We start from the raw sequence: 57,671 nt of genomic DNA on the forward strand, positions 1-57,671 counted from the left end.
CGGCGGCTTTCCGGTAAGTGGAAAGCCGCCGCCTCGCTGTGTATCGCTATGAGAGCAAGCGTTGCCAGTTTTAGGACAGCATCGTGAGGGTGCCGAGCAGACCCAGCAGGCTCAGACCCGAGATGATGTACGCCAGGATGTTGAAGGTCGTCATCTTCGAGGTGTACTTGGTGGTGTGACCGGCGTTCACCTTCGCCGAGTAGATGGCAAGCCAGATGGAAACGCCGACCGGAATCAGGCCCACGAGCAGCAGAGCAATCACCATGATGTTGGGGCTCAGACCGGAGCTATACGCAGAGGAGCTGTAACCGCGGGAGTTGAGCGTTGCTTCAGAGTGGAGTGCCGCGATCTGAACCCACGCGTAGAGGGTCAGTGCCAGGGCGCCCAGGGAGGCGCCAAACGCGCCGATGGAGTAGAAGTAGCCGGGGCCGCGGAAGTCGCCGGTGGTCTCGCCGTAGGGGCGGCGGTATTCAGCAGGTACCCGGTAGATGTCCGGGATGCGCTGGTAGCTGTCGTCGCGGTCGCGCACGTTAGCGGGTGCCACGCCCAGGGCGGGGCCACCGGGTGCGGCGCTGAGGGGAGCGCCGGGTGCTACGCCTGCAGGTACCGGCTGCGGGGAGTTTGCGTTGCTCTGCTCCGGGAAGGAGGGGGCGGGAATCTGGTTTTCCATGGTGTGTCCTTGAGTGGTCGTCATAGTAGCTACCGCATCGTAGCGGTGGTGCGCCTATAAGCGACTTTTGGGTTGCTCTCGTACGTTGCCGATGAGGTTGAATGAACAGCCGACACCGAACAACGATATCTACCCTTCGATACTACGGCATAGGGTGCGTTTTCGTCTTCTCTGATGACGTTCTCATTACAATGCGGTCACCTGAGCACCCTCCAAGCACGCAGGCACGCCCCGAGTGACACCGAAATTGGGCATAAAAATACCCGGCAGGTGACACCGTGGGGCGTCCTGCCGGGTGGTAGAAACCTACCGCGGTTCTTCCTCTTAGAAACTTCTAAGCGATGTTTTACTTACTAGGTCCCTTAGGAGGTCCCTTAGGGAACTTTGAATCACTCTCAAGCGTCCTTCTGGCTGCAAAAGTGACCAAAAGACCTCCTAAAATTGCACTTAGAATTGATACTGGATTAAAGAACTCCCCGTCTCTGGCAAATGAGATAATCACCCAGAACACCGGAACAATAGTGAGAAAAAATCCTAGTGTAAATATATTCTTCGTACGCATTGGACCTCTCCCAGGTTAAAGAGTGAGAGTGCAGGACACTGCTGCAACAGCTAGCGCAGCGGCAATTGCTGCCGGACCTCCAAGGGCTTTTCCAAAACCACCAACAAATGCTGGCCCTAAAGCTCTTGCAATCGTGGAAGCAGCTAGCCCCCAATTCCAAGCAGAAATTGCGGTTGTGATTGCATTCCCACGTCACATAGTGATGTATCTTACATCACTACTCAGCAGTCTATCAGAGAGTCTCGCCAGATGTAACACGTAAATTTACATTACATGAAAAATATGCTTCTTCTGTCATGCACGCTCTCAGTGTCGGGTCCGCTGCCGCATTTAATCGCGCGGTCGAGGCCCATGATGGTGGCCACCACGCCGTCGATCTTCTCGGTGGATTTTTCTTTGTCGGGTTTGATGGTCCCGGCAGGGTCGGTGCGGATGAAGATGTTGTCCGTCTAAACCTTTCGACGCCAGCCCATACTTTTTGACGTTAGCCCAAACTTTTTGACGCCCAACCCACGAGCACGCCGGTACACCCCAGAACAGACCGACAATTGGGCATAAAAATACCCGGCAGGTGACGCCGTGGGGCGTCCTGCCGGGTGGTAGAAACCTACCGCGGTTCTTCCTCTGGATTGGAACCGATTATCACCGCCGCACACCCGTGAAGGTGAGCGGGCGGTTGGGAGATCGTGGAGATGCGGGGAATCGAACCCCGGTCCGATGTGGCGTCAACGGGGCTTCTCCGTGCGCAGTTTATGCGAACGCTACTTTTCGGCTCCGGTACTTGCATAAACACATATACCGACGAACCTAGTTACGTAAAAGTCCCACTAACCCCCGCAACAAGGGCTAGCAGCAGTGGCCTTTTAAGTCGATGCCGGTAACTGAGCCAAAGGCATGCTCAGGCCGACAGACGGCAACTCGCGCTTAGGCAGCGAGTGCGAAGTCAGTGCGCTTAGATTCTGCACTTAATTTTTTGCAGAGGGCGTTAACGAGATAACCCTGCATCCTCGGCACGCTTCACCCATCTCAACTCACATCGTCGAAACCGATCATCCCCCTATGCTTTTATCAAAAAGCCCACCGTCTTCTGAAAGTTTTCCTCGACATACCTTGATGCCGCGGTGCCATTCAAACACGGTAGAGATTCAGTATATCGGAGGTGTTTAACGGTGTGCAAGTCCCCCACCCACGCAGGTACACCCTCCGCTAGAGGCGAATAAAGCGAACAGATCAGCGCAGCAGCAACACCATAGCCTGACACAGCGCATAAAAAACAGGGTGAGGCTCCCCAGATCATCTGGGAGCCCCACCCCGTTCGCGTACCGCACTGGGTAGCCAAAATTAGGCAGTCAAAATTAGGCGGTCAAACCTTAGCGGTGAGCCGGAACAGTCATGCGGTTGTTCGGGTTGTCACCAATCTGGCAGACCACGTTACCGTGACCGTCCTCGGTACCAACCTCAAGGCATTTCTCAGCGGTCTGGAAGAAAGAAATGTATACGAAAAGCATGCAAATCGAAATCAGGACAGACACCGCACCGGTGATAATACCGGTCAGCGCGAATGCCTTACCCGCGCCAACTTCCTTAGTCTTCTTCAGGGACAGCGCACCCAGAATAATCGCGGCAATACCCAGCAGAATACCAAATACGAGGAAACCGGTCAGCACAGCCGCAATACCGAGGATCATCGCAGCCAGCGCCATGCCGGGAGCCTTCTTCGTCACGGGAGCCGCATACGGGTAACCCGCGGGCTGGCCGTAACCGTAAGCATCCTGCTGGGGCTGCTGCTGGTAAGAGTTCTGCTGGTAGTTGTAGTCAGCGGGCTGCGCCTGGTAGGAAGCCTCCTGGCCGTAACCGTACTGGTTCTGCTGAGCGGGCTGCGCCTGGTAGGAAGCGTCCTGACCATAGCCGTACTGCTGCTGAGCCTGACCGTAGGTGTTCTGAGTCGCAGCGCCCTGGGCGGAGGTACCCTGAGCAGCGTTCTGGCCGTAAGCATTCTGCGAAGAAGACTGCGCACCGAACTGACCGTACTGGTTCTGCTGGGCCGAGTTCTGCGGAGTAGCGTTCTGTTGCTGTGCCTGGCCGTAGGTGTTCTGAGCGGATGCGCTCTGACCGTAATCCTGGCCGTAGGTGTTCTGTGCCGAAGGAGCCTGGCCGTAATCCTGACCGTACGAGCTCTGGGCGGAAGAATTAGGCTGCTGAGCAGCGTAGGGGTTCTGTGCGTTCCCCTGGTTGTTTCCGTAGTTATTCTCAGACATCCGTCGTTCTTTCCTTCACAGTTGCAGCGAACAATTTATACTCGCCCAACGCACCATTGCGCGCTGAGTTCGGTTCCATTATATAAATAAGCCGCCATTTGGGTCATCTATGAAGTCCAAGATTCCAGAATCATCCCCCAGAATCCACCAATCGGGCAGAATCAGCGCAGAAACAGAGCAAGGGACCGAATAGTTCAACACTATTCGGTCCCTTCACGTCTCTATATGCTCAACGCGGCTTAGCGGCGGGCAGCGTCGTAGTCCTCGGGAGTCAGGGTCATGGTCTGACCGGCCATGGTGCACACGTAGTTACCGTTCGAATCCTGCACCGCGTTCTCAACGCACTGGCTCGCGAGAACAATGCCGAGCACCATCATAGCAGCAGCAGCAATCATGCCCAGCGCGCCGGTGACAATACCACCAATCGCCATGCCCTTACCGGAAGCGGTACCGTTCTTCACCTTCACCAGGGCAACAATACCCAGAATCACGCCGACCAGGCCCAGAACAGCACCAAAAACCATCAAGCCAGTGAGCAGACCAATAATACCCAGAATCAGCGAAGCAATCGCCAGAGCCGAGCTCGGGGTCGGCTGGTAGCCGGGGTAGCCGCCCTGCATGTTGTATGCGGGTGCCTGCTGCGGTGCGGGGATGAACTCGCCCGGGTTCTGCTGGTAGTTCGGGTTCTCAGACATGTGTCTCCTCAAAAACGTATGGTGCTCGCGGTACACCGCGAATTTTCAACCATTATACGCGAGGAACCGCGCCCCGCCCCTACCGGCAGTCACCGAACCAGCCGCGCATCCAGCCGTTGCCTCAGCCCTAACCGAGGTTACGGTAACGCATCGCGCGGCGCGCCTCCAGGTCATCCTGACGCTCACGCAAAGCCTGACGCTTATCGTACTCACGCTTACCGGTCGCCAAAGCAATCTCAACCTTCGCGCGACCATTCGAGAAGTACAGCTTCAGAGGAACCACCGTGTAACCGGTCTCCTTCAGCTTCTGCGCCAGCTTATTAATCTCAGAACGATGCAGCAGCAGCTTACGGCGACGACGAGCCGCATGGTTCGTCCACGTACCGTAACCATACTCCGCAATATGAATACCCTCGAGCCACATCTCGTTATCGGTCACCTGGCAGAAACCATCCACAATGGACGCCCCACCATCACGCAGAGACTTCACCTCAGTACCCAGCAGAACAATGCCCGCCTCATAGGTATCCACAATGTTGTAATTGTGGCGAGCCTTCTTATTCTGGGCAATAATCGCGTTATTCGGGTCCTTCTTCGCGTCTTTCTTCTTTTTCTGAGCCATCACTCAATCCTTCACGTCTTAGCTCTCTTCAGCCGCGCGCCCCGAAGCGCGCCAGCGAATACCAGCATCAATAAAGGCGTTCAAACCGCCATCCAAAACATTAGAGGTATTACCTTCCTCGTAGCCGGTACGCAGATCCTTCACCATCTGGTACGGATGCAGAACATAGGAACGCATCTGATCACCCCAGCTTGCCTTAATGTCGCCGGCAAGCTCCTTCTTCTTCGCGTCCTCCTGCTCCTTACGCAACAGCAACAGGCGAGACTGCAGCACGCGCAAAGCCGCCGCACGGTTCTGCAACTGCGACTTCTCATTCTGCATCGACACCACAATACCGGTCGGCAAGTGAGTCATACGCACCGCCGAGTCCGTTGTGTTCACCGACTGACCACCCGGGCCCGAGGAGCGGAACACATCCACCTTAATCTCAGACTCGGGAATCTCAATAGCATCCGTCTGCTCAATCAGAGGAATCACCTCAACCGCCGCAAACGAGGTCTGGCGGCGGCCCTGATTATCGAACGGCGAAATACGCACCAGGCGGTGAGTACCCGCCTCCACCGACAGGCGACCAAAAGCGTACGGCGCGTTAACCTCAAAGGTCACCGACTTCAAGCCCGCCTCCTCAGCGTAGGAGGTGTCCAGAACCTTCGTCGGGTAGCCGTTCTTCTCCGCCCAACGCAGGTACATGCGCAGCAGCATCTCCGCGAAATCGGCAGCATCCACGCCACCGGCGCCCGAACGGATCGTCACCACAGCCTCACGCTGATCGTACTCACCCGACAGCAGCACCAGCACCTCAAGCTCCTCCAGCTTGGCGCGAATCTCAGCGCACTCACGCTCAGCGTCAGCAAGCAGCTCGGCGGCAGTTTCCTCGTCCTCAGCCTCGGCAAGCTCCACCATCACCTCAACATCATCAATGCGAGAAGACAGCGAACGCAGACGATTCAGCTCCGACTGCTTATACGACAGTGCGCTCGTCACCTTCTGCGCGTTCTCCACGTCATCCCACAAATCGGGTGCGGCAGCCTGCGCAGACAGGTCCTCAATGGCGCGCTCAATCCCCTCAATATCGCTCACAGCAGCAATAGAGGCGAAAATCGCGCGAAGCTCTTTAATCTCAGCAGAAAAGTCGAAGGATGCCATAGCCTTTAACACTATCGCGAAACGGCCAGAAAGTCCCGCCGTTACAGCCCAAAACAGCCCACAGCGCAGAAGGACAGGGTGGTTAGAGGGCAGAAGCCACCCAATGGAGACGTAAAGAAAGCATAAAACGAGGGCACATCCGCTAGCCGTTACACTACCTTGCGGATGCACCCTCGCAGTCTAATGGGGGCTCACAACGCCCCTAGTCGCTGGATGGGCTAGTCGTTGGAAGGTCCCTGACTCGTCTTCAAACGCGACGAACCGTGAGCGGTCACCTCGATACCATCAGGCACCACAATCGACAGCAGCGGCGGACGAATACGCGCCGACAGGTACACGTGCACACTCTGGTCAGAATCCACAGACACGTTATCCAGACGCAACGCCTGAAAATCCTGCCCCGGCTGAACCTCAGCCAGGTACGCGCTCGCATACTCCCACGCCGCCGAGCCGTTTGCCTCTTCAGGGGTGCGGATCGTGCGGGTAATCGAGTTCGCCTGAGCGTCAGCCATATCCTGCAGGTGCTGAGTCTGCAGATACGCGCCCGTGATCGCCACCGTCACCGAACCGATGAGCAGCAGCAACGCCAGCATGCCCACAATCAGCGGGGCAATACTGCCCTCTTCCGGGTCTGAGGCGAGGCGGTCAGAGGCGAGCGCCCGGCTCTGCACGCGGGCACGAACGTGGGCGTAGCGCTCCCGTACAGCCGAGAACAGGTGAGCGGGCGAACCATTAGGATTCAGCATGACCAGACCCCCAACTCGTCGCGTGAGAACTCACCGGAATCACGCCGCCACCCATAAACGAAGGCAGCAGCGGCAGGCGCGCCTGAACCGTCACCGTGGCGTACGCCTTCGTACCCGAGACGCACTCCCCCGACGAACAGCTCAACGACACGCTCACATCGGACGGGTCTACCCCGTAATCCGCTGCGGCATGCGCCGCCAGACGCTGAGCCAAATCCGGGCCCACCGACGAATCCTGCGGCTGCTCCTGCACATACAGCACCACCTGGGCGCTCGCCGCATGAGCCGCCATCACCGAAGACTGCAGGCTAAAAATCGTCAGAATGCCGTAGAGCACCGGAATGAGCAGCGTAATACCCAAGCCCAGGAACTCCACAATGGCGCTACCCTCTTCAGAGCCGTGTTGTTCAGAAAGAGGTAGGTCAGCAAGAGACCGATCAGAACGATTCTTCAAGCGAGCCTTCACCCGCTGCCGAAGCGAAAAGCCACTAATCACCGGAACGATGCTCCGCATAAATCGCATGCCCCTTCACCTCAATAGAATCCGGAAAACCCCACGGACCCAGCACCGGCAACGGAGACTTCACCGTCACCTCCAAAGTGCGCACGCCCGTAGAATCACTACTCTGACGGTACGAAATGTTCTCAGCGTACGAGGACGGGAGAACCCCCTCAATCATCTGACGGGTACGCTCCATGCCCTCCTGCGGGGTGCGGTCACGCATCGTACCGTAACGTGCCCCAGCCGCCGCAGCATCCACCAACATGGTTCGTGCATACAGGGCGAAAGAAACCTGCAGAATCGCCATGGTCAGCAACACCAACAGCGCACCAACCATGACGAACTCCGTGCTGGCGTCACCGCGCTCGCTATCCTCCACAGAATATTCCGCGGAGAATAGCTCAGCGGCAGTCAGCTCAGAAGCGATGCGGGGCTTACGCATTACTGGTGAACCAGAGCAATCGCGTCGTTGAACATCTTGGTCAGAGCGGGCTGAGCAATCGCCAGGATAGCGGCAACCAGCACGGCGCTCATCATGGTAATCATGACCCAGCCGGGCACGTCGCCGCGCTCGGGGTCATCCTGCTTGTTCTTCAGGCGCAGAGCCAGCACGGATGCGATAGCCAGGGCGATCAGCACGGTGAGGGTGGTGCGGAAACGACGGAACATAATTTTCTCCTTCTATCAAAGGGGGTAGTGTGTGGTTGGTGCGGCGCGCCAGGCAATCAGCCCAGCCCACCGCGGTGCAGCCGGTACAGTGTGTACCCGCCGCAAAATCTAAAAGTTCAAACGCATGAGCGACAGGCCCGGGAAGACCGCAAAAATTACAGTCAGCGGCAGGATGAAAAACACCACCGGGGCGAGCATCGCAATCTCCTTCTTACCGGCTGTTTCCATCAGCTCACGCTTAGCGTTATCGCGCACATCCTGAGCCTGCGCACGCAACACATCAGCCAGAGGGGTACCGCGCTCAATCGCAACAGCAATACCCTCAACGAAGCGGCTCAACGCCGGAACGCGAGTACGCTCCGCGAACTCCTGCAACGCACTCAGCAGCGAAACGCCGGTGCGGGTCTGCGCCAAAATCTCAGAAAACTCACGAGCCAACTCGCCGCGAGAGGTCAAACAGATACGCTCCAAAGCCGCCAGCGCCGACTCGCCCGCCGTTACCGACAGAGCCATCATCTCCGCCAGCGCCGGGAACTCAGCAACCAGTTGCTTCTCACGCTTAGTCACCGCCTCACCCAGCCACCAGTCACGCGCCAGAAAGCCGCTCAAACCACTCACCAGCACCAGCACAAGAGCCACCAGGATAGAGAAACGCTCCTGCACCACACCGATAACGGTCAGGGCACTCATGACGGTCACACCGGCAAGAGCCCACAGCAGCTGCTCAGCACGAAACGCGCTCACACTCTGCGAAGAGCCAGCACGACGCAGACGCTCCTGCACCGAACTATCACTCAACGACGAGCCGCTCAGCGACGAAGACAACGAACGCAGAAGCGGCGCGCAGAACGCCGAAATCGCCTCCAGCAGGCTCGGCTCACGGCGGTCCTGCTCCTTCAACAGCGACTCACGCAGAGTCTCACCGCGCAGCTGCGACGCCACACGATCAGAAAACGAAATACTGCGAGTATTCAGCACCGACGAAAGAATCAGACCCACGCCGGTCGCCAACAGCAGACCAAAAATCAGAGGCAGGTTCACCCGAAAACCCTCCGTTCACGCGGCAACTCACCAATACGCAGCATCAGACGGTACGCCGCCAAAGAAATAGCGGCACCGGCAATCATCAGCATCGCACCGGCAAAGGAGTTATAAACCATGCGCGCGGCAGGCTGAGTCGCCATCAGACACAGCACAAACCAGGGCGCCACGCAGGAGAGGCGAGCCGCATTCACAGTCCACGACTGACGCGCCAGAAGCTCCGAACGGGTACGCGCATTCTCACGCAGAAAATCACTCAGCGTACCCAGCAGCTTACCCAGGTCCGAACCACCCACCTCGCGGGCAATTTTCAACGCCTCAATAATGGTGTCCGCCACCGGGTCAGAGAGATACTCCTTCAAACGGTTCAGCGACGGCACGAACTCACCCGACGCACGGTAATCACGCGAGAAATGGGCAAAGGCATCACGCAGCTCTTCCGGGCCGCGGTACGAGAGCTGAATCAGCGCCTCCGGCAGGGACAGGCCCGCACGAATCGCCGAACGCAGGTGGTCCACCGCATCCGGCCACAACTGCCAAATACGGGCATCCGCCGCGCGAGCACGATGATTCACGACCACACGAGGCGCCACAAAACCACCAATCAGGCCCAGCAGACCCAACGGTAGCAGCTGAGTGACCATCAGCAACAACACCGAGGCAGTCACGCCGCTGGCAACGCTCACCCACATGAACGTGCGAGGAGTCAGCGAGTGCATACCCGCCTTACGCAACGCCACGACCAGCGCCGGGTCGTTACTCGGCTTCGGCGGCTTGCCGTTATCAGGAAAGCAGGAAAGGTAAATCAGGCAGACGCCCAACCCCAAAATCAGGCTCAGAAACAGAGGCATTACTGACCCGCCTTCGCCGCAGCCAGCACCTGCTCGGGGCGGTGACCGGCACGAATCCAACGGTCCGGGTTCGGCAGCTCCAACGCCACACACATCATCTGACCGTCACGGCGCACAAACAGCGGGGACATCTCAATCACGCCGTCCTCAACGCGGCCGCCCAGCATGCTGATCTCTTCGACCTGGCGCTGACCGCGCGAATCGCGGCCGCAATGCACCACAATGTCAAAGCAGGACGCCACGGTCGGCACCACGAACGCCGAGGAAATATTCTCGCCCGCCAGCAGCGGCAGGGTACAAATCTTGGTCACCGCGTCACGCGCTGAATTCGCGTGAATCGTGCACATACCCGGCAGACCCGCGTTGAGCGCAATGAGCATATCCAGGGACTCCGCCTCACGCACCTCACCGATAAGGATGCGGTCCGGGCGCATACGCAGAGCCTCCTTGACCAGGCGGCGCAACTCAATCGCGCCGGTGCCCTCGAGGTTCGGCTGGCGGCATTGCAGACCCACCACATCGCGTAGCGGAACCGCGAGCTCAAAGATTTCTTCGCACGTAATCACGCGCTCACGCGGAGGAATGGATGCCGACAGGCAGTTCAGCATCGTGGTCTTACCCGCCTGGGTTGCGCCCGAAACGAGGATGTTCATGCCGCTCTCCACTGCCGCATGCAGCAGGGACGCCGCGCCAGCACTCAGCGAGTTCATGCGCACCAGATCGGGCAGGCGGCGGGCACGCACCACGAACTTACGGATATTGATGCTCGTGTGCCTGCGAGTAATATCCGGAATCACCGCGTGCAAGCGGGATCCATCCGGCAGGGATGCATCAACAAACGGGGAAGAAAGGTCCACACGACGACCCGAAGGCTTGAGCATGCGCTCCAGCAGGCTATTGATCGCCTCGGCGCTCAGGTGCAGGCCGGTCAATTCGCTTTCGCCGTTGCGGGCGATAAAGATTTCGTCGGGCGAGTTGATCCAGATTTCTTCAACGCTCTCATCATCGAGGAACGGCTGGATCACGCCGAAGCCGCAGATTTCATCGTGCAGGCGCTGAATCACGGATTCGCGGTCGCCCAAATCGGGCAGGGAGATGCGGGTGCGGCGCTGTTCGTAATCGTTCAGGTGCTCGTCAATGAGCCCGCGAACGGCGCGCTGGTCCTCGTGCGGGTCCAGGCTGCGGTGGCGCATTGCCTCACGGATATTTTCCTCGAGCAGAGTTAGATGCTCCGCCCGGGTATCCAGTACGGTGTTCTCCATTGAAATGATCCGATGCTGTGTGGTGTGGTTGTGTGGAATACGGTGAAGCATTGATACATCAATGCCATCATCACCCTACCCTCAGTGCATCAAATTTATCAAAATGTAATAAAACGCCCCTTAATATTTACGAGTATAGTATTTGAGTATTTTTGATGCATGGAATCGCACATATCATTACCTAACGTGCATCAAAATTCAAAGTGCCTAGTCAGCTGTGACTTGCAGAACAATTGCACGTGCGCCTCCCGAACCGCTCACCGTTGAGCACCACCATATTGCACTTAGTGCACACGTAATATTTCGTCTTAAATACCCCGCAGCAGCCCCTGCCACACCCAGCTGCCCCTACCTCCCCTGCTGAAACGCCAGAACCCCATCGAGCAGATCATCTTCTCGGGCGGGGCATTAGGGTAGGGCATTCGGGCACAGTATTCAGGCATGGCAAAGGGGCGTGCACTCCCCCATCGGGAATACACGCCCCATCACAAGCAATCACCTAGCGGCTAGTCGCCACCACGAATCACCTTCACAGCTTCCTTAATCGGACCGTCAAAACGCAGGTTACCGTGCTCCAGCACCACGCCGCGGTCACAAATCTTAGAAACCAAATCCAGGTCATGGCTCACCACGGCAAGAGTCTTACCGGCAGAGCACAGCTCCTGAATCTTCGCAATACACTTCTTCTGGAACGGCTCATCGCCCACCGCAAGAATCTCATCCACCAGGAAGATATCCGGGTTCGTATGAACCGCAACCGAGAACGCCAGACGCAGGTACATACCCGAAGAGTAGAACTTCACCTCGGTATCGATAAAGTCGTGAATCTCAGCGAAATCCACAATCGAATCGAAGGAAGCCTCAATCTCCTCCTTGGACATACCCAAGATCGCGCCGTTGAGGTACACGTTATCGCGGCCAGTCAGATCCGGGTGGAAACCAGCGCCCACCTCAATCAGACCCGCAATATTGCCGCGAGTGAGAACCTCACCCTCATCGGCGCGCATCACGCCAGAAATCATCTTCAGCAGCGTGGACTTACCCGAGCCGTTCAGACCCAGAAGAGCCACACGCTCACCCTGACGAATGTCCAGGCTCACGCCGTTGAGCGCATTGAACTTCTCCGAAAGATCACCCTTGCGGCCCTTAATCAGCCACACAAAAGCTTCCTTCATCGAACGGGTGTGGCGCAGAACGAAGCGCTTCACCAAATTCTCCACGTGAATCACCACGGGAGCGTCCGGGCTCACCGGCGGGAACTCAAGCTTCTTAATATCCACAGAATCAGAGCTCCTGGGCGAAGTTGCCCTCAAACTTACGGAAGAGCAAATCACCAATCAAAACGGTCAGCAGAGAAATACCAAGGGCAATCGGAGTCCAGAAGCTGAAAAGATGCGGAACCACCTGCGAAGCAGGAAGCGCCAAATCCTCAGGACGGAGCGTCGGATGCCAGAAGCCATAGTGGAACAGCTCCACCGCAACGGTCAGCGGATTAAGCATGAACACGTTGAACACCCACGGATAGAGAGTGTCACGCACCATGGTCCAGGAGTACAGCACCGGCGAGAACCAGGTAGCCACCATCAGCAGCATGTCCACAATGTTCTCCGAATCGCGGAAGAACACGTTCGCCACACCGAAAATCAAACCCAGACCATAGGACAGCATCATCACAATCAGCATGCCCGCCAGAATCGACCCAAACGCCAGGAAGGTCGGGGACCAACCCACCAAGAAGCAGGCCAGCAGCATCACAGCAATCTGAGGCACAAAATGCACCAGAGCCACCCACACCGTCGACAGCGAGAACAGCTCACGCGGCAGGTAAATCTTACGAATCAGCGCGCTGTTAACCACCATGGCGCGAGCACCATTACCAAAACCCTCCGAGAAGAAGTTAATGGCAATCATGCCCGAGAACAGGTACACCGCATAGTTGTGCATACCGCGTTCCAAGCCAAGGAACATACCCATGGCAATGTAGAACACCAGGAACTGCACACCCGGCTTAATGTACGACCACAAAATGCCCAGCACCGAGCCGCGGTAGCGGACCTGGATTTCCTTATCGACCAGCAGTCGAAGCAGGTAGCGGTTCTTCACCGCATCCAGGATGCCGCGCCCACGGCCGGGCGCCTTCAGGGGAACAGACTTCAGATCGTTCATCGGGTCAGCTCAGAATCCGTATGCTCAGCGAAGGTCTTAGCCCACGCATCGTAGGAGGCAACCTCAGCAGCCTTCGAACGGTACTGCTCACGCAGCTTATCCCAACCGGTCACCAGCTGAACGTGCAGCTTAGCGGCCTGAGCCAGCTTCGACTTGAGCTGCTCGGGATCGCGGCGGTACCAGAACAGACCGGTACCCTCAGCGTTAGTCGCCAGAGCCGAATCGAACTTCGACAGGGTCCACCAGTTGGTCTCACCGTAGTTCAGCTGAATCTGCGGGTGAGCCTTCGCCTCTTCACTCACCGGCTTGAGCAGCTGACGAGCAACAGTCTTCGCGGTCCAGGAAGCAAGCTTCTTGTAACCGGGGGACGCAAAGGCGCGGCGGCCACGGAACGGAGGCTTCTTCGTCTGGATAGCCGGGAAATCATCCACGTTCGGCTTCACCTGAGACTCCGGGTACTCCTTAGCCATCGCACGAATCACCGGCAGACGCTGCGAGAGCGAGGGGTGCAGGTGCTCGGGGCCGGAGAGCAGATCCTCCAGCGCCATCAGGCGGCCAGCCTCGGTGTAGTACTGCATGGACAGGGTGTGCTTGACGTCCAAGAACAGGGACTCCAGCAGCACGCGGCCACCCTTATCGAAGGGCGAGTGCAGCAGCGCCGTAATGAGGCGGTTGCGCTCGTGGTAGTACGCCTGCCAGCCGACGGAGTCATCCTTATCGGTCCAGGACACGTGCCACACGCCCGCACCGGGGAAGGACACGGTAGCGAAGCCCGCGGCCTTAGCGCGCAGACCGTACTCAGCGTCATCCCACTTCAGGAACAGAGGCAGGGACAGACCGATTTCCTTGATGACGGTGGTCGGGATGAGGCACATCCACCAGCCGTTGTAGTCCACGTCCACGCGGCGGTGCAGCCACGGGGTGTTACGCAGGTTGTGGTGACCCAGGTTGTGGCCCATCGCCATGTCATCGTGCGGCTTAGCGTAGAAGTTACGCCACGGGTCAACAACCTCACCGAACGCGTGCAGAACCGAACGGTCGAACATGTCGAACATGTGCGCACCCACGATGGTGGGTTCCTTGCAGTAGTTCGCGAAGGTCACCATACGCAGAATCGACTCGGGCTCAACGATAACGTCGTCATCGAGCAGCAGCACGTAATCGGAACCGTTGTTGACAGCCTCGAACATGCCGCGCGAGAAGCCACCGGAACCACCCAGGTTGCCCTGGTTGATAATGCGGAACTTACCGGAGAGGGGCTTGACGACCTCTTCGAAGTCCTCGTGGTCCTGCACCTTCTGGGTACCCTGGTCCACAATCAGGAACTCGTGCACAGCATCGAAAATCTCGGGGCTCTCACCCAGAGCACGAATGTTATTGATGCAGTACTCCACCTTGTTCATGGTGGTAATCTGCACGGTCGCCTGACCAGCCTTCACGTCTGCGCGGGGCTCAATGTCGCCCAGCCAGTTCGCCTCAACCAGCTCAAGGTCGGTGGTGCCTGCCAGGTCGAACCAGTACCAGCCGCCGTCACCGAACGGTGCCAGGGGCAGCGTGAAGGTGTTGGTTTCCTCGCCGGAGAGCAGCTTCGCATCCACGCGCTGAATCACGCCACGGCCGTTGGACTTGTACACAATGACCATGCCCTCGCCGCGAGTCTGAACGCTCAGCACGACCTTCTGCAGGTCAGTCCAGCGGCGCCAGTACGAGGCGGGGAACGCGTTGAAGTACGTACCGAAAGACAGGCTCTGGCCCGCGTTCACGGTGATGGAGCGGCGGCTGTTCAGGCTGTTAGCGGCATCACGGTTCGCGCTAGCGTTCGATACAGACTGACCGGAGGTGTTCATCGCCTCCGCAATGGAGGTGGAAGCGTCGCCGTCAATACGGGTGGGCAGCTGAACGCCGGTTGCGACACTCGCGTCCACGTACAGGGGCACGACGTCAGTCTCAACCGCGCTCGGGAAAATAACCCGCTGCAGGTTCTTCAAAGTCTTATCAGCCATGGTTATGCGTCAACACCACCGGACTCGATCTTCGCACCGTTAGCGAAGTGCGGGCGGATCTTGTTGTCGAACATGGACAGTGCAGCGCCGATAGCCATGTGCATATCCAGGTACTTGTAGGTACCCAGGCGGCCACCGAACAGCACGTTGTTCTCGCCCTTAGCCAGGTCGCGGTACGCCAGCAGCTTCTCACGGTCCACGGAGGTGTTGACCGGGTAGTACGGCTCGTCGCCCTTGTTCGCGAAGCGAGAGTACTCGCGCATGATGACGGTTGCGTCCTTGGTGTAGTCACGCTCGGGGTGGAAGTGACGGAACTCGTGGATGCGGGTGAAGGGAACATCAGCATCGGGGTAGTTCATCACGGAGCAGCCCTGGAAGTCCTCAATCGGCAGGACTTCTTCTTCCAGGTCGATGGTACGCCAGGACAGGTCGCCCTCAGCGTAGTCGAAGTAGCGGTCAACCGGGCCGGTGTAGACCACGGGAATCTGACCCAGGACGTTCTCGCGAGAGTACTGGTGACCGGGCTCGAAGAAGTCAGTGTTCAGGTGCACCTCAATGTTCGGGTGCGCCGCCATACGCTCCAGCCATGCTGCGTAGCCGTCAACGGGCAGACCCTCGTACTTGTCGTTGAAGTAGCGGTTGTCATAGTTGTAGCGAACCGGCAGACGGGAAATGATGGATGCGGGCAGCTCTTCCGGCGGGGTCTGCCACTGCTTAGCGGTGTAGTGCTTGATGAACGCCTCGTACAGGGGGCGACCAATCAGGGAGATACCCTTGTCATTCAGGTTCTGCGGGTCGGTACCAGCCAGCTCGCCAGCCTGCTCAGCGATGAGCGCCTTTGCCTCTGCGGGAGAGTAAGCTGCGTTGAAGAACTGGTTGATGGTACCCAGGTTAATCGGCATGGGGTAGACGATGCCGTTGTGGCGGGTGTACACGCGGTGTACGTAGTTGGTGAACTCGGTAAAACGGTTCACGTACTCCCAGACACGCTCGTTGGAGGTGTGGAACAGGTGCGCACCGTAGCGGTGCACCTCAATACCGGTCTGCTTCTCCTTCTCGCTGTATGCGTTACCACCGATGTGGGAACGGCGGTCCAGCAGGGCAACCTTCAGGCCCAGCTCAGTGGCAGCCTGTTCTGCGATGGTCAGACCAAAGAGGCCCGAACCGACTACTACGAGGTCAGCGGTCAATGTTTTCTCCTGTATTATCACGGCGCACCGCCGCTTCTGCGAGGGCGGTATTCACCTACCAGATTGGACACATCCGAGGGTTCTCAGTCGCGCCGCAATCCGCACGGGTGGGTACAAAAAGCCCCTCCCGTGATGGATATAGTCATAATCTAAGATACCTGTTTATCAAGCACTACGCATACTTATGACGTGCTTTTAGGGGCTTTTGGACTATTGTTCGCACACTCTTTCTCTGTGTGAATATTCTTCGCGAACCCCGAGGTCAAGCGGGTCTGAGACAGTTCTTTCTTCTGCGGATTTTTACGGTCTACTCATGGTGAAGGAATTTTATTTACGGGTAAATATTCACCCTGTCCTAGTTGCGGCGGTAATTAGCCACCACCTAGAGCTGTAGGCACAGAGGGTGGTTCGAGGGGGCGTTTCATGGCTCTCACACGCTACAAAGAAGTACCCCCATCAGCACTTTTGGGGATGCGCACCGGTGTATGCGAGAGGTGATTGAGGTGGTTTATCCACAATTTTTCGAAAAACGGGGCGAAAAATTCAAAAAATACGAACACTTTAGTTTATGAACAGATAATTTATTGAGCTTTAATACTTTTTAATGTTTTCTGAGGGTATGACTCTCTTCTTTCTCGACCACCACAACATCACCGACACGCTCCCCTACCCCCGCGTACTCCGACTCGACGGCGAGGCGGCACCCACCGGAATACAGCTGCGCCCCGGTAGCGCACACCGGCAGGCTCTAGAGCAGGCGCTCAACCATGCCCTGCAACACTCTGCCGCCGGCGCGCACGCTCAGGCGCGGGATACAACGTTCCAGCTACTCCCCGCGCACGATAAGAACCCCGCCGGCGCCTCGAATGCGCCAAACAGCCACATCCCGAACGAATCTCAAACTCCGGGCGCGCCCGCCGTCAGCCTCCTGCACATTCTGCGCGGACCCGACGCGGGCGCAACCTTCCCCATCAGCCGCGGCCGCACCAGCCTCGGCAGGGTGGCTCTAGCTCCCCGCGGAGGAGAGCAGCCGCACCATATTCATCTGCAGGATCCCTTCCTCAAGCCGGTGCACGGTAGCTTCTACGCCGACAGCTCCGGCATCCGCTGGATCGAGAAACACCCCGCCGCAAGCGAGGGTAGCGAGAAGGTGCAGAGCAGTATGAAAGCACAGGGCGGCAAGAAGGTGCAGAGCGCCGAGCCGCGCATCCTGCGCTGGGACGAGCCTTTCCGCCTCGGCTCCTCACTCTGCATGCTCACCTCCCCTACAGGTCACGGCGAACGCACCACCACGAAGGCGAGCGCTACCGCTGCCCCCGGTTCTTCCCCGGGCGAGCCCGCGCAGATGCTCGCTCCCCTGGGCGATGCCGGAAACCCCTTTGAGCCGATGGTGGTGAACCCTCCCGCGCCGCGTAAGCTCAAGCAGATTCTGTTGAGCGTGTGCCTGCCGATTGTGGTGGGTCTGATTATTGCGCTGGTGACCGGTATGTGGTTCCTTCTGCTGATGTCTGCGGCGTCTTCACTGCTGATGCTTCTGCATTTCTTTGGTGGTCGGGCGGAGAACCGTGCCGCATCGCAGCAAACTCATCAGGCGGCTGAGCAGGAAAAGGAACGTGCCCTCGCCCTGCCGACCGCGGGCGATCTGGCGATTTCGGGCCCCTCTGCCCTGCATGATGCCGCCTACCCGGCTATTGTGCTCGGGTGCGGTCCCCGCCAGCCCTACCTGCGCGGCCGCAACCTCCCGCTGGGCACTCTGGAAAAGCAGGATGCGCCCCACTATCTGCCGCTACCCACCCCGACTCTCGGTCACTACCTGAATCTGGAGGAGGCGCATCTGCGCGCCTACCTGGTGCAGCTGGTGGCGGGTTATCCGGGTTCGGTGCACGTTCTGTTGGCGGGTGCTGAGAGCGCTGATCAGCAGCGCACCAATAGTCTCTTGCAGACTCTGGCTGTGGTGCCGGGCGTGAGCGTGCATTGTCTGCCGGACGTGCAGCAGGAGAAGTATCTGCAGGCCCTGCAGAGCAGCTTGCAGTCGGAGCTTTCTTCCTCGGTTCCGCCGCTGATTCTCATGCCGCAGCATGCGAGCGCGGTTTACGCTCCCCTGCTGACCGCACTAACCTCCGGTGCTATCGCTGAGGGTTCGCAATCCCGCGCGCTCTCCTCCCCGCGTGAGCAGAAGATGAACGCCCCTGCGCTCTGCGTGCTGGGCAGTGCTGAGGGTGATAATTCCGCACATGCACCCGGTGCGCTTTTTGGTGCCGCCTGGGTTGAGTGCGCGAGTGAGGGTAGCCACCGTCAAAGCATCCGTTACCGCGCGCAGGGCTATGCGATGCCTCCGGTGCAGCCCACCGAGGGTGTCTACCAGGTGCATCCTCTGGCGTGTGAGGGTCTGTGCCAGCACGCCGATGGGCTCAGCCTCGAGGCGTTCTGTGCCGCTCTTGAGAACCTGTACCGCGCCGGGTGCGAGCAGGAGCAGGGCGCGCTCGGTGAGGGGCAGGTGCACCAGTCGGCGCATCTGTTCTCATCTCTTCAGCAGCAGAACCGCGCCGATGACATGGCGGTGGAGTCTGTTCTGCAGCGCTGGTCCGCTCAGCGTTACGCCTCCGATATTCGCTGCTACCTGGGTGTTTCTTCGGGCGGTTCGCTGAATATTGGTTTATCTGAGCACGGTCCGCACTGGTTGCTCGGTGGCACGACCGGTGCTGGCAAATCGCAGCTGCTGCGTTCGCTGGTACTCAGCGCTGCGCTACGTTACCCGCCCGAGCGCCTCGGCCTGATTCTGGTGGACTTCAAGGGCTCGGCTGGTTTGGGTCCTCTGGCTCAGCTACCGCATGCGCTCAGCGTGTTGAGCAATTTTGATGTGTCCGCGGTGGAGCGTGCCCTCGAATTTTTGCGCGCAGATATTCACCGCCGCGAGGTGGATCTGCAGGCGCTCGGCGTGAACTCCTACCGCGACTACCTGGCGTCCTGCCAGGCGGCGGGTACCACTCCGCGCTATCCCGAGCTGCTGATCGTGGTGGACGAGTTCCGCATGCTCATCGATTCCATGCCGGACGCTATGGCTGAGCTGATGCGCATCGCCACGATTGGTCGCTCGCTGGGTCTGCACCTGGTGTTGGCGACTCAACGTCCGCAGGGCGCTATTTCACAGGATATTCGCGCCAATATTGCCACGAGTATCTGCTTGCGTGTGGCGAGCGCGCAGGATTCCTATAACCTGCTGGAGCATGAGTCTGCGGCGTATATTTCGGCGGCGCATCCGGGTGCCGGGTATGTGCGCCTGCCGGATGGCCGTTCCCTGCCGTTCCGCGCCCCGCTAGTGGATGCGGTCCCCTCAAGTAGCGATGCCCGTCCGGTGCAGGTGCTGGGTCTTGAGGATGGCGGCTGGCGTGAGCTGACTGCCGCTTCTGCCGTTCAGAAGGGCGGCGGTCATGAGGATGAGCTGCTGATTCGTTCAGCGCAGCAGATTCGTGCGCTCTATGAACTCGAGTACGCACCAAAGAATCTTCAGAAGAATGCGGCGGTTCAGGATGAGTACTGCCCGATTCCGCCGGAGCTTCCCGAGAGCACCCCGCTGCCCGTGCTGGAGGCGCAGGTGGGCGAACCTGTAGCCTACGGTATTGATCCGGCGGCTACCTCTCAGGTTGTAGATTCTAAAGAACCCGCCAATTCTGGCACCGCTTCCGCAGGGTACCTACTGGGCGAGCTGGAGATTGCCCGATACGGCGTGCGCCGCCCGATCAGCTGGTCGGGTCAGCAAGCGCTGGCGCTGCTGGCGCAGAGCGCCGAACGAGCCCCGATGCTTTACGGGCTTCTGATGCAGGCGTTCGCCACCCGCACGCCGGTTGTTCTGCTGACCTCTGACGGTGCGCTCCACCGCGACCTGGAACCCTACGCCGGTGCCTTTGAGACGCTCGTGGGTGCGCAGGAGCTTTCGCATCTGCGTTTCTGCCTGGAGGAGCTGCGCGTCCCGAACCTGTGGGGCACCGAGGCTACCACCCGCCCGCTCATTGTCGTGGACGGTCTGGACAGTTGGCTGGAGGCGCTGGTCCGCCAACCCGATACGGAGAACCTGCTCTACGATCTACTCTCGCAGGGGTGCCGTCGCGGCTATTCGGTGGTGTTCACCTCCGCGTTGAACCCGCGCGGTCGTTTCGCCGCTGCGGCGCATTCCACGCTGTTGAGCCGCCGCTTCTTGGAGGCCGATCTGATGCGTTCGACGAGCAAGGACTACCCGACCCCGGCGCAGAGCCACTACTGCGTGGAGGGTGCCATCAATGAGGAGTTAATCGGGGATCAGCCGCTGAGCGCTTCGATTCTTTCGCCCTGCGTTGCGGGTTTCCAGGAGCTGGTTCAGGTTCTGCGACGCAACGCGGCGAGCGCTTCGAGCGGGTCAAACACTCGCCCCGGCACTCTTCTGCGGCAGTTCCCCGAGTACTATCGCATGCCCTCGACCGAGTACGTGACCGCCGCCCACGCCGCATGCAATCCGCAGGGCGCTAAGCTGTTGGTCGCATTTGACCGCCGGCAGATGCCGGTGTGGTTGAGCGCCCCGGCTGGCGCGGTAGTTCCGGTGCAGGGTTCCCGGTCGGCGGGTAAAAGCACCCTGCTGAAAAGCATTGCTCGACTCAACCCGCAGCTGGATACCCTCGTCCTTGAGGGTTCTGGCGGCGCATCGGGTGATGGCGGCACGTCGGGTGAGCCGCCGAGCGTGGAGCGTACCCGCGCACTCCTGGACTCAGTGACAAACCCCGCGCGCACACTCGTGCTCATTGACGATCTGCAGTACCTGCAGCCCGCCGTTCAGCAGCTACTTCTGGAGCGTCGGGGCGAGTTCCGCGCGATGCTGGTCGCCTACACGCCCTGGCCGAGGCGCGCCTCCTCACCCCTGCTGGCTGCGCTCATGGGATGCTCGCGTGCGCTTCTGCTCGCGCCCGCGTCCCTAGCGGATGCTGACATGTGCACGGTGACCGCGCTGCCGCTGGATCGATTCACGCAGGGCGAGCAGCCCGCCGGTCGCATCGTGGTGGTCGATGGCGCCTCCGTGTGCGCGGCGCAGGTTCCCCTGGCACTGACCACGGCTGCACAGGCTGTAACAGCTACGCAGAAGGTGCCGGTAGCGGTCTAAAGCTGAGCACTCTAGCGCCGAGCTATCTAGGGTTTAGCGGCGTTAGGGGTTTACGCTCTAGGGGTTTAGCGGCGTCGGCGGCTGTACTTCTCCGCTTCTTCGCCCGACTCCTCAGTGACCGCCTCAATATAGCGGCGGCTGCTGGGCATGAGCACGAAGATGAAGGCAGTCGCCGCACCAATAACACCCGCAATCGTGATGGACTGGCCGATATTCAGGCCGTAAGCACTCACGTTCATGACGAGGGTGCTTGCGGTGACCCACAGGGTGCAGAGGGTAATCAGAATCATGGGCAGGCGCGAGCCGAAGCGACCACGGTAAAAACGCAGCCCAAAGTAGGTCATGCCCGCTGCAATGAGCACCTGGAGTACGCCGCCCACAATCGCCTGGGCGGTAGACATACCGCTGACAATAAAGGGGTAGAGGATGCCGCGAATCAGAATGTATGCCGCGAAGGTTTCGGTCAGGGCGAATGCGTAGATGACGTTGAACGGGCGTGACGTCACGGTGGGCTCCTCATGGGTAGTGGCGGGGCAGACCGGGGTGTATTCGGTCCGGCATGCTGGTATGTTTCCGATGCGCTAGTGCGTTAGCGGGTGGGCGCTCCCCTGTCTCGGGTTCACCGCCTCGTCATCGGTGCGGTATTTCAGGGGTAGGTACCGCTTTATATTATGCCTGAGGCGCCGCTCACCCGGCCGCCCGCATCTCATCTATGAGACGCGGCGCAGAATATGCGTGTCAGCATGCGATTCCCCACCCCCTCAATTAGACAAAGGTTTACCTAAGTGATAGATGCCTCAGTGTAATACTGAAAGTTTTTAGAGAAAAGTACTTGTCACATCCGCTCCAACGTGCGAAAGTTGATAAGTCAATTTTCACCCTAACGCTGGGTGAGCATCCCGTCAGCGGATGTATTTGACACGCGCACAGGAAAATAGATGTGTCTTGCCACCGCGTGAGACCGTAAATCATGAAGGAGGTCCACCGTGGATTGGCGTAGTCGTGCAGCTTGTTTGGACAAGGATCCGGAGCTGTTCTTCCCCGTAGGAAACACCGGACCTGCCCTGTTGCAAATTGAAGAGGCTAAGACTGTCTGCCGCTCTTGCGAGGTTGTAGACGTCTGCCTGAAGTGGGCCATCGAGACCGGCCAGGACTCCGGCGTATGGGGTGGCACCAGTGAAGACGAGCGTCGTGCGATGAAGCGTCGCGCAGCTCGTGCCCGCCGTGCATCCTAACTTCCGGAGTATTCAATAGGGCATCAAAAGCGTGGTGCAGTGATATAAAGTCACTGCACCACGCTTTTGTCATATACAGAACCTATCTAGACAGCAAACTGCCACCACCCCGTACTCGGGGCGGCGGCAGTTCTATATGTCATACGAGAAGGGGCTTAGACGAGCACCGCGGTGATGACCACGCGGGTACCGGTCGGTTCGTTAGCCTCCCAGCGGATTGAGCCGTTCAGCTCGCTTGCCACCAGGGTACGCACAATCTGCATGCCCAGGCCTTCCTTACCGGTCACCGGGCGGTAGGCGTTCGGGCCGGACTCTTCAATCTTCTTATCGCCCATGCCCTTACCGTCATCAGTAATCACGACGGTGAGGATGTTCTCACCCTCATCGTTGATGCCGCGAATACCCTCAAGGGTCACGGTGCCGGTCTCGCCGTCCAGGCCGTGCTCCACAGCGTTCGCGACAACCTCGTTGATAACCAGTGCCAGAGGGGTGGCGAACTGGCTCGGCAAAGATCCAAAGGAACCAATCAGCTTGGTAGACACGTGCTGACCGGGGGAAGCAAGCTCAGCGGCAAGGTGGAACTGACGCTCAATTAGCTCGTCAAAGTCGACGTTCTGAGTCAGACCCTGCGAAAGCGCCTCGTGCACGGTAGCAATCGTTGCCACGCGACGCATCGCCTGCTCCAGGCCCTGACGTGCCTCATCAGTGGTCATACGGCGTGACTGCAGGCGCAGTAGAGCGGACACGGTCTGCAGGTTGTTCTTCACGCGGTGGTGAATTTCGCGGATGGTCGCGTCCTTGGTCATGAGCTCCAGCTCGCGGCGGCGCAACTCGGTCACGTCACGGCAGAGAATCACGGCGCCCTCACGCTCGATGCGGGCGCGCCTCTGCACCAGCAGCGGGATGGATCGCATGGTCACGCGAGCACGGGCAATAACCAATTCGGTGCGCAGGTCGCTACGACCGGCAAGGACCAGCTGCAGGGTTTCGTCTGCCTGTTCACCGGCAGGAAGCATCGCACGGGTGACGTCGGCAAGGTTTTGCTTTTCGAGGTAGCCGGTCATGCCCATGCGGTTGTACATGGAGTTCGCGTTCGGGGAAGCGACGACCACACGGCCGGAGCGGTCGAGCACAATAATGCCATCAATCACGCGGGGGTTGCCCTGGGTGTTGTTGCCCTGAGCGAGGGGGTCGGGCCACAGGCCGGAGTGCACCATGGAGAGCATGGTGTCAGCGGCGAATTCGTAGACCTCGTCGCTGATGGAGGGGTAACCATTGGGGGTGGCAATCTTGTGGCTGGTCAGCAGTGCGATGGTGCGGTTATTGCGCACAATGGGCACAAAAGTCACGTGTACACGCGGTCGAGCACCGACGCCTTCACCGCTTCCCTCATCGGTGTAGGTGCTGATGTTCTGGTCAATCCAGACGCGGTATGCCTCGTCGCGGATTCCCTCGTCCATCTCGCGCTGAATGATGTCGCGGTGGAAGAGGGTTCGAACGTTGGAAGGGCGCACGTGAGCGATGGCACGGAAACTACTGGTTGCGCTGGGGCCGGATACGGCATCCGGGGAGCTGCCGTCGGCAACAATGTAGTCGGTGGGGAACCATAAAACCAGGTCGCTCTGGGCAATATCGGAGATGATCTGCCATTCACCCTTGATGAGGTGAATACGTTCAGTATCGCCAGGACCGAAGTCGTAGGCGCTCATAATTCCTTCTGCAAAAGACATATGTTTGTGTGCTTCCCTAAGTTCGGGTGTGTTCAACCATTTTACGGTTTGTTCGCCGCAAATCCCATTCAAACGACAATACGTGGAATAGTTTACAGAGCATTTCTTGAAGCAGGCTTTTATTCCCAAATATGACGCAGTGAGATGAGATGCACCCCTCAGTTGGATAGTGAGACATTCGCACCACGTCTCTGCCTTGGCCCTGGGTGAAGATGCAGAAAACCCGGCGTATCGGCGCTCCTCGTTCCGGGAGGAATACCGATAAACCGGGCCTCTAGCAAGCGCTAATTTATGCGGAGGGATTTACGCGCCGGGACTGCTGTTAAGCGCCGGGGCGCACCGCGTACATGCCCTCAAGCATCGCCTCGAAGGACTGCACGACCGCGTGGCGGGGTGCCACCTCCAGCAGCGCTTCGCCGTTGCGGCGCAGACGGTCCATGACCTTACGCTCGTACGGAATCACGCCGGTGAGCGACACCGACAGGTAGCGTGCCCAGTTATCGCGCATCTTCGCCTCCGGGTTGAATCCGGCGGCTTCGCGGCGGCTGCGGTTGAGCCAGTACTGCACATCCGTTTGGGGTGCGAACAGGTCCGGGCGCGACTGCACCTCGCGGGCGAGGTTAATCAGGCGCGGCAGGCCGATGACGTCCGCTTCGCCGAGCGCAATCACACGGTCGGCACAGGCGAGCGCGGTGAGGGTCGCGGCGTTACGGCGCGGTGCCAGGCCGTCAAAGGTCAGTTCCTCATCGACCTCGATGGGGGCGGCAACATCGCAGATGACCAGGTCGTAGCGGTGCTTGAGCCATTCGAGTACCTCGGCGAAAGCGCGGGCGCGCACCTCGGGCCAACGCGAGGAGGAGGTGATGCCGCTCAAGAAGTCGAAGGTGCCGTTTTTGAGGGGCACTCGCTCCATGATGGCGCCCGCCTTTTTCTCGTCGAGCTGGGCACGGTCGGCATCCGAGCAGAGAATTGCCAGGCCGGAGCCGGTATCCTCGAGCGCCATGAGCGCATCCAGGCTGGGCGCGTAGGTGTCTGCGTCGATGAGGCAGACCTGCTGACCCTGCTGCGCCGCGAGAGCGGCGAGATTGAATGCGATGGTGCTTCGGCCGGGCGCGCCGTGAGTGCCCCAGACGGTCACGATCTTGCCGAGGCGGTGGCCGGGCTGGTAGCGGGAGGGCGCGGCGGGGTCCTGGTTGATGTCGGGGTGTTGCGGCAGGGTACCGTCGTTGTTCTCGTTCTGCATGTGCAGGGCGTAGTCGCTACCGGGTGCGAAAGAGTCGACGATGGCGGCGGCCTGGCTGAGCACGGATTCCTCGTTGCTGGGCACAACGGAGGAGGCTTCCGCCGGGTCATGCGCGCCGGGTGCGCCGGGTGCGTTTCCGGCGGGGGCTGCGGGGTCGATTCCGTAACTTCCGTAGTCGGCACCGTAGGGCGCGCCGGCGTTTACGGCAGTACCCGCGGCGGGGTCGTAGCCGTAGCCGCCCGCCCCATGGCCAGCAGCTCCGTTATCGTAACCGTAACCGTAACCGCTGTCGTAGCCGTAGCCTGCGTCGTAGCCGTAACCGGCGTCCTGACCGTAGACGCCCTCCGGTCGGTGGGCAACAGGCTGAACGGGCGGCTGAGCCGGAATCTGCGCGGGAATACCGTAACCTGCGGCGGGTCGGGCGAGCGCCGCATCCACAGCCTGTTCGAGCGAGCCCAGGATCTCTTCGAGGGCCGCTTCGGGGCGAATGCGGTGCGCATGCGTGGGCAGCGGCAGGTTGTCCGGGGCGATAACCGCCAGGAGCACTTCGGAGGCGGCGAGCGCATCCACGGTGGAGGCGCTCATTTCTGCGGGCATGTGGACGCAGAGCAGCACGCGGGCAATGCCTGTGTGCGCCATGCCGACGGCTTCACTGAAGTCCTGCACGGTACGCGCTACGGAAACGCGGCCGCGCTGGGATTCGATGCGGGTCAGGAGCGAGCCGTCATCGCCGTAGAGAATGACGGGGATGTTCACTGGCCCTCCCCGTAGGTGCCGGGGATGAGGCTGATCTTGGAGTCGCTATTGCTTTCCTTGACGAGGGCGGCGAGGGCTTCTTCCTTGACCCACAGCTGCACGGTTGCTTTGCCGTTGGCGCCAAGCACGCCTTCATCGACCGTTACGGCAACGATTTCGGCATTGGTGACGATGGCGCGGGCACCGTTTTCGGTGCGGTTATCGCTCTTGGTGTCGGGGTTGCGCGGGCCGGAAGTCCACACGTCCACGCGCTCGCCTGCCTTCAGTGCGGAGGCGGCGGTGCGATCAATGCTGACGGTGGCGAGGCGGCGCCCCGGGGAGGTTTCAGTGCCTACCGATTCTTTGCTGATGAAGTTGCCGGCGGGGATGCGCTGGGTAGCGATTTTGCCGTTCATCTGTGCGGCTTCAGCGCGGGTGAAGTACTTGTCTTTGGCGGAGTCTATGTTCGCTTCGACTCGGGCGAGTTTGTCTTCGGTAATCTTCTCGCCGAGGCGGATTTCGCTTTTGGCGGTGTAGTACTCGGTTTTGCTGTTGTTGGCTTGCACGTAGAGCTGCACGCCGGTGATGGAGACGAGCACGAGAAGTACACCGAGGATGAATCGCCAGTCTTTGACGGTGGGCCTTTTGAGACGCTTGGCATGGGTTTCGGTGAGGGTGGAACGCTTCGTCGCGTTCTGTCGTATGCGCATGATGTGGTTGTGCCTTTCGGTGCGGAAGCCGGCGGTGATTCCGGTGTTGTTCAACTGACCGATGAGCGAGTGGTGTGTTTTCGATAGTGCTTTATTTGGTTCTGACACTAGCCCTAACAGCATATTTCATTTAGTACTCTCTCTCAACAAGAGTCGTGTTTATGAAATATTTTTGAGTCTTGCCCCTTTTGAAGGGGTGATTAGATAACTTTTCAGCTCATATAAGGCTTTTTGTGAGCAAATTTCACGGTGATGGCATATACTGAAAGTACTCAATAGATGTTCTGTATGGACTCTATGTAAAAGGCCACTAACGGTGGCTAAGGGGCCCAGGATTTCACTCACGGAAAGGAACAATTCGATGACTGCACCTCGTTTCCTCACTCTGAGCGACGTTGCCGAGGAGCTGCAGGTTTCGCTTTCGCAGGTGCGCGCTCTGGTGCGTAGCGGCGAACTTCCCGCCATTCAGATTGGTGGACGTAACCAGTGGCGTATTGAACGCTCTCGCTTTGAAGAGTACATTACCGAGCGCCACGAGCAGACTCTGGAGGCGATTGCTTCCGGCAAGCTCACTGCAAAGGCTAAGGTCGATTAGTATTTCGACGTACACCTCGCGGGCGTAATGCTCGAGTGTTTTAGAAAGGTCCGCTCCTCTCGCATGAGAGGGGCGGACCTTTTTGTATGTATTTATGCTTTGATGCGGGTGTTTATGCTTGTCGGGTAGGACATTACACTAAGGCCCTTTCCGACGGCATCACCCGCTATTTGTCGCATATTTTTAGCGTGAAATGCGGGCAATCACCGCGCTGACGCGAGCCAGCGGAATGGTGCGCACGCCGGCGCCGCGAGGTGCACGGGAGTAGCCGGAGGCACCCTGACCGTAACCAGCCTGCCCATAACCACCCTGACCATAGGTTCCCTGCGCGCTGTAGGCTGCACGCGCGTACTGGTCGCGTTCATAGATGCGCGGGTACTGGCCGCCGTTGAGCAGGCGCAGTTCAAGGAAGTCGGCACCGACTCGCTCGATCACGCCGTCGTAGCTGACGGTGCCACCCTCGAGGGAGAGGCGGACGGGTTCGCGCGCCATGGCGAGGGAGCGGAGGGCGAGCTGAATTTTCATGCGGTAGCGTTCGGGGCGAATATCGGCGCGCCCAGGCGCGATGCCACCTTCCCACCAGAGCATTCCGCGCAGGGGGATGATGATGTTCTCGCCGCGCGCTTCGATGCTGACCCATTCTTCGCCAACCATTTCGAGTTTGCCTTCGTAGGTTTGCATGTCGGTGGCGCAGATGCGGATGGGGCCGCCGACCTGCGCGAGGAGGCGGTCGTCGAGGGTGATGGTGGAGTACTGGACGCGGGCGACTTGGCGGGCGTCCTGTTCCATATCCCAGGCGCGTTCGGAGGCGAGGCGCGCCTCAATGTCTCGTAGGAACTTTTCCATTCTCATGCTATGACCCTACCTGAGGATGGGGGCGGATACGAACCGGGACATTTTCTGGTCAGATGATGATTCTCAAACCTGATTTTTATACCAAATTCCACCAAATTATATGTTTTTCATGCATTTTGATGCTTTTTGCTTCATTTTTAGCGTGACTTCCTGTATAAATGAAGCAACACCAAAACACATCAAACACACCATTTGGAGGTCATTGTGGACCATCTTTCCACGCCGGGTCAGGCGCCCGCAGCCTTCGCTTCGCATCCCCTTGCATCCGTTGCTTCTCTGGCATCCGGCGCTGACGCAGGTCACGAAACCAGCACCAAAGCTAGCTACCAGGATGCTCTGCTCTTCATCGCCCCTCCCCTACTTTCCGCCGCGGTCTTGGGCGCGTTAAGCGTGAATCTGCACCGCATCCCCTCGGCACACCCGCTGGCAGATGCTTCGTTGCTCTGCGCTGGCGCGGTAGCAATCCTCATTACCGCCTGGTGGTTCATCAGTTTTATCTACGCGCTCTTCTACGCTTGGTCTTTGCGCGTTTCGAGCCACAACGCTGACCGCGCGGTGCTGAAGGTTCCGGCAATTTTCCGTCCGCGTTTTATGCGCCGCATCGTTCTGACACTTGGCGGCACGGCTCTTGGAGTGGGGGCGGTCTTGGCTCCCGCGCAAGCTACGGTGGTTACGCCCAGCAACACCGGGGTAAACGGCACGGAGGGCATGCCGCAAACGACTATTTCGGCGGTCATGACCACAGACTCAATGGGCGCTGCAGCTTCAATGGGCACCGCGACGGCAGATGCCAGCCCGGGCTCCAACGCAGATGCGGCTCTCTCCGATACGGCCCCGGATCAGTCCGCTACTCCTCTGGCACTCTCTGCTGAGGTTCCCGATATTCCCCTGGCTCCTCAGCCTTCGGAGGCGGCAGGCTCGCTGCAGGATCGCAGCCCGTTCTTCTCCCCACCCCGCGCTGAGGCGGGCACCTACTCCTACACGGTCCAGGCGGGCGATACGCTCTGGTCAATTGCCGCCGAGCAGCTGGGTGAAGGCACCGACGCCTCCACCATTTACGACTACACTCTCGATATTTACGAGGCGAATAAGGACGCTCTGGGTCAGAACGCCGAGCTGCTCTACGAGGGGCAGGTTCTACAGATCCCCGAACAGCCCGTTCACTAACCTCACCCGCGTCTTCCACCCCATTCCGCCTCATCCCAACAGTCTTTCGTTCGCTCGACTCACCTCACATACCCCTGCACCGAAAGGAGCCGTCATGAGCTTCTCCAACCTTCTCCCCCGTTCCCCGTGGACCCCGCCGCATCAGCCTGCCTCCCGCGACAACCAGCCTGCCAGCCCGTATTCAAAGCGTCAGGCGGCTCGCACCTCCCAGCCGGTGGCTCAGTCGGTGCCCCAGCCCGCGAGTGCCGAGCAGGTCGCTCCGCTACCGGAGCAGGGGCAGGGCACGATGGCTCTGGTGCAGAGGCGGAACAGCGCGTCGGTCTATTCGCTGTTGCCGCTGCCGCGTTATGAGCAGCATTCGGCGCAACGCCCGAAGGTAGTGAAGAGGGGCCGCCCGCTGCGTCCTGCGGATGCATTGGCTCGCCAGTTGGAGGGTCGTTGCGCGGGTGTGGCGATTGCTTACCTGGAGATCATGTCGGCTCGTCGTTCGCGTCAGCAGCTGGCGCAGTGGGTGTCAGCAGATTGTTTCCACCGTCTGCTACCGTTCTTCCCCAAAAATCCGCGTCAGGTGCGCAAGGAGATGCTGTTGACTCTTCCGCCGGTTCTGCTGCGGGTGCGAGCGCAGAAGGTGCACGAGGAGCTTTACGAGGCGGTGGCGCTATTGCGTTGTGCGGATAAGGTTCGCGTGGTGACCATGCAGATGCGGCTGATTCACGGCATGTGGCTGATTACCTCCATCGAGCAGCCGCAGAGCCGCTTGGACGAAGACTAAGGCTTCCCCGGCTTCCCCTACAAAACACACAGACAAACAGAGAGGGTGCGAATCCGGTATTGGATTCGCACCCTCTCTGTTGCGTCTATAGCGTTTTCGGGTTTACGCCGGGTTTACACCGAGGCTAGCTCTCCTTGGTGCGCTCAACGTGAACCTGCTCGTGACCGTCCTCATCGGGGGCGGAGTACTGCAGGAACTTCGGGCGCGAAGGCTCAGCCAGGCGCACAGCAGAAGCCTGAGTACGCTGCTTGGACAGGTCCAGGTTGAACAGGTAGGTCACGGTCTCTTCACGGACCGCACCGAGCATCGACTGGTACATGTCGTAGCCTTCACGCTGGTACTCGACCAGCGGGTCACGCTGAGCCATTGCACGCAGACCGATACCTTCCTTGAGGTATTCCATCTCGTACAGGTGCTCGGGCCAGCGCTCACCAATGACGGACAGCATGACGCGGCGTTCAATTTCGCGCATGCTCTCTTCGCCGACGCTCTTTTCACGCTCCTCGTAGATGAGGTGTGCGTCCGCCAAAACTTCCTTCACGATCTGGTCGCGAGTGATCTTGGTGCGGTCGCCGGCGTCCTCTGCCAGGTCGTCCACGGTGATGGAGATGGGGTACACCTGCTTGAGGGCGCTCCAGAGCTCGTCGAAGTCCCAGTCCTCGGCGTGGCCTTCAGAGACGCGGGCGTCAATGATGGTGGTCAGCACCTCGTCCACGAAGCCGGAAATCTGTTCCTTCAGGTCGTCACCGTGCAGGATGCGACCGCGGTCCTTGTAAATCGCTTCACGCTGGCGGTTGAGCACGTCGTCATACTTGAGCACGTTCTTACGCTGCTCAGCGTTACGGCCCTCAACGTTTGCCTGTGCGGTAGCGATAGCGCGGCTAACGATCTTGGAGTCCAGTGCGGAGTCCTCGGGGGCTGCCGCCATGAGGCGGGTCGCCATGCCGGTGTTGAACAGGCGCATCAGTTCGTCGGTCAGCGACAGGTAGAAGCGGGACTCGCCCGGGTCACCCTGGCGGCCGGAACGACCGCGCAGCTGGTTGTCGATACGGCGGGACTCGTGACGCTCAGTGCCGAGCACGTACAGGCCACCGAGCTTGGTGACTTCATCATGCTCTTCTTTAGCGGCGTCTTCGCAGGCCTTCAGAACCTCGGGCCAGCGTGCCTCGTACTCTTCGGAGTTGGTGTTCGGGTCCAGGCCGAGCTCACGCATCTTCTCGACGGCCTCAAATTCGGGGTTACCGCCGAGCATGATGTCGGTACCGCGACCAGCCATGTTGGTTGCCACGGTGACGGCACCCTTACGGCCCGCCTGCGCAACAATAGCAGCCTCACGCTCGTTGTTCTTTGCGTTCAGCACCTCGTGGCGCACGCCTGCCTTCGCCAGCTGGCGAGAAAGGTATTCGGAGTTCTCCACGCTTGCGGTACCCACCAGGATCGGCTGGCCCTTCTCGTGGCGTTCCTTAATGTCCTTGACGACCGCCTTGAACTTGGCAATTTCGTCGCGGTACACCTTATCGGGGTTGTCGATGCGCTGCACACCCTTGTTGGTGGGGATGGGCACCACGCCGAGCTCGTAGGTGTTCATGAACTCTGCCGCTTCGGTTTCCGCGGTACCGGTCATACCGGAGAGCTTGTCGTACATGCGGAAGTAGTTCTGCAGAGTCACGGTCGCCATGGTCTGGTTCTCAGGCTTGATTTCGACGCCTTCCTTCGCCTCAATCGCCTGGTGAATGCCGTCGTTGTAGCGGCGGCCCGGCAGAATACGACCGGTGTGCTCGTCAACAATCAGGACCTCGCCGTCAATGACCACGTAGTCCTTGTTGTTGGTGAACAGCTCCTTCGCCTTGATGGAGTTGTTCAGGAAGCCAATGAGCGGGGTGTTCTTGGATTCGTAGAGGTTCTTCACACCCAGGTGGTCTTCCACCTTATCAATGCCGGATTCGAGGATGCCGACGGTGCGCTTCTTCTCGTCTACTTCGTAGTCTTCACCGCGCTTGAGCAGGGTTGCGGCAATGCGCGCGAACTCTGCATACCAGCGGTTTGCCTCACCGGCTGCGGGGCCGGAAATAATCAGAGGGGTACGCGCCTCATCAATCAGGATGGAGTCCACCTCATCGATAATGGCGAAGTTGTGGCCGCGCTGAACCTGCTCCTCCACGGTCCACGCCATGTTGTCGCGCAGGTAGTCGAAGCCGAACTCGTTGTTCGTACCGTAGGTGATGTCTGCGGCGTACTGCTTACGACGCTCGTCAGGTTCCATGGAGGAGAGAATCACGCCGCACTCCATGCCGAGGAAGCGGAACACACGACCCATGAGGTTCGCCTGGTACTCAGCCAGGTAGTCGTTCACGGTCACAATGTGCACGCCCTTGCCGCTCAACGCGTTCAGGTACGCGGGCAGGGTCGCGACGAGGGTCTTACCCTCACCGGTCTTCATTTCGGCAATGTTGCCCAGGTGCAGCGCTGCACCACCCATGAGCTGCACGTCGTAGTGGCGCTTGCCCAGGGTGCGCTTGGATGCTTCACGGACCACCGCAAAGGCCTCCGGCAGCATAATGTCGAGGGATTCGCCGTCCTTGACGCGCTCGCGGAACTTGTCGGTTTCCGCTCGCAGTTCCTCATCGGTCATCGATGCGAAGCTGTCCTCGAGCGAGTTCACCGCCTTAGTGTACGCTTCGAGCTGTCGCAGAACCCTCTTATCGCCGGTTCGGAGGATTTTCTCCAAGAAAGATGCCACTGAGCTTCTACTCCTTGCTTGTTTCGGTACCCTCACCAAGGGCGCGCGAAAGTGCGCGCGGTGAGGCCTTCCTACATATTGTATGGCAGAGCCGCCTAATTCGCCCGTCCGAGCTATTTTTTACGCTGTACGCCCACGAGGTGACATTTGGTAATGTTGCGCGTCGTTCATCCTCTGGCTGAGGTGGAGGGAGCACCGAATTCTGGGGTCGGGCGCATCCCCGCGCTGAGAATCCGAGCCGAGAACCTCAGCTGTAGAAGGCAGAGAAAAACCCGGGGGCCTGGAGAAACACGGTGTGTATTCCCAGACCGCCCGGGTCTTGAGCCTACTCGCTGAGTACGACCCCTAAAGAGCCTTACGCCTCAGCATCCAGCAGGTACGTTAGTTTTTACTCGTTGTCCAGAGTAATGATGCCGTAGCTCCAGCCCTTACGACGGTATGCCGCAGCCGGTGCGCCGGTCTCGCTGTCAATGTACAGGTAGAAGTCGTGGCCGACCAGTTCCATACGGTCAACAGCTTCTGCGGGAGTCAGACGCTCACCCTTGAAGCTCTTGTGGCGAATCTCGATGGGAGATGCGGCCTCGTCGGCGAGGGTGACCTCGCTGTTGTCGAATGCTGCTTCTTCCACCGGAACATCCGGCAACAGAATCTCGGTAATTGCTTCGGTAACCACAGGAATCGATCCGGTAGCGTCCGCCACGGAGACGGGGTGCTTGCCACCGCGCTTGTGCAGCTTGCGGCGGTCACGTGCACGGCGCAGACGCTCCAGGAGCTTGCCGTAGGTTTCATCGAAGACCGCGAACTTGTCGTGACCCTGGGCTTCGGAACGGAGGACAGGACCAGTACCAACAACGGTAATCTCAACGCGGATGGACTCGCCACCCAGGTGACCGTCCTTGCTGAACTTGACGTCGATGTCCTTCACGTTATCGCCGAGCTGAGCGAACTTCTGAACCTTCTCGCTCACGTACTCTTCCAGGCGTTCGGTGACCTTGATATTGCGGCCGTAGATGTTGACTTCCACGATCATTCCCTCCAGGTTGGGGGCTTATACCGCGTCCGGCTGGACCCGGTACGGGGGTTCGACTCCAATGCCGTTCCCTTGTCTATATTCTAGTACGAAACATGTTTCATATCACTAGATATGACAAATATTTAGCCTAAATAATAGCTATTCGTCCGTCTGCGAACTTTATTCGCCAAAAATCGTGTATCTCTTGCAACTAACTACAAGAAACGCTATGTCTGAGCCTTTTTCGGTACCGCCGCCACAGCACACACGCCCAGCACCCGCGAACCGGATTCCTGTAGCACACGCACCATCTCAGAGGCGGTCGCACCGGTGGTCACCACATCATCACAAATAACGCTCACCCGACCCGTGCACAGGGCAGGCTCCATGACGCGCAAGGCACCGTGCATCCGCTCGGCACGCCCCACAGCGCCCAGGCTCTTCTGCTCGTTCTGCGCACCGGAAATCGCATCAGAAATAATGGAGGCGCCGCTCCCCCGCCGGTTGTGAGGAACGTACCCGATAACGTCCACAGCGCGCACCCGCACCGAGGCAGGCAGACGCTTATTAAGCTGGCGCGCCGCCTCCTGCACCAAAAGATTCGCCGGCGCATAGCCGCGGCGGCGCACGCTCTGAGCAGAGGACGGCGCCGGAATCAGCAGAACCTCAACCGGGACTGAAGAAGCAGACTCCGGCTGAAGCCCCTCCCGGTGAGCCCGAAGAAGCTCATACACGCTACGCGCCAAACCCTCTCCCAACAGGGGCAGCAGGTCGGTACGGCCCGCATTCTTCAACGCCAACAGGGCACGCGGCATGATCCCCTCATAACGGGATGCCGCACGCACCTCGGGAGCAGCCGCGCCATCAAGAGGTTGCAGAGCATATACTCGCTCCACCTTAGCCAACGCCGAACGCAACTGCGGCAAGCAAGCCTCACACAGTGGCGAGCCTGCCCCATAGGCGACCGGCACCGCACAGCACGGGCAAGTACGCGGCATCAGCACCTCCCCCAAAGACCCGCCGGCACTCTTGAGAGCGCCCGCAAGCCCGGTCAGAGACTTGCTCCAGGACCCATTCACGGAATCGTTCAAACCACGCTGTACTGAACTCACCGAAAGCACCCTTTCCTCGCTCGCGCCTACCCGAGGCTAACCGGCGTAACTAATCTCGTGCAGGGTCGTGTCCAGGCGAATCCAGCCGCGCTCCTCCATCAGGTAGCACGAACCGTCAGAACGGTGAGCAATAATATTCGACGTATTATCCGCCGTCGAAATGGTCATCACACCATCCAAACGGTCCAGCTTCGTCTCTTCACCGCTGAGGGAAATCACCTCAGACTCACCATTCTTCACGTTCACCACCACGACGCTCTGGTCGCCAGCCCAACGGGCATTACGCGGAGTCACAGAAGAGCTCAGACGCACCATCTCCGTCAGACGCAGAGGCTTACCGGCATCATCACGCACAATACCGGAAATAATCACAGCCGACGCACCCTCAGTAGAGGCCACAATCGCCATGCGGGCACCATCGTGTGAAACGTTCACGCTCGTAAAGCTCAAATTACGCTGCCAGGACAGACCAATATCAACACCGCGCTCACGCTCGGTTGCATCCTCAGAATCCGGTTTGAAGGCACGAACAATACCCTCACCATCGGCTGCCCACACCCAGCCATACGCATCAAAACTGGGAGCAGTCAGAGCGGTACTCTGCCACACGCGGCGGGCAGTGCCCTGATACACCGTGTACAGGCTCGCGGCATCGTTCGCCAAGCAGGCGTAAACATCCGCCGAATAGCCCATCGCCGGGGAACTCAACTGGGTCACGCCACGCAGAAGCAATTGCTCACCCGCATTGCTCATATAGTCATCGCGCGCCACCATCTGGCCGTTCGAATTAATAGCAACCGTGCGGGCAGGAACACCCGGGTTCAGCTTCACCGCAGAAAAGCCGCTCGGCGCGTTCTCAGGAATCAGAGTGCCGTTATAGAAAACCTCAGTCTTGCCCAGACCCGAGAAGTTCTCCAAGCCGTGCATAATCTGCTCACGCACACGCGCCAAACGGTTATCGTCCAGGTGCTCACCCGAGAGGCGAACCAGCACATCCTGGTTATCGCTCATGTTAGCGGTCTCAAGGCTCATCGACTCATTCAACGCCGAGAACGCAACATCCTTCAAGTAGGATGCAGGACCAATCATGAGGGTACGCACCAGCAGCTCAAAGTAACGGTCCGTATGCGGGAACCAACGAATATCCGGCACAGCATAACGGAACGCACGATCGTAGAAGTACAGGCGGCACGGGCTAAACACGCGCTCAAACTCGGCACCATCCAGCCACAGACCATCCGGGCAGGAGCTAATACGCCACTGGTTATCTTCCATAACCATGGTGAAATCCTGAGTCTCAGTCTGAGCCTCCGGGAAGGTGCTCGTAATACCCTGACTATTCACAGTCGCCGTCTGCTGGAAACGCACATGGTACATCCCCTCGGCAGTTCCGCTATCGTCGCTACGAGGCTGCACCGTATTACGGTACACACGAGTCGTACCCATAGGATTCCAACGGCCTGCAAAAGAAGAACTCAAATACTGGCGCGCCACCGCATAATTCTCAATGCTATCCACACCAGCACGCACGAAGCCCTCAATAATCGCCTCGGGAGTAGCACCCGCCAGCGGACCCGGCGCACGCGCCGGAGAAGTATTAACACTCTTCACTTCCAGACCGCTACTGTGCTGAGTCACTCGATTGTTTGAGGGAAGACCCGCGCAAGAGCTCACGAGCGTCGCCAAAGACACCGCACCCCAAGACAGCACGGCGCGTCGAGAAACAATAGCCCTGTGAGACATGGAGGTCTTAACCTTCCTCTACGAACAAAGACAAACCATCACCTGCTAACGCTGCAGGCCATCGCAGCGCGGTGAAAAGATAACCACAGTGAAATAGCAACACCGTGAAAATATACCTGCATTGATTGTACTGGGTAAACAGTGCAAATACGCAAGGATAAGCGTAAATACAGCCGAGCAACACCAACACATCGATATACGGCAGAAGCGTAAGCCTCTCCCCGCCCGAACCCCTTAGAGCTCGTCCTCAATGTTCACACGAGGAGCAATATTGGGCAGCGTATCCTTCGCAGTCGCCGAACGATGCGAGATTGCCTCAGGCTCACCCGTCACAAGAACCGGCGACTCACCCAAAGGCGCACCATGAATCAGCGGCAGGTTCATCGTGAAGCAGGCACCGCGGCCCTTCTCGCCCCACGCCTCAATCGTGCCACCGTGCAGACGCACATCCTCAGCAGCAATCGATAGGCCCAGACCCGTACCGCCCAGAGTGCGCTTACGAGAAGTATCAGCACGCCAGAAACGGTTGAACACCTGAACGGCTTCGTCCTCAGACAGACCGATACCGTGGTCACGCACCGCAACACCCAGGTTCGTGGCGTTCGCACCCACGTACACGTCAATCGGTCGGGATTCGCCGTGCTCAATCGCGTTGTACAGCAGGTTACGGAGCACACGCTCAATACGTATACGGTCCATATCCACCATGATGCTCTCATGGCTCGTATGCACGTTCAGCTTCGTATGCGTACGTTCCAGATGAGGCAGAGCCTCCTGCAAAATATTCGAGAGAACACGGATGAAGTCTTCCGTGTCAATGGTCAGCATTGCGCTACCAGCATCGAAGCGCGAAATCTCGAGCAGATCAGAAAGCATTGACTGGAAACGGTCCACCTGCTCATGCAGAAGCTCCACGCTACGGACCTGCATCGGGTTCATATTCTCACGCGAATCGTACAGCAGCTCAGTACCCAAACGCACCGTCGACAGCGGAGTGCGCAACTCATGAGAAACGTCAGATACGAAGCGCTGCTGCAAAGTCGACAGGCGCTCCAGCTGAACAATTTTCTCCTGCAGCGAGTCAGCCATCAGGTTGAAGGAATAGCCCAGACGCGCCGCCTGATGCTCACCGTGTACAGACACACGCTGATCCAGGTCGCCAGCAGCCAGCTTCTCCGCCGTAATAGCGGTCTGCGTAATCGGGCGGACCACAAAACGAGTCACAATCCACACCACAGAAAGCACCACAGTAAGCAGTGCACAGAAACCACCAAAAAGAACAAAGTTAATATGCGCAATCGTGGCGGAAGAATCCGTCATATCGTACACAAGGAACAAACCGTAATTAGGGTTCTGAGAAATAGAAATATGTGTACCAACGATAAGCACCGGATAGGTGCGCTCACGATTATTTTCGACAGTAGTCACCGTAGACGTCTGCCAGAAAATACCGTCCTTATCACGAACAGTTTTTTTAAAATCATTCGGAATACTCGAAGAATTCAAAGAATTATTACTGCTCTGCTCAGGAATAAAACCCTGCTTACCTTGACCTTCCAAAGGCACAAGAATCCAATTGCGCTTACCCGAGCTACCCGCGTCCAAGACGGTCAGGGTACGGCTCACATTACGACGAATCTCGCTGTCACTACGGGCTTCAGAGGAGTCCAGCACGCTCTGAACGTTGCGGAAACCACTCTCTGATTCCGCCAACGCCTGGCTCTTCTGATTCTCAAAAAGACTCGATGCAATCTGGCTCGACAAGGACCAACCCACCATCAAGAAGCTCAGGAACATCATGATGCCCGCGGTTCCCAGAGCACGGAACTGCAGAGATTCCTTCCACAGACGCTGAGCGCGCTGCATCAGGTTCCTACGCTGCTTCTGTGCCTTACGCGGCTTGGAAGTGCGGGTACGCGAAGAGGCGGAGGCTACCGCCTCCGCCGTCAAAGCGCCGTGCTCATGGCTCGACTTCGCAACAGACAATCAGGTTATCCCTTCGCCTATGAATAGGTTCCGATTAGCTACCGGAAGATCCCACCAGCTCGGTCGGAATCTTATAGCCAACGCCACGGACCGTCTGGATAAAACGATCCGCACCCAGCTCATCAAACTTAGCGCGCAAACGCTGGACGTGCACGTTTACCAGCGAATCGCTCACATCAGTGTAACCCCAGACCATGTCCAGCAGTTCCTGACGACTCAACGCCTGACCCGGGTGACGAACCAGCGCGGCCAACAGGTCAAACTCCAGAGGAGTCATTGGAACCTCAGTGCTGTGGTACTTGACGGTACGACCGTCCATATCCATGACAATATCGCCAATGGACACCACCAGCTGACGGCTCTCACGCGGACGCAAACGGGTACGAATACGCGCCAACAATTCAGCGTGCTTAAAAGGCTTAGCAATGTAATCATCAGCGCCAGCTTCAAGACCCTTAACAACATCTTCAGTGTCGCTTTTAGCGGTCAACATAATAATCGGCACATTAGAAGAACGGCGAATTTGCTGGCACACTTCAATACCGTTCATGCCAGGAAGCATCAAATCCAAAAGCACCAAATCGGGAGTGGAGCGCATAAAAGTTTCAAAAGCGCGGCTGCCATTTTCGCAGAAAACAGCGTTAAAGCCCTCTTGCGCGAGCACGAGGCCAATCATTTCCGCCAGAGCATCATCGTCATCAACCACCAAAATGGTGTGTGCGTCGCTTGCGCTCACAGTACCTCCCTAAAGAATTGTCGTAAATACTTACATAAAAAAGCTGATTCTCTAATCATACCGCGCACTCAGCCAATGCACGGGCACACTCTGTCACCCGCGCCAGCGAAGCCGTGGCATCCAGCATACTTACCGCGGCTGAAGTCATCCCAGCAGGCACGGAACCGCTCTGAATACGCTCATCAGGCATCAAACCCACCGCACTCAACTGCGTCGGCTCAAGACCAACCTCACGCCACAGGCTGTACAGGCGGCGCACCTGATCAGGAACCCGTGCAGAAGTCACCACCGGCAGCCACAGCTGGGTCTGCGCATCCAGAAGCTGCGCGACGGGCTCCCAGGAACGAGGGTCGCTCAGCGGCGGAACCTGCAGCGTGCCGGGCCCTTTGAGGCGGGCGCGATCAGGATGCAACAGCAAAGCGCAGGGAGCGCCGTCCTCAACACGCATCGCCTTCACAAGAGCCAACGCGTCAAGGGCGGGGCGGGACTGGCTCAGCAGCTTCAGCTCCTGCACAGGCTTGAGCGCGGTGCCATCCACGTCCAGGATGAGCTGCAGATTCAGCTCGGCGAAACGCTCCGAGATACGGCGGTACACCTGCTGATAGTAGTGAGGTTGCAATGCCGGCAGGGAGCGGAAGCCACTCACCGTAGGGATGGCCCCCTCCAGCAGACGCTGAAATTCGGATTCATCCAGCTGCACGGCAATCAGCGCCCGCGGAGCTTGCAGAGCCTCGCGCAGAGAACCCATCCAGCGTTCCAGGCCTTCCAGGAACGACTCCAGCAGGTCACGGCTCGCCCCTGCATCGCTAATGGCACGCTCGCCACCGGGCAGGTAGATACTGGCGGCAAGAGTCAGCGGACCGACCAGCTGAATCTTATACACCGCAGCGGAACCCTCAACATTGGAAGTGAACCTCTTCTTCTGCGCGCCCACACGGTCAGCTAGAAGGTTGATATCGGAGAGCAGACGGTCCTTCGCCAAGGCAGACTCGCGCGCTCCCCTGCCGCCGCTATGCACCATGCGCCAGCCAAACGAGACACCGTCAAAGGCAAGTCCCTCGCACACCGCCAGGGTGCGTGCCAGCGGGGTAGCCCGCCAGCCCAACGCCGGCAGATGCGGCAGGAACGGCAAGTGCGGGGAACCCAGCTCACCTTCTACACGGGACATCGCCTCAGCCAGATCATCGCCGGGAAAATCACCCCGACCGCTAGCGCGCACCAGCGGACGCTCAGTAGCGAGCGCAGCAAGGTCCTGCTCGGTCAGTTCGTCGCCTTCGGGGGCGCGGTACTCACCGGGCAGTAGCAGGCGCTCCGGCACCGGCTCGGTGCGGGCATTCTGGCGGGAGGAAGATTGAGGGGGCATAAACGAGTGAGGTTAAGACAGGTTAGGGAAAAGTGCGGGCGGGTCGATGCTCTGCCGCTGGACGCTCAGCACGATGGATGCTCAGCAGGGATAAGAGCGGGGCTTTTCGGAGAGGCTGAGATCTCGAAGAGGGTGAAATCTTAGAAAGTCTTAGCTTTCAGACTTTTCAGTCTCTTCGTCCTGGTCAGCGTGCTCGTTCGCGATGCGCACGTGGTGGCGAATCACCTCAGAGATGATGAAGTTCAGGAACTTCTCCGCGAATTCCGGGTCCAGGCTGGATTCCTTCGCCATGGCACGCAGGCGAGCAATCTGCGCCTCTTCACGGCCGGGGTCGCCAGCGGGCAGGTTGTGCTTAGCCTTCAGGACGCCCACGCGCTTAGTTGCCTGAAAACGCTCCGCGAGGATGTGCACCAACGCTGCATCGAAGTTATCGATGGAGCGGCGCATGGCGAAGAGCTCCTCGTAAACCTCCGGCGCGACTTCATCGCCCATGGAGGTGGCGTGGGGGTCAAATTCGCAGGAAGTGTGTTCGGCAGTCATCGGTCTCTCCTCAGTCCGGTTGTGGTCTTCTGTGCGTTGCGCTCGAGCAGGCTGTTGCGGCAACAGCTGCGAATAGCGGGGTACGCGGCTATTCTGTGCGGCTAGTCGGCGCTGGTGGAGGCGCCAGCAGACAGGGTTTCTTGAATGTCTTCGCGGTCCAGCGAGTAGGCGCGGGCGATGGTGGACTGGCCCAGTACGCGAGTGCCCTGGTAGAGCACCATGGTCTGTCCCGGTGCCACGCCGGAGAGCGGGTCCAGGAGGCGCACTACGGTTTCCAGGCGCAGCGTGCCTTCTTCTTCAGCTTCGGGGTCGGGTGCCCAGGTCATGTACGCCTTGGCGCGGACCGGGTCAGCGTGCGCGCGCACCTGTGCGGTCACCTCGAACTCTTCGCTACGAGCGCCCAGCTGTGCGGGCTCTTCCAGGAAGCGTGCCGCCTGTTCTACGGGTACGCCCGCCCAGGTGGCGCGGATACCGCGGATTTCGTGCACGGCAAGCAGCTCGCGGGAGCCGACGATAACTTCGTTTTCCTTGGGGCGCACCTCCAGCACGAAGCGGGGCTTGCCGTCGGCGGCGGGGCGGCCCAGTGCCAGGCCCTTGCGCTGGCCTACGGTGTATGCCTGCGCGCCGGGGTGCTCGCCGAGCACCTCGCCGTGGGTGTCTTTGATGAGGCCGGGGCGCATCCTGATGTGGTCGCCCAGCCAGGCGCGGGTATCGCCTTCGGGGATGAAGCAGATGTCGTAGGAGTCCGGCTTCTTTGCTACGGAGAAGCCGCGCTCTGCCGCCTCCGCACGTACCTGCGCCTTGGAGGGGGTGTCCGCCAGGGGGAACCAGGCGTGCTTGAGCTGTTCGTGGGTGAGCACACCGAGCACGTAGGACTGGTCCTTGGCCCAGTCGGCGGCGCGGTGCAGTTCGCGGTTGCCGTCTTCGGTGGTGATGACGCGGGCGTAGTGGCCGGTCACCACGGCGTCGAAGCCGAGTGCGAGGGCGCGTTCGAGGAGCGCGGCGAACTTGATCTTTTCGTTGCAGCGCATGCAGGGGTTGGGGGTTCGTCCGGCTTCGTATTCGGAGATGAAGTCGTCGACGACGTCTTCCTTGAAGCGTTCGGAGAAGTCCCAGACGAAGAAGGGGATGCCCAGCTGGGAGCAGACGCGGCGGGCGTCCATGGAGTCTTCGAGGGTGCAGCAGCCGCGGGAGCCGGTGCGCAGGGTGCCGGGCATGCGGGATAGGGCTAGGTGAACGCCGACTACTTCGTGTCCTGCTTCTACGGCGCGGGCTGCGGCGACTGCGGAGTCAACGCCGCCACTCATAGCTGCAAGAATTTTCACTGCCTATCCTTCTGTTGTGTTGAGCTTCTAGGAACGTTCGGAGCGTGCCCTGTGTGCGGGCGGACTTTTCGTTACTGTAGCTACCCATTGTACGCAGGGGCTCGGCGGGATATTGGGCAGTGCACCCTCAGCCCGCCCTCAGCGAACGCTGATATTGCAAGCTGAGGGCGGTTCGGTACCTTTTTTCTGTCTTTTAGTGCCAGCGGGAGGCGTCCGGCAGCTGCGAGGACAGCCCCGCCTTTGCTGCCTGTTCGTAGGCAGCGGGTAGTGCCGCGATGAGGCGCGCAATATCGGCTCCGGTGGTGGAGTGACCGAGGGTGAAGCGCTGGGCGCTGCGGGCGGTGTCTTCGTCCATTCCCATTGCCATGAGCACGTGGGAGGGGCGGGTCACCCCGGCGTTGCAGGCGGAGCCGGTGGAGCTGCTGATGCCCTGCATATCCAGCAGGAAGAGCAGGGTGTCACCTTCTGCGTTTTCGAAGGTGAAGTGGGCGTTGCCGGGCAGTCGCTTCTGGCCGGGGTATTCTTCGGTGAGCGGGTTTTCGCCGCTCAGGTGCGCCTGAGGGATGAGCGCGCTAATTGCCGCAACGAGTTCGTTGCGTAGCGCGGCGATGCGGGCGGATTCTTTGTCGAGGTGCTGTACCGAGTGCACGGCGGCCTCTGCAAAACCTGCGATGGCGGGTGCGTCGATGGTGCCGGAGCGTACGGAGCGTTCCTGGCCGCCTCCGTGGAGGACGGGGGTCATCTGCACGGCACGGGTTGCAACCAGCGCGCCGATGCCCATGGGACCACCGATTTTGTGGCCGGAGATTGCGAGGGTCGCTACCCCGCTGGCGTGGAAGTCAATGGGGATTGCGCCGAATGCCTGCACCGCGTCCGAGTGCACGGGAATACCGTATTCGGCGGCGATAGCGGCGATCTCGGGGATGGGCTGTACGGTACCGACCTCATTGTTCGCCCACATGACGGTCACGAGCGCGACGTCTTCGGGGTTCTTTTCGATGAGTTCGCGGACGGTTTGCGGGTTGACGCTACCGTGCTCGTCTACGGGGATCCATTCGAGCTGCGCGCCCTCTGCCTTTTCGAGCCATTCGCAGGTTTCTTCCACGGCGTGGTGCTCGATGGAGGAGACGAGAATTCGGGTGCGCTGCGGGTCTTCTTCGCGGCGCTTCCAGTAGATGCCCTTGACCGCGAGGTTGTCCGCCTCGGTGCCGCCGGAGGTGAAAATAACTTCGGCGGGGTCGGCTCCGACGGCGCGGGCGATGCGTTCGCGGGCGTATTCGACGGTGGCGCGGGCGTCGCGGCCTACGGCGTGCAGGGAGGAGGGGTTGCCACCGTTGCGCATCTGTTCGACCATAGCGTCGATGGCGGCGGGCAGTACGTCGGTGGTGGCGGCATGGTCGAGGTAGACGCGGCCGTTCTGACGGTTGGTTTCTGCGCTCATGGTTCCTCCTGCTGGGTTGTCGGCAGTTTTTCGCCTCACTTATTTTATCGCGCTCTATCCGCACTCTTCTAGGTGTGTTCATCTGCGGCTGGGTCGGCGAGCGCTACTCCCCCGGGACGCTCAATGCTGGTCGGGGGCTGTTCCGGGCTGGTCGGGGGCTGCGCGGTACACTTAGGAACGTGTTCAAGATTCTTTTCTATACCCCTGAGATTCCGGGCAATACCGGCAATGCTATCCGTTTGGCGGCGATTACTGGCGCTGAGTTGCACCTGGTGAAACCGCTGGGCTTTAACTTTGATGATGCGCATCTGCGCCGCGCGGGTCTGGACTATCACGACCTGGCGGTGGTGACGGTGCATGAGACCCTTGAGGATGCGTGGGAGGCTCTGGCTCCGGAGCGTGTTTTTGCGTTCACGACGACTGCTTCGACCTCGTATGCGGATATTGAGTACCGTCCCGGTGATGTGTTCATGTTCGGTCCGGAGTCGGTGGGTCTGCCCGCTGAGGTTCAGCAGGATCCGCATGTGAGCGAGCGTGTGAAGATTCCGATGAAGCCGGGTCGCCGTTCGCTGAACCTGGCTAATTCTGCGTCCATTGCAATTTTTGAGGCGTGGCGTCAGAACGGTTTTGATGGAGGCGCCATCTAGCATGGCTACAGCACACCATAATCTGCCGGGGCCTCTGATTCAGCAGATTCTGGAGACGCGCCCTCCCCTGGCTGGGCAGATTCGTTTGGATTCGCAGAATAGGGAGTTCACGGAGCAGGGTTGGGAGCCGGTTTATTCGGCGTCACCTCATGCTCGTATTGTGGTGATTGGTCAGGCACCTGGGCGTGCCGCGCAGGAGAGCCGTATCCCGTGGAATGACCCGAGCGGCGTGAAGCTGCGCGAGTGGATGGGCGTGACGGCTGAGCAGTTCTACGACCCCGACCTGATTTCGCTGTTGCCGATGGATTTCTATTACCCGGGTAAGGGCGCGCACGGCGATAACCCGCCGCGTAAGGATTTCGCGCCGAAGTGGCATCCGCAGCTTCTGGAGCTCATGCCGAACGTTCAGCTAATTCTGCTGGTGGGGGCATACTCTCAGAAGCACTACCTGGATGGTATGCACGCCCCTAAGGCGCAGAAGAACCTGACGGAGACGGTTCGTGCGTGGGAGTCTTATCTTCCTAAGTTTCTGCCGCTGGTGCATCCTTCGCCGCTGAATTTTAGGTGGCAGGCGAAGAACCCGTGGTTCGAGCAGGAGGTTATCCCGGCTTTGCAGAAGCGCGTGGGCGAGGTTCTCGAGGGCCTCTAACCTGCCCCTATCTGCAACACCAATACAGTTTGCTGTACTAACGAAAGAAGCTCCCACCCCGCGTATGGGGTGGGAGCTTTCTTTCGTTACACCATGTGGCACTCTTTTGAAGTTAGAGTTACTGAACGGTAGAGCCGGCTGAGCGGGTGTTTCCCAACCGCGTTTCTACCTGTTCAGAGGCAGAGTGCGTTTTACTTCTGGCTGTCGGCGTCGCCCAGGGTCACGGTGATGTCATGGGTGGAGGAGCCGCGCTTAATCTTCAGCTTCAGATCAGAGCCTGCTGCCGCGGCACGCACGGTACCGTTAAGCTCGTCGCTCTTGGTCACGGCGTGACCGTCGGCTTCAATCACGACGTCGCCGGATCGCAGGCCTGCTTTCGCGGCGGGGCTGTTAGATTCTACCGAGGCAATTTCAACGCCACCGGGGATGAGCTTGGACGAGCCCGAGCCGGTGTCCGCGGGGCTGTTCTTCACGCTCGCGCCCAGGTAGCCGTGGGTTGCCTTACCCTTGGCGATGATCTCGGAGGAGATGCGCTTGGCGTAGTTGGAGGTAATGGAGAACGCCATACCGTCGGCGGTGCCGCCATCCTGGCTTGCCTGGCCCTGCGCGTTAATGCCGACCAGTTCGCCCTTGAGGTTCACCAGCGGGCCACCGGAGTTACCGTGGTTGATGGGAGCGTCAACCTGAACCATGGGGATGTAGTTCTGGCCCTTCGCATCGGCAGGCTGCACGCGGTTTGCGTTCGAGACCACGCCGGAGGTTACCGATTCGCTACGACGATACGGCGCGCCGAGGGCAACCACTACCTCGCCGGAGACCAGCTTGGAGGAGTCACCCCAGGTGATGGGCTGCAGGTCCAGGCCGGAGGGGTTAATCTTCAGGACCGCCAGGTCAGCGGCAGAGTCCAGGCCCACCACGGTTGCGGTGCGTACGGTGCCGTCGCTCAGGCGCACCTCAATGGTGGATGCTTCTCTGGAAGATTCGAGGGTAACCACGTGGTGGTTGGTGAGGATGTGGCCTTCCTTGTCGAGGATAACGCCACTACCGCCGCCGGAGGAGGAGCCGTTCGAAGCAACGATGGTCACGGTAGAGGGCAGGACCTTCTTCGCGGTTTCTGCTACGCCTGCCACGGTGGAGGAGTTGCTGATATTGGAGCTGACGGAGCCGCGCGAGGAAGCGCTGGAGGAGCTGTTGTTCGATGCTGCGATGCCGCCTCCGACGCCCGCGCCAACGCCGCCGCCAACGAGGGCTGCGAGCAGAGCTGCGGTGAGCACAACACCGGCACCGTAACGCTTGTTGTTATCGGTGTTCTGAGGTGCAGACTGTGCCGAAGCGACCTGAGCAGCCGCCGCCTGGGGGTAGGTGTATCCGGGAGAGGCGTATGCCTGCGGGTATGCGTTCTGACCCTGCTGCTGGTTTGCGGGCTGGTAGCTTGCCTGTCCGTTCACGTTCTGCAGGGGACGGGTTGCATCCGTGACGCCGTCATTGCCGCCGTAAGACCATCCGTTGTTCTGAGTCATAAGTTCTCCTAGAGTCGCGCGTGTGCCTCACCCTGGGCGCACGCTATCTTTCTACTGTAGAGGGTGTTTTATGGCGTTCTATATTTTTTTGCTGTTGGTTATCGGGGAGTTCCCTGGGAATTTTCCTCACACCCTTTCATCGGCAGCTGATTCGCGGGTCTGAGATACCCGGAGATTTGCCCGACGGCTAGTTTGTTTTGGGGCTTTGTTCGCTACTCGCTCTCATGTTTCTCTTTTAAAGCGCCCAGTTTTTCTCCACGGTTTACACAGCATGATGCTTCTTGGTACACAGCTTGAACACAGGGTCAGTCCGTAATGTTGAAGGCACATAGAGCCGAGAACAAAGGCAAAGGACAAAGGCAAAGGAGAAACCCATGATGATCGGAACCCTGATTTTCTGTGCGGTCTTGGCAAGCTCCATCGGTATTGGTGCGGGTATTGTGGCGTGTTGCTCGGGAATGGTGTACCGCCGTCATCGTGCGGAAAAGGCCTCCGAGTTGGCTCAGCAGATGGCTACCCAGGCGCTGACCGCCGGTAGGTAGCGTATAGAGTTTGATAGTTTTCCGGGGCGGGAGATGAGAGCCCTGCACCGGGAGGGGCGAGAATCCCCAGTATGTCCCGAAGGGTCGGTGTGAGGACCGGCCCGGGTGTGATAATGAGTTGAGTGATGATCGATGCGGCGTGAGCCCCTACATGAGGGCGCACGCCGCATCGTCCTTTAATTGTGAGGCGGATGCGGGAAGCACTGGCGGAGAGCACCCGGTACCCCGGCTACTTCCCTTTTAGTATGCGGTAAGGCAACGGCGTTGCGAGCACCCGGGATTTAGCTGGGTTATGGTGAAGTCATGAGGATTATTTCTGCTGTTTTCGCTCTTCTTGGCACGCTGCCGACCCTACCGGCGGTGGCATCTTCGCTGGACGGCGCAACCCGCCTGTACGCGCTACTTTTGTTTGTACTGATCTGCGCGGTGGTGGCGTTGTTTGCGTCGTTGAGCCCGTCGCGCCGTCGTGCGCGTGAGATTAGACGGCAGGTATTGCAACAGCAGCAGCAACAGCAGAACCAGGCGATGAATCAGCAGGTTCCCCCTCACCAGGCACCCAATCAGCAAGTACAGGGCGCGGTGAGCTACCCGATGCACTACCAGCCGAAGCCGGCACAGCCGGGTAATGGTGCTCAACAGGCGCAGCCGGGTAATAGTGCTCAGCCGGGTCATAGTACTCAGCAGAGTCAGCAGGCTCAGGCGCCTTCGCCTCACACTGCCTCGCCTCACACTGCCTCACCTCAGCCTCCTCAGCCGGTGGCTGCACCTTCGCCGTTGGAGCCGATGCAGGCCGGTGGTATCTCCGGTTCTTCGATACAGACCCATTCGACGCAAAACCATTCAGCAGAAAGCCATTCAGCAGAAAGCCAGGTGCAGCAGAGCATGACCCAGAACACCCCGGCGCAGCCTGAAGAGCGCCCGCAGCAGGAGGCCGCCCAGCAGGCTCCCAAGAGTAACCCGGCACAGAGTAACCCGGCGCCCTCCGACCATTTCTCTTTGAGCACCAACTTCAAGCTCATTCCCCCTCTAGAGAACGCGCAGCGTAGCCGCTACCCCATGGTGCTTTCTGTCAGTAAATCTGAGGATGAAGTCTTTGCGCTGCCGTCGATTAGCGGTGTGCCGCAGCATCTGCTGGTGGGCACGCAGGAGAATCATGTTCCGCTGAACCAGCGTCAGCGCTGGGAACAGGTCAGCATCCTGGAGAACTACCTCATGCGTGCGGTCATGAACCTGCAGACGCTCGAGCGTGCACAGGTGTCCCCGCTTCACAGTTTCAAGGAGACTGCCCAGGCTGACCGCACGGTACTTGCCGCCGAGCTGGAAGAAACCATCCGGGTATCTCGGCTGAAGCTGAGCGGGGCGCTGGAGTTTTATACGTCCCTGCCCCGTCTGGCGGAGGCCCCGGGCTCTTTCGCTTTTGCCCGTGATCACGCGCTCTCTTTGAGCGCCGCCGTCATTAGCCTGACCGAGGAGTGCTTTGAGCGTACCTTCCGTTGGCGCCTGCTGGAGGATACTCTCCCAGATTCTTTGAGCGACCGTCTCTACGCGGTGCGTTATCTGCGTGAGAGCGCCCAGAAGCTGGCGGCTTTTGTGGAGCTGAGCGAATATGACCGCGCTATGCAGCTTGCCGAGACCTGGAAGAAGACTGCCCGTAAGGATTCGAAGATCGATGAGGCCAAGGTCTGGAATGAGATGACCGAAGTCGCCTTTGACGTTCTGCCCGAGTTGCGAGAGCGGGCGTTGAAGGGCGTGCAGTCCACGCTGGAGTTTAGCGAGCTTTTCTACCGCACTGGCGAGGACGGTGTGCACCGTATGCTCCGTCCGGAACAGCTGAGCGAGTTTGAGCTCAAGGGCGTGCAGTCCACGCTGGAAGAGCGCCTGGAGAAGGTGCGTCTTGAGCTTCAGGATGCGGAGTTCTGCGCCGCGGTCTTGGGCCTGCAGACGAACGCCGTCATTGAGTTCCTGGAGGAGCTTCTGCAGGTTGAGCGGGACGGCGTTCTGACCGAGATTGTGACCGATTTGCGGGCGCTTGCTCATGACTCGCCCAACCTTGCCGAGCAGCCTATCCAGACGTCGATGTTCAGCCGCGAACAGTACGCCCCGGATGGGGAGGACCTACCGACCATTGGCGAGCGCATCCGTTCTCTCTCGAGTGTTCCCGAGGTTCTGGCGTTCGTGCACTACGAGGGACCGGTGCTTCTGGTGGGCGTCTCGGATCCGTATAAGGCGTTTTCCGGGGAAGGCTCCTTCGAGGGTCTGCTTTCGGAGGAGAAGAGATTATCTTCCATGCCGCTGTCGGTGTTGCGCACCCATTCGCGGCTTCTGCAGCAGGTGCTTCGTCTGCAGAATCTGCGTTTGAAGCTGGTGTGGGTGAGCAGCTGTAGCGGCTACATGCCTTTGAGCCTGGTTGAACGGTATTTCGTCGGCCCCTCTGCCGCTGATGAGGATTTGAAGGAGCTGACCGAAAATATTGAGGCGCTCGCTGAGCTTCTGGATGCCCATTCTAATTCCCAGGTGTATAAGGGCCGTGGTGTGCCGACTACGCCCTTTTTGTGGTCACAGATGCGAAAGCAGGCAGAACGCAGTTCTAGGCTGCTGAATACTGTGCAGTTCTTGGGTTGGATGTTCGCCTCGTCTTCGCGGGTTCAGGTGGTGAACGGCGTGGCGCAGAGTATCCACGATGTTGATGCCGCGGAGGTAGTGGAGCACCTGATGAGCAATCTGAAGATTGCCCGTCGGCGCTAACTAACTGAATAGCCGGTGGGCCGGGGTCTGGCGTGAGGCTAGACCCCGGCTCTCCTATATTCCGGCTTTCCTGTATAAAGCCTGGGAAGTCGGTAAACGGGTGGCAAACAGCGGCGCAACATTCTCGTATCTGTGTGTTTGCGTGGCTGAGCCACCGCTACACTAATAATGTGACCAGCACTAAGGCGTGCGATGTTCAAGCACGCCGTGAAGTACAGGTCCGTTCATACTTCACGACAACGGAGGAAAGACCATGACCGAGCACGCCTTTGCGCGTCAGATTCGTCCCGCACGCCCTCGCCTGCGCACTATTCTGGGTGCCACAGTGCTGGCGGCAGGTCTTTCTTGTGCCCCGGCGGTTCTGCCGGCTGGTTCTGCATTTTTGAGCACGTCGGCACAGGCTGCTGACCCGATGCAGATTACGGGCACCACCGTGTACGATTCCACGAACTCTTTGGGTGATACCGCTACCCTGAAATCTAAGATTTCGAATCTGTCGAAGAAGTACAACGTGGATTTGCACGTGGTGACCATTGATAAGTTCGAGAACCCGTCTACTTCTTCGAGCTGGACGAAGGCGCTTGCCACGAAGAACAATTGGGGTTCTGCCGATGTGGTGCTGGTAATTGCGACCGAGTCCCGCCAGGCGTATTTCTTGGCGGGTAGCACCAAGACTCTTTCGAGCGATCAGCAGACGAAGGTGTACCAGAACTACATTAAGCCGAAGCTGCAGAACAGCGACTATGCGGGTGCAGCTCTTGCTGCGGTTGAGGGTATTGAGGCTCAGAAGGGCGGTAGCTCTTCTGGTGTGGTGACCGGTGTGCTCGGTGTGGGTGCGGCGGCAGCTGTTGGTGCTGGTGGTTACGCGATGTACCGTCGCCGCAAGAAGAAGAACGCTCAGCAGCAGCCTCAGCGTTCCTACGGTGCACCTCGTAACTACTCCCCCATCCCGGAGGTTCCGCTGGAGGAGCTGCGCACTCGCGCCGGCAGCGCCCTGCTTCAGGCTGATACGACGATGAGCCACGCGAAGCAGGAACTGGATTTTGCGCGTGCACAGTACAGCGACCAGCAGGTGGCTGAGTTCGCTCAGGAGATTGCACGCGCTGAGGACCTGATGCGTAAGTCCTTCCAGCGTCAGCAGCTTCTGACCGATAGCATCCCGGATACCGAGGCTGAGCAGCGTGCCTGGTTGACTGAGATTATTGATAACTCTCAGGAAGTCACCCGCATTGCTCAGGAGCAGGACGCTAAGCTGGCTCAGCTGCGCAACCTGGAACAGGAGGCACCCCAAGCTATTGAGGCGCTGGCTCAGCGTCTGCCGCAGCTGCGCGCCTCGGTGGAAGAGATTGCCGCCCAGTACCGCGCGTTGAAGGAACGTTACCTGCCCAGCGCTCTGGAGCCCATTTCCAAGACTCCTACCCTGTTGGAGTCGAACGTGGTGCTGTGCGCCGCTGAGGTTGAGAAGGCTCAGGCGACCGTTGCTACGGCACGTTCGGAGGCGGTCGCTCACCTGCGCACCGCTGAGGAAGCCGCCTCGCAGATTCAGGCGCTGGGTGCGGCTGTGCATGCCCGTTCGCAGGAGCTGGAGCAGGCTCAGCTGGGTCTGAGCACCGATCTGCTGAGCATTCAGCGTGACGTGGCGGAGGCGAAGAGCCTCGCTGCTTCTCAGCGTCGCGATGATTTGGGCGCGGTCGCCGCCGGTATGGAGGCGGTACTCAACCAGGTCAACCAGAGCGCTTCGGCTCGCCCGAATGACCCGCTGACTCTGGCGAACCAGCTGCGTCAGCTCTCCGCTGAGCTGGATAAGGCAATGACGAATATGCGTGCTACCCGCGAGCGTTCTCGTGCGGCTTCGCAGAACCTGGATCGTACGATGCGTTCCGCATACGCTGCGGTGAACGGTGCGCGTAGCTACATCAATAACCGCCGCGCTGCGGTGGGCCCGATGACCCTGACCGCTGTTTCTGAGGCGGAGCGTCACCTGGGTCAGGCTCAGCGCCTGGCTTCTTCGGATCCGCTGAACGCCATGAAGGAAGCCAACATGGCGATCCAGAAGGCTACTGACGCACAGAACCGCGCGCAGAGCGAGGTCGGCAACTACTACAACAACCAGAACGACCGAGGCGGCGGTAGCTTCGGCGGTGACCTGGCAAAGGGCCTGCTGCTGGGCGCTCTGATGACCGCAATGAACTCCGGCACCAGTAGCTGGGGTAGCAGCGGCGGCCACAGCGGTGGCGGTAGTAGCGGCGGCAGCTGGGGCGGAGGCTTCAGCGGCGGCGGCGATTGGGGTAGCGGCGGCGGTGACGGCGGTAGCTTCTAACCGCCTCCGATGCTAACGATTCTGTCGGTCGGTTTCTGTAGGTTTTTCTACAGTCTGACCGGCGGGGTGGCTAGCTTACCTCACCGCTTTCTTCCCCAGTCGGAAAACACCTGAGGTAATTTACCAAAAGTTTAGGTTGCAGAAATCAGGCGTGCATCATTTTCACAGCATGCACCCAGAAATCTGCCACATAATTAGTTATACGGGCACGGCTCACGAGGAGCGTAGTGCTCCCCCGCAGCCCGTGAACAGAAAGTAGGAGATTATGGCTAAGCAGACCATCTTCGGCCGTATTGCACAGCTCACTAAGGCAAACATCAACGCTCTGATTGATGCAGCTGAGGACCCGGAGAAGATGCTGGACCAGATGGTTCGTGACTACACCAACAACATCCGCGAGGCGGAGGCTGCAGTAGCACAGACCATCGGCAACCTGCGTCTGCTCGAGAAGGACCACGCTGAGGACGTCAAGACCGCTCAGGAGTGGGGCACCAAGGCTCTGGCAGCTTCTAACAAGGCTGATGAGTTCCGCGCAGCTGGCGACGTTGCCAACGCTGACAAGTTCGATAACCTCGCGAAGATTGCTCTGAACAAGCAGCTGCTGGCTGAGAAGGCTGCGCAGGCTGTTGAGCCTCAGCTGGCTTCTCAGACTCAGGTTGTCAACCAGCTCAAGGACGGCCTGGAGAAGATGCGCTCCAAGCTTGAAGAGGTCAAGTACAAGCGCGATGAGCTGACCGCACGTCAGAAGACTGCAGCAGCTCAGACCCAGGTGAACGACGCTCTGAAGGCGTTCGACGTTCTGGACCCGACCAGCGAGATGAGCCGCTTCGAAGAGAAGGTTCGCCGCGAAGAGGCACGCGTCATCGGTCAGCAGGAGCTGGCAGCTTCCTCCCTGGATGCACAGTTCAACACCCTGGACCAGATGGAGCGCGAGACCGAGCTGGACGCTCGCCTGGCCGCTCTGAAGGCAAAGAACGCTCCGGCAGCTCCGACTCCCCTGGCTGTGGAACTCCCCACCCAGACTCTCAAAGCCTGAGATTCTCATGCCTGGTCTAGCGCATAGCTTCTTGAGCTAAACCCATAAAGAATCCGCCCCGTTCCTGATGAGTTCAGGAACGGGGCGGATCTTTATGCGTTATGGGGTGCGAGCTTTAGTTCGCGTAAATGTACAGGTAGCCTGCCATCGCGGAGCGGGTAACCGCATCCGAAGAGGTGGAACCGGTACCGATACCGTTGGAGGCAGCCCACGCCAGAGCCTGGGACGCGTAGCCGCCCTGAGCCTGTGCCGGGGAGCCAGCTGCACGGTACATGAACTCAGCCATGGTGGACTCAGTGACGGCCTCCAGGGGGCGGAAGTCGCTACCGTTGATGCCCTGCTGGCTCAGCCAGAAGATCTCCTTGTACGCGGGGTGGTTGACCGGAACATCGCTGAACGGCGAAACAGCCGGTGCGTTCACTGCGGGGCGACCAGCCACGCGGTACAGGTAGGTTGCCAGCTGTGCACGGTTGACCGATGCGTTCGGGCGGAAGGTGCCGTCCGCGAAGCCGAGCATGATGCGGTGATCAGAGTTCCAGCTGATCTCGTTGTAGTTCGGGTTCGAGTCGGACAGGTCGCTGTAGCCCAGCGCGGGGGTCTTACCCGCAAAGTCCAGGGAGGACGCCAGGATGTGCGGCAGGTCGTAGTCGTGGTGGCTGAAGCCGTCAATCAGCTTCACGCGGGCGTCGGAGAAGCCAGCGCCCAGGTATGCGTTGTAGCCGGACTCGACTGCGCCACGTGCGCTCCAGGTGACGGGGTAGGTGTTACCGGAGGTGTCGTTCGCGCCAACCCACCAGTACATAGGCAAGCCCTTAGTGGTTGCATCAGCGTCCACGGAGCCGTCCGAGTCGCCGCCAGCGACCATGATGGAGCCACCGCCGTTACGCCAGGAGGTGTTGTGGTCGGTCAGCTCGTAGGTGATGAACTCAGCGCCGCCGGAGTAGCCCATGGTCCACACCTGGGAAGCGTCCAGGTTGTTCTGGCTAACGAAGGACTTCGCGAAGGAGCGGAAGAACTCGCCATTAGCGTCCATGTCTTCCCACCAGGTGATGCCGTTGCCGGATGCGTTGGTGTCCGGGGAGATAATCGGTACGAAGACCATGTTGCGGGCGTTAGCAATCTTGCCCATCGCCGCGAGCATGCCCTCGTCGGGGGTGTAGACCTTGGACTCGTCACGCTGCCAGTAGTCACCGTCGAAGTAGAAGACCACGCCAACGGGCTTGGAGTAGTCCAGGTTGTTCGCGTACACGTGGTACTGGGAGGTGGTGCCCGCCGGGGAGGTGTAGCTCTGGTAGGTTGCGGAGCTCATGGTGCGGGCACGCTGAGTGTTCTGCTTCTGCTCAGACTTCTGTTCGGTCTTCTGCTCAGCCTTCTGCTCGACCTTGGGAGCGGCGGTTGCCTTGCCCTTGGTCAGCGAGTTGCTCAGAATCTGCGAGAAGTTGTAGTCGAAGTGGCCCGAGCCGTTCAGAACGGTCGCGGAAGCGTTGGTGTAGCCGGCGTTGCGGTAGGCGTTGTAGCCGCCCTCAACGGCGCCTCGTGCGCTCCAGGTCTGCGGGTAGGTCTCGCCGGAGCCGTCGTTCGAGTTTGCGTACCAGAACATGGGCTGGGACTTCAGCGCAGCCGAGGGGGTACCCTCGTCCAGGCCACCACCAGCGACCATGATGGATCCGCCGCCGTTACGCCAGGTCTGGGGCTTGGTGTTCAGCTCGTAGGTGATGAACTCAGCGCCACCGGAGTAGCCCATGGTCCACACGTTGGAGGAGTCCACGCCGTTAGCCGCGATGAAGGAGGAAGCGAAGGAGCGGAAGAACTCGCCGTTACGGTCCATGTTTTCCCACCAGGTCACGCCAGCATCGTAACGGTTGGTATCCGGGGAGATGACGGGCACGAACAGCATGTTCTGTGCCGCTGCGGATGCAGCCATCTGAGCCAGCTCACCGGAGGGGTCGTAGACCTTGGACTGGTCGTTACGCCAGTAGTCGCCGTCGAAGTAGAAGACCACGCCAACGGGCTTGGAGAAGTCCACACCCTCAGCGTAGACGTGGTACTGCGAGGTGGTACCAGCCGGGGAGGTGTAGGACAGGAAAGTCTGGTTGGTGCGGGTTGCCGCCACACCGGATGCCGCCTGGGTAGCCTGTGCAGTCTGCGCGGGCTGAGCGGCGGGGGTCTGGGCAACCTGTGCCAGGGTGGGCTGAGCGGATGCCTGAGCCGCCTGTGCGGACTGGAAGGTAGCCGAGGGGGTTGCCTGCTGAGTTGCCTGAGCGGTGTAGGTCTTCTGGATGGGCTGAACCGCGGTCGTTGCGGGAGCCTGCTGAGTCTGCTTTGCCTGTTCTGCCTGCTGGCGGATCTGCACAGCAACCTGCGAGAGGGTGGGCTGCACGGTGGAGGTGAACAGGGACTTCGGGGCCTGGGTAGCTGCGCCGGGGATGTCCTGAACGACGGGTGCGAATGCGGAAGCGGGTGCTACCAGGGTGCTACCGAGCACGGAGGGTACAGCGATGACTGCGAGAGAGCCAGCCTTAACAGTGCGGGGGCGAAGTGCCATGGGTTGTCCTCGTTGTTGGTGTTTCGTGGGGCGCGGACGCCCGAGAGTGGTTGAGTGATAGGTGGTCTATAGGTGAGAAGCCTATAGGCGGTCGGCCTGCGAATGTGATGCCGCATGGAGCAAGTCCAGTAACCGTCCCGTGTGTGTTGCGGGGACGTCCTCATGTGATGGAGGGCTGCAGTATTCATTTCGGAGAGCTACGCGGCGGACCGCGGTGACCACGTACTCAAAGCTACCAGGTCAAAAAGCCTTTTCCAGCGGTTTTTTGGGGCTATTTTTGGGTATCAAACAAGATTCAATCTTAACAAGAGCTTTTTCTAAGCTTCTAGTTTAACTTGAATCACCCTCAAGTAGAGGTTGAATGGGCTATTTTTCCTTGATTTTCCGGGGTTTTTGAGCGTTTTTTGAAAGAGTTTCAAAAAACTCTACAATTAACTTGAATGTTTCGTATGTGATTACAATCACTTTCAGAGTGAATTGTTGCACTCGAAGCCCAATTTTTGCCAAAAACCGCGGAATTCCGGGGCAAAACGGGTGATTTCCAAGCCCGGAATATAGGCACCTTTCGCATATTCCACTTTGAGAATGCACTTTGAGGCAAAAACAGCCCCCTCGCCACTCCCCCGCTCAGGCACCCTTCGAACCCCTCGTTGGGTCCTTGAGACCCGCCCCAGAGTCTCCTTCAGAACCCCTTTCAAGCCCCATTTCAGAACCCCCAAAAGCAGCGTCTCAAGAAGGCATAACCATCCCCCAATAACCACTCGGAAGTGGCTCCGCCACCCCCATGAGCACATCCGCTTGAAGCCCCGATAGACACGCTGAGGAATACCTCGAAAGACACATCGGGAGACGTTCCGAAACCAGTCCAGGGTAACTTTCACGACGGTTCTATGAAATTCCATAAGGAGGTTCCGTGAGGAGGTTTCAAGAGGCAGGAAGATCCACCCCAAACACCCCGAAGGGGCAGCGGGCAAGCCCCTATCAGTCTCCCCGAAGCACCGCCCCAACAAGGCTCAGAAGACCCCCTCCGCAGATTACAGAAGGCAGGGGATATAAAGAAAGCCGCCCAGCAGGCGGCAGAAAGGTAGCACAAGAAGAAGAAAGGTAGGCGGCAAA

44 protein-coding genes and 1 other RNA gene are annotated in these 57,671 nt (G+C 59.3%); 11 read left to right on the plus strand and 34 right to left on the minus strand.

What is annotated here, in order from left to right; all coding sequences use genetic code 11:
• Positions 1 to 70: 70 nt before the first annotated feature.
• The 17 genes from HMPREF2749_RS07140 to glf form a co-directional block, all read right to left on the minus strand.
• Complete coding sequence (locus HMPREF2749_RS07140; protein WP_049356549.1) at positions 71 to 670, minus strand: hypothetical protein; 600 nt, start codon at positions 668 to 670, stop codon at positions 71 to 73.
• A 1,246-nt stretch (positions 671 to 1,916) separates the two neighbouring features.
• Positions 1,917 to 2,289: a transfer-messenger RNA gene (gene ssrA / locus HMPREF2749_RS07145) on the minus strand.
• A gap of 313 nt (positions 2,290 to 2,602) precedes the next feature.
• Positions 2,603 to 3,490: a DUF4190 domain-containing protein gene (locus HMPREF2749_RS07150; RefSeq protein ID WP_049345766.1), complete on the minus strand. Its 888-nt coding sequence runs from the start codon at positions 3,488 to 3,490 to the stop codon at positions 2,603 to 2,605.
• Between the two features lie 239 nt (positions 3,491 to 3,729).
• Entirely contained in the window at positions 3,730 to 4,185 is a 456-nt protein-coding gene (locus tag HMPREF2749_RS07155) for a DUF4190 domain-containing protein (RefSeq protein ID WP_049349499.1), read from the minus strand.
• Between the two features lie 127 nt (positions 4,186 to 4,312).
• The gene (gene smpB / locus HMPREF2749_RS07160; RefSeq protein ID WP_005505423.1) at positions 4,313 to 4,807 is read right to left on the minus strand and encodes an SsrA-binding protein SmpB; all 495 of its coding nucleotides are present in this window, start codon (positions 4,805 to 4,807) and stop codon (positions 4,313 to 4,315) included.
• An 18-nt stretch (positions 4,808 to 4,825) separates the two neighbouring features.
• The gene (prfB, locus tag HMPREF2749_RS07165) at positions 4,826 to 5,953 is read right to left on the minus strand and encodes a peptide chain release factor 2 (RefSeq protein ID WP_049345769.1); all 1,128 of its coding nucleotides are present in this window, start codon (positions 5,951 to 5,953) and stop codon (positions 4,826 to 4,828) included.
• Between the two features lie 218 nt (positions 5,954 to 6,171).
• Positions 6,172 to 6,699, minus strand: coding sequence for a pilus assembly protein TadG-related protein (locus HMPREF2749_RS07170; RefSeq protein ID WP_080975024.1), 528 nt, complete (start codon positions 6,697 to 6,699; stop codon positions 6,172 to 6,174).
• Complete coding sequence (locus HMPREF2749_RS07175; RefSeq protein ID WP_080974867.1) at positions 6,686 to 7,153, minus strand: pilus assembly protein TadE; 468 nt, start codon at positions 7,151 to 7,153, stop codon at positions 6,686 to 6,688. Before HMPREF2749_RS07175 ends, HMPREF2749_RS07170 begins: the two co-directional genes overlap by 14 nt.
• A 34-nt stretch (positions 7,154 to 7,187) precedes the next feature.
• Complete coding sequence (locus tag HMPREF2749_RS07180; RefSeq protein ID WP_049345771.1) at positions 7,188 to 7,643, minus strand: TadE family protein; 456 nt, start codon at positions 7,641 to 7,643, stop codon at positions 7,188 to 7,190.
• Positions 7,643 to 7,870, minus strand: coding sequence for a hypothetical protein (locus tag HMPREF2749_RS07185; protein ID WP_005505403.1), 228 nt, complete (start codon positions 7,868 to 7,870; stop codon positions 7,643 to 7,645). The genes HMPREF2749_RS07180 and HMPREF2749_RS07185 overlap by 1 nt, the downstream gene beginning before the upstream one ends.
• Before the next feature lie 108 nt (positions 7,871 to 7,978).
• Positions 7,979 to 8,911 carry a type II secretion system F family protein gene (locus tag HMPREF2749_RS07190; RefSeq protein WP_012903232.1) on the minus strand — a complete coding sequence of 311 codons (933 nt, stop codon included), beginning with the start codon at positions 8,909 to 8,911 and terminating at the stop codon, positions 7,979 to 7,981.
• Positions 8,908 to 9,762 (minus strand): type II secretion system F family protein, encoded by an 855-nt coding sequence (locus HMPREF2749_RS07195; RefSeq protein WP_049356545.1) that lies wholly within the window; start codon positions 9,760 to 9,762, stop codon positions 8,908 to 8,910. Before HMPREF2749_RS07195 ends, HMPREF2749_RS07190 begins: the two co-directional genes overlap by 4 nt.
• The gene (locus HMPREF2749_RS07200; RefSeq protein WP_049356543.1) at positions 9,762 to 11,024 is read right to left on the minus strand and encodes a TadA family conjugal transfer-associated ATPase; all 1,263 of its coding nucleotides are present in this window, start codon (positions 11,022 to 11,024) and stop codon (positions 9,762 to 9,764) included. Before HMPREF2749_RS07200 ends, HMPREF2749_RS07195 begins: the two co-directional genes overlap by 1 nt.
• Positions 11,025 to 11,530: 506 nt before the next feature.
• Positions 11,531 to 12,304: an ABC transporter ATP-binding protein gene (locus HMPREF2749_RS07205; protein ID WP_044150294.1), complete on the minus strand. Its 774-nt coding sequence runs from the start codon at positions 12,302 to 12,304 to the stop codon at positions 11,531 to 11,533.
• A 4-nt stretch (positions 12,305 to 12,308) separates the two neighbouring features.
• The gene (locus HMPREF2749_RS07210) at positions 12,309 to 13,190 is read right to left on the minus strand and encodes an ABC transporter permease (RefSeq protein ID WP_012903227.1); all 882 of its coding nucleotides are present in this window, start codon (positions 13,188 to 13,190) and stop codon (positions 12,309 to 12,311) included.
• Complete coding sequence (locus tag HMPREF2749_RS07215; protein ID WP_049356541.1) at positions 13,187 to 15,193, minus strand: glycosyltransferase; 2,007 nt, start codon at positions 15,191 to 15,193, stop codon at positions 13,187 to 13,189. The genes HMPREF2749_RS07210 and HMPREF2749_RS07215 overlap by 4 nt, the downstream gene beginning before the upstream one ends.
• A 2-nt stretch (positions 15,194 to 15,195) precedes the next feature.
• Entirely contained in the window at positions 15,196 to 16,383 is a 1,188-nt protein-coding gene (gene glf, locus HMPREF2749_RS07220; protein WP_005508581.1) for a UDP-galactopyranose mutase, read from the minus strand.
• Positions 16,384 to 17,002: 619 nt separating this feature from the next.
• Here glf and HMPREF2749_RS07225 point away from each other — a divergent pair.
• Complete coding sequence (locus HMPREF2749_RS07225; protein WP_246823515.1) at positions 17,003 to 21,511, plus strand: FtsK/SpoIIIE domain-containing protein; 4,509 nt, start codon at positions 17,003 to 17,005, stop codon at positions 21,509 to 21,511.
• Positions 21,512 to 21,576: 65 nt separating this feature from the next.
• Here HMPREF2749_RS07225 and HMPREF2749_RS07230 read toward each other — a convergent pair whose 3' ends face one another.
• Positions 21,577 to 22,017: a hypothetical protein gene (locus HMPREF2749_RS07230; protein WP_049345783.1), complete on the minus strand. Its 441-nt coding sequence runs from the start codon at positions 22,015 to 22,017 to the stop codon at positions 21,577 to 21,579.
• Positions 22,018 to 22,497: 480 nt separating this feature from the next.
• Here HMPREF2749_RS07230 and HMPREF2749_RS07235 point away from each other — a divergent pair, with 480 nt between their 5' ends.
• Positions 22,498 to 22,746: a WhiB family transcriptional regulator gene (locus HMPREF2749_RS07235; RefSeq protein WP_005505386.1), complete on the plus strand. Its 249-nt coding sequence runs from the start codon at positions 22,498 to 22,500 to the stop codon at positions 22,744 to 22,746.
• A gap of 155 nt (positions 22,747 to 22,901) precedes the next feature.
• Here the strand turns inward: HMPREF2749_RS07235 and HMPREF2749_RS07240 are convergent, their stop codons facing one another.
• The 3 genes from HMPREF2749_RS07240 to HMPREF2749_RS07250 form a co-directional block, all read right to left on the minus strand.
• Positions 22,902 to 24,476, minus strand: a complete 1,575-nt coding sequence (locus HMPREF2749_RS07240; RefSeq protein WP_070593922.1) for a sensor histidine kinase — start codon at positions 24,474 to 24,476, stop codon at positions 22,902 to 22,904.
• Between the two features lie 322 nt (positions 24,477 to 24,798).
• Entirely contained in the window at positions 24,799 to 26,475 is a 1,677-nt protein-coding gene (locus HMPREF2749_RS07245; RefSeq protein WP_070593924.1) for a CpaE/TadZ family protein, read from the minus strand.
• Positions 26,472 to 27,164: an SAF domain-containing protein gene (locus HMPREF2749_RS07250; RefSeq protein WP_049342226.1), complete on the minus strand. Its 693-nt coding sequence runs from the start codon at positions 27,162 to 27,164 to the stop codon at positions 26,472 to 26,474. Before HMPREF2749_RS07250 ends, HMPREF2749_RS07245 begins: the two co-directional genes overlap by 4 nt.
• Before the next feature lie 361 nt (positions 27,165 to 27,525).
• On the opposite strand from HMPREF2749_RS07250, the gene HMPREF2749_RS07255 reads away from it, so the two are divergent.
• Positions 27,526 to 27,759 (plus strand): helix-turn-helix domain-containing protein, encoded by a 234-nt coding sequence (locus HMPREF2749_RS07255; RefSeq protein ID WP_005505378.1) that lies wholly within the window; start codon positions 27,526 to 27,528, stop codon positions 27,757 to 27,759.
• A gap of 183 nt (positions 27,760 to 27,942) precedes the next feature.
• On the opposite strand, the gene HMPREF2749_RS07260 is transcribed toward HMPREF2749_RS07255, so the two are convergent.
• Positions 27,943 to 28,605 carry a histidine kinase gene (locus HMPREF2749_RS07260; RefSeq protein WP_236146102.1) on the minus strand — a complete coding sequence of 221 codons (663 nt, stop codon included), beginning with the start codon at positions 28,603 to 28,605 and terminating at the stop codon, positions 27,943 to 27,945.
• A gap of 213 nt (positions 28,606 to 28,818) precedes the next feature.
• Between HMPREF2749_RS07260 and HMPREF2749_RS07265 the strand changes: the two genes are divergently transcribed.
• Together HMPREF2749_RS07265 and HMPREF2749_RS07270 are read left to right on the plus strand one after the other, a co-directional pair.
• Complete coding sequence (locus HMPREF2749_RS07265; protein WP_070593942.1) at positions 28,819 to 29,781, plus strand: LysM peptidoglycan-binding domain-containing protein; 963 nt, start codon at positions 28,819 to 28,821, stop codon at positions 29,779 to 29,781.
• A gap of 94 nt (positions 29,782 to 29,875) precedes the next feature.
• Positions 29,876 to 30,553, plus strand: a complete 678-nt coding sequence (locus HMPREF2749_RS07270) for an Rv3235 family protein (protein WP_049342198.1) — start codon at positions 29,876 to 29,878, stop codon at positions 30,551 to 30,553.
• Between the two features lie 124 nt (positions 30,554 to 30,677).
• Here the strand turns inward: HMPREF2749_RS07270 and secA are convergent, their stop codons facing one another.
• The 10 genes from secA to HMPREF2749_RS07320 form a co-directional block, all read right to left on the minus strand.
• Positions 30,678 to 33,293 (minus strand): preprotein translocase subunit SecA, encoded by a 2,616-nt coding sequence (gene secA, locus HMPREF2749_RS07275; protein WP_049342199.1) that lies wholly within the window; start codon positions 33,291 to 33,293, stop codon positions 30,678 to 30,680.
• 388 nt (positions 33,294 to 33,681) lie between these two features.
• Complete coding sequence (hpf, locus tag HMPREF2749_RS07280; RefSeq protein ID WP_239665130.1) at positions 33,682 to 34,323, minus strand: ribosome hibernation-promoting factor, HPF/YfiA family; 642 nt, start codon at positions 34,321 to 34,323, stop codon at positions 33,682 to 33,684.
• A 209-nt stretch (positions 34,324 to 34,532) separates the two neighbouring features.
• Positions 34,533 to 35,417 carry a ComF family protein gene (locus tag HMPREF2749_RS07285; RefSeq protein ID WP_239668313.1) on the minus strand — a complete coding sequence of 295 codons (885 nt, stop codon included), beginning with the start codon at positions 35,415 to 35,417 and terminating at the stop codon, positions 34,533 to 34,535.
• Between the two features lie 36 nt (positions 35,418 to 35,453).
• Positions 35,454 to 37,160: an LpqB family beta-propeller domain-containing protein gene (locus HMPREF2749_RS07290; RefSeq protein ID WP_049356525.1), complete on the minus strand. Its 1,707-nt coding sequence runs from the start codon at positions 37,158 to 37,160 to the stop codon at positions 35,454 to 35,456.
• 234 nt (positions 37,161 to 37,394) lie between these two features.
• Positions 37,395 to 39,146, minus strand: coding sequence for an MtrAB system histidine kinase MtrB (mtrB, locus tag HMPREF2749_RS07295; protein WP_049342201.1), 1,752 nt, complete (start codon positions 39,144 to 39,146; stop codon positions 37,395 to 37,397).
• Between the two features lie 34 nt (positions 39,147 to 39,180).
• Positions 39,181 to 39,882 carry an MtrAB system response regulator MtrA gene (gene mtrA, locus HMPREF2749_RS07300; protein WP_005505360.1) on the minus strand — a complete coding sequence of 234 codons (702 nt, stop codon included), beginning with the start codon at positions 39,880 to 39,882 and terminating at the stop codon, positions 39,181 to 39,183.
• A gap of 55 nt (positions 39,883 to 39,937) precedes the next feature.
• Positions 39,938 to 41,245 carry a uroporphyrinogen decarboxylase/cobalamine-independent methonine synthase family protein gene (locus tag HMPREF2749_RS07305; RefSeq protein WP_070593928.1) on the minus strand — a complete coding sequence of 436 codons (1,308 nt, stop codon included), beginning with the start codon at positions 41,243 to 41,245 and terminating at the stop codon, positions 39,938 to 39,940.
• A gap of 150 nt (positions 41,246 to 41,395) precedes the next feature.
• Positions 41,396 to 41,785 (minus strand): chorismate mutase, encoded by a 390-nt coding sequence (locus HMPREF2749_RS07310; protein ID WP_049342203.1) that lies wholly within the window; start codon positions 41,783 to 41,785, stop codon positions 41,396 to 41,398.
• 101 nt (positions 41,786 to 41,886) lie between these two features.
• Entirely contained in the window at positions 41,887 to 43,110 is a 1,224-nt protein-coding gene (gene mnmA, locus HMPREF2749_RS07315; RefSeq protein ID WP_070507583.1) for a tRNA 2-thiouridine(34) synthase MnmA, read from the minus strand.
• Between the two features lie 193 nt (positions 43,111 to 43,303).
• Positions 43,304 to 44,551, minus strand: coding sequence for a cysteine desulfurase family protein (locus HMPREF2749_RS07320; protein ID WP_049349464.1), 1,248 nt, complete (start codon positions 44,549 to 44,551; stop codon positions 43,304 to 43,306).
• A gap of 179 nt (positions 44,552 to 44,730) precedes the next feature.
• On the opposite strand from HMPREF2749_RS07320, the gene HMPREF2749_RS07325 reads away from it, so the two are divergent.
• Positions 44,731 to 45,198: a tRNA (cytidine(34)-2'-O)-methyltransferase gene (locus HMPREF2749_RS07325; RefSeq protein ID WP_070593930.1), complete on the plus strand. Its 468-nt coding sequence runs from the start codon at positions 44,731 to 44,733 to the stop codon at positions 45,196 to 45,198.
• Between the two features lies 1 nt (position 45,199).
• Complete coding sequence (locus HMPREF2749_RS07330) at positions 45,200 to 45,847, plus strand: uracil-DNA glycosylase family protein (protein ID WP_049349459.1); 648 nt, start codon at positions 45,200 to 45,202, stop codon at positions 45,845 to 45,847.
• Positions 45,848 to 46,038: 191 nt separating this feature from the next.
• On the opposite strand, the gene HMPREF2749_RS07335 is transcribed toward HMPREF2749_RS07330, so the two are convergent.
• Complete coding sequence (locus HMPREF2749_RS07335) at positions 46,039 to 47,367, minus strand: S1C family serine protease (RefSeq protein ID WP_049349457.1); 1,329 nt, start codon at positions 47,365 to 47,367, stop codon at positions 46,039 to 46,041.
• Positions 47,368 to 47,741: 374 nt separating this feature from the next.
• Here HMPREF2749_RS07335 and HMPREF2749_RS09305 point away from each other — a divergent pair, with 374 nt between their 5' ends.
• The 4 genes from HMPREF2749_RS09305 to HMPREF2749_RS07350 all read left to right on the plus strand — a co-directional run bounded on the left by HMPREF2749_RS09305 (position 47,742) and on the right by HMPREF2749_RS07350 (position 54,010).
• Complete coding sequence (locus tag HMPREF2749_RS09305; RefSeq protein WP_168162430.1) at positions 47,742 to 47,909, plus strand: hypothetical protein; 168 nt, start codon at positions 47,742 to 47,744, stop codon at positions 47,907 to 47,909.
• A gap of 303 nt (positions 47,910 to 48,212) precedes the next feature.
• Positions 48,213 to 50,654 (plus strand): non-ribosomal peptide synthetase subunit, encoded by a 2,442-nt coding sequence (locus HMPREF2749_RS07340; RefSeq protein ID WP_070593932.1) that lies wholly within the window; start codon positions 48,213 to 48,215, stop codon positions 50,652 to 50,654.
• Between the two features lie 253 nt (positions 50,655 to 50,907).
• Positions 50,908 to 52,974: a TPM domain-containing protein gene (locus HMPREF2749_RS07345; RefSeq protein ID WP_070593934.1), complete on the plus strand. Its 2,067-nt coding sequence runs from the start codon at positions 50,908 to 50,910 to the stop codon at positions 52,972 to 52,974.
• A gap of 265 nt (positions 52,975 to 53,239) precedes the next feature.
• Entirely contained in the window at positions 53,240 to 54,010 is a 771-nt protein-coding gene (locus tag HMPREF2749_RS07350) for a PspA/IM30 family protein (RefSeq protein ID WP_070593936.1), read from the plus strand.
• Between the two features lie 115 nt (positions 54,011 to 54,125).
• Here HMPREF2749_RS07350 and HMPREF2749_RS07355 read toward each other — a convergent pair whose 3' ends face one another.
• Positions 54,126 to 56,555, minus strand: coding sequence for an S-layer homology domain-containing protein (locus tag HMPREF2749_RS07355; RefSeq protein ID WP_070593938.1), 2,430 nt, complete (start codon positions 56,553 to 56,555; stop codon positions 54,126 to 54,128).
• Between the last annotated feature and the right edge of the window lie 1,116 nt (positions 56,556 to 57,671).

Origin of the sequence: Rothia sp. HMSC075F09 (assembly GCF_001810515.1) — a bacterium.
Lineage (GTDB): Bacteria > Actinomycetota > Actinomycetes > Actinomycetales > Micrococcaceae > Rothia.

Coding starts and splice junctions, on each gene's coding strand:
- HMPREF2749_RS07250 (WP_049342226.1), bottom strand. CDS start 27,164: ATGCGCATACGACAGAACGCGACGAAGCGTTCCACCCTCACCGAAACC.
- HMPREF2749_RS07305 (WP_070593928.1), bottom strand. CDS start 41,245: ATGCCCCCTCAATCTTCCTCCCGCCAGAATGCCCGCACCGAGCCGGTG.
- HMPREF2749_RS07140 (WP_049356549.1), bottom strand. CDS start 670: ATGGAAAACCAGATTCCCGCCCCCTCCTTCCCGGAGCAGAGCAACGCA.
- HMPREF2749_RS07210 (WP_012903227.1), bottom strand. CDS start 13,190: ATGAACGATCTGAAGTCTGTTCCCCTGAAGGCGCCCGGCCGTGGGCGC.
- HMPREF2749_RS07290 (WP_049356525.1), bottom strand. CDS start 37,160: ATGTCTCACAGGGCTATTGTTTCTCGACGCGCCGTGCTGTCTTGGGGT.
- HMPREF2749_RS07270 (WP_049342198.1), top strand. CDS start 29,876: ATGAGCTTCTCCAACCTTCTCCCCCGTTCCCCGTGGACCCCGCCGCAT.
- HMPREF2749_RS07310 (WP_049342203.1), bottom strand. CDS start 41,785: ATGACTGCCGAACACACTTCCTGCGAATTTGACCCCCACGCCACCTCC.
- HMPREF2749_RS07330 (WP_049349459.1), top strand. CDS start 45,200: ATGGCTACAGCACACCATAATCTGCCGGGGCCTCTGATTCAGCAGATT.
- HMPREF2749_RS07340 (WP_070593932.1), top strand. CDS start 48,213: ATGAGGATTATTTCTGCTGTTTTCGCTCTTCTTGGCACGCTGCCGACC.
- prfB (WP_049345769.1), bottom strand. CDS start 5,953: ATGGCATCCTTCGACTTTTCTGCTGAGATTAAAGAGCTTCGCGCGATT.
- HMPREF2749_RS07260 (WP_236146102.1), bottom strand. CDS start 28,605: ATGGAAAAGTTCCTACGAGACATTGAGGCGCGCCTCGCCTCCGAACGC.
- HMPREF2749_RS07345 (WP_070593934.1), top strand. CDS start 50,908: ATGACCGAGCACGCCTTTGCGCGTCAGATTCGTCCCGCACGCCCTCGC.
- HMPREF2749_RS07180 (WP_049345771.1), bottom strand. CDS start 7,643: ATGCGTAAGCCCCGCATCGCTTCTGAGCTGACTGCCGCTGAGCTATTC.
- hpf (WP_239665130.1), bottom strand. CDS start 34,323: ATGATCGTGGAAGTCAACATCTACGGCCGCAATATCAAGGTCACCGAA.
- HMPREF2749_RS07195 (WP_049356545.1), bottom strand. CDS start 9,762: ATGCCTCTGTTTCTGAGCCTGATTTTGGGGTTGGGCGTCTGCCTGATT.
- HMPREF2749_RS07225 (WP_246823515.1), top strand. CDS start 17,003: ATGACTCTCTTCTTTCTCGACCACCACAACATCACCGACACGCTCCCC.
- HMPREF2749_RS07215 (WP_049356541.1), bottom strand. CDS start 15,193: ATGGCTGATAAGACTTTGAAGAACCTGCAGCGGGTTATTTTCCCGAGC.
- HMPREF2749_RS07200 (WP_049356543.1), bottom strand. CDS start 11,024: ATGGAGAACACCGTACTGGATACCCGGGCGGAGCATCTAACTCTGCTC.
- HMPREF2749_RS07150 (WP_049345766.1), bottom strand. CDS start 3,490: ATGTCTGAGAATAACTACGGAAACAACCAGGGGAACGCACAGAACCCC.
- HMPREF2749_RS07240 (WP_070593922.1), bottom strand. CDS start 24,476: ATGTCTTTTGCAGAAGGAATTATGAGCGCCTACGACTTCGGTCCTGGC.
- HMPREF2749_RS07355 (WP_070593938.1), bottom strand. CDS start 56,555: ATGGCACTTCGCCCCCGCACTGTTAAGGCTGGCTCTCTCGCAGTCATC.
- HMPREF2749_RS07320 (WP_049349464.1), bottom strand. CDS start 44,551: ATGAGCGCAGAAACCAACCGTCAGAACGGCCGCGTCTACCTCGACCAT.
- HMPREF2749_RS07255 (WP_005505378.1), top strand. CDS start 27,526: ATGACTGCACCTCGTTTCCTCACTCTGAGCGACGTTGCCGAGGAGCTG.
- HMPREF2749_RS09305 (WP_168162430.1), top strand. CDS start 47,742: ATGATGATCGGAACCCTGATTTTCTGTGCGGTCTTGGCAAGCTCCATC.
- HMPREF2749_RS07185 (WP_005505403.1), bottom strand. CDS start 7,870: ATGTTCCGTCGTTTCCGCACCACCCTCACCGTGCTGATCGCCCTGGCT.
- smpB (WP_005505423.1), bottom strand. CDS start 4,807: ATGGCTCAGAAAAAGAAGAAAGACGCGAAGAAGGACCCGAATAACGCG.
- HMPREF2749_RS07155 (WP_049349499.1), bottom strand. CDS start 4,185: ATGTCTGAGAACCCGAACTACCAGCAGAACCCGGGCGAGTTCATCCCC.
- HMPREF2749_RS07335 (WP_049349457.1), bottom strand. CDS start 47,367: ATGACTCAGAACAACGGATGGTCTTACGGCGGCAATGACGGCGTCACG.
- HMPREF2749_RS07170 (WP_080975024.1), bottom strand. CDS start 6,699: ATGCTGAATCCTAATGGTTCGCCCGCTCACCTGTTCTCGGCTGTACGG.
- HMPREF2749_RS07350 (WP_070593936.1), top strand. CDS start 53,240: ATGGCTAAGCAGACCATCTTCGGCCGTATTGCACAGCTCACTAAGGCA.